The 40,621-nt window shown below is 46.8% G+C and carries 40 protein-coding genes (1 of these 40 running past the window's edge); 25 read left to right on the plus strand and 15 right to left on the minus strand.

Going from position 1 to position 40,621, the window contains the following annotated elements:
- The 4 genes from LRR81_RS19175 to LRR81_RS19190 form a co-directional block, all read right to left on the minus strand.
- Positions 1 to 115, minus strand: the 5' portion of a protein-coding gene (locus LRR81_RS19175) for a YfhE family protein (RefSeq protein WP_231791020.1). 2 nt of this gene lie to the left of the window's left edge; the window shows 115 of its 117 coding nt (coding positions 1–115); it begins with the start codon at positions 113 to 115; the stop codon is cut by the window's left edge — 1 of its three bases falls inside, at position 1.
- Positions 116 to 226: 111 nt separating this feature from the next.
- Complete coding sequence (locus LRR81_RS19180; RefSeq protein ID WP_231791021.1) at positions 227 to 790, minus strand: GNAT family N-acetyltransferase; 564 nt, start codon at positions 788 to 790, stop codon at positions 227 to 229.
- 263 nt (positions 791 to 1,053) lie between these two features.
- Positions 1,054 to 2,214 carry an amidohydrolase gene (locus tag LRR81_RS19185; protein ID WP_231791022.1) on the minus strand — a complete coding sequence of 387 codons (1,161 nt, stop codon included), beginning with the start codon at positions 2,212 to 2,214 and terminating at the stop codon, positions 1,054 to 1,056.
- 26 nt (positions 2,215 to 2,240) lie between these two features.
- Positions 2,241 to 3,143, minus strand: coding sequence for a TIGR01777 family oxidoreductase (locus LRR81_RS19190; RefSeq protein ID WP_231791023.1), 903 nt, complete (start codon positions 3,141 to 3,143; stop codon positions 2,241 to 2,243).
- Positions 3,144 to 3,272: 129 nt separating this feature from the next.
- Here LRR81_RS19190 and recX point away from each other — a divergent pair, with 129 nt between their 5' ends.
- On the plus strand, positions 3,273 to 4,085 hold the full coding sequence (recX, locus tag LRR81_RS19195; protein WP_231791024.1) for a recombination regulator RecX: 813 nt from the start codon (positions 3,273 to 3,275) through the stop codon (positions 4,083 to 4,085).
- Here the strand turns inward: recX and LRR81_RS19200 are convergent.
- A complete protein-coding gene (locus tag LRR81_RS19200; RefSeq protein WP_231791025.1) occupies positions 4,082 to 4,750 on the minus strand; it encodes an SDR family NAD(P)-dependent oxidoreductase in 669 nt (222 codons plus the stop codon). The two genes, recX and LRR81_RS19200, sit on opposite strands and share 4 nt — an antisense overlap.
- A 208-nt stretch (positions 4,751 to 4,958) precedes the next feature.
- Between LRR81_RS19200 and LRR81_RS19205 the strand changes: the two genes are divergently transcribed.
- Positions 4,959 to 5,267 (plus strand): YfhH family protein, encoded by a 309-nt coding sequence (locus LRR81_RS19205; RefSeq protein WP_231791060.1) that lies wholly within the window; start codon positions 4,959 to 4,961, stop codon positions 5,265 to 5,267.
- 82 nt (positions 5,268 to 5,349) lie between these two features.
- Here LRR81_RS19205 and LRR81_RS19210 read toward each other — a convergent pair whose 3' ends face one another.
- Positions 5,350 to 5,508, minus strand: coding sequence for a small, acid-soluble spore protein K (locus tag LRR81_RS19210; protein ID WP_231791026.1), 159 nt, complete (start codon positions 5,506 to 5,508; stop codon positions 5,350 to 5,352).
- Between the two features lie 99 nt (positions 5,509 to 5,607).
- Here LRR81_RS19210 and LRR81_RS19215 point away from each other — a divergent pair, with 99 nt between their 5' ends.
- Positions 5,608 to 5,874 (plus strand): YfhJ family protein, encoded by a 267-nt coding sequence (locus tag LRR81_RS19215; RefSeq protein WP_231791027.1) that lies wholly within the window; start codon positions 5,608 to 5,610, stop codon positions 5,872 to 5,874.
- A 398-nt stretch (positions 5,875 to 6,272) separates the two neighbouring features.
- Here the strand turns inward: LRR81_RS19215 and LRR81_RS19220 are convergent, their stop codons facing one another.
- Complete coding sequence (locus LRR81_RS19220) at positions 6,273 to 7,253, minus strand: metal-dependent hydrolase (protein ID WP_231791028.1); 981 nt, start codon at positions 7,251 to 7,253, stop codon at positions 6,273 to 6,275.
- Positions 7,254 to 7,443: 190 nt separating this feature from the next.
- Here LRR81_RS19220 and mutY point away from each other — a divergent pair, with 190 nt between their 5' ends.
- Positions 7,444 to 8,535: an A/G-specific adenine glycosylase gene (gene mutY, locus LRR81_RS19225; protein ID WP_231791029.1), complete on the plus strand. Its 1,092-nt coding sequence runs from the start codon at positions 7,444 to 7,446 to the stop codon at positions 8,533 to 8,535.
- Here mutY and LRR81_RS19230 read toward each other — a convergent pair.
- The gene (locus LRR81_RS19230; protein ID WP_231791030.1) at positions 8,525 to 8,749 is read right to left on the minus strand and encodes a hypothetical protein; all 225 of its coding nucleotides are present in this window, start codon (positions 8,747 to 8,749) and stop codon (positions 8,525 to 8,527) included. The genes mutY and LRR81_RS19230 overlap by 11 nt on opposite strands.
- 98 nt (positions 8,750 to 8,847) lie before the next feature.
- Here LRR81_RS19230 and fabL point away from each other — a divergent pair, with 98 nt between their 5' ends.
- From fabL to LRR81_RS19290, 12 genes are all read left to right on the plus strand, one after another.
- A complete protein-coding gene (gene fabL / locus LRR81_RS19235) occupies positions 8,848 to 9,603 on the plus strand; it encodes an enoyl-[acyl-carrier-protein] reductase FabL (protein ID WP_231791031.1) in 756 nt (251 codons plus the stop codon).
- A 76-nt stretch (positions 9,604 to 9,679) separates the two neighbouring features.
- Entirely contained in the window at positions 9,680 to 9,862 is a 183-nt protein-coding gene (locus LRR81_RS19240; RefSeq protein ID WP_231791032.1) for a gamma-type small acid-soluble spore protein, read from the plus strand.
- Between the two features lie 135 nt (positions 9,863 to 9,997).
- A complete protein-coding gene (locus LRR81_RS19245; protein WP_231791033.1) occupies positions 9,998 to 10,243 on the plus strand; it encodes a YgaB family protein in 246 nt (81 codons plus the stop codon).
- Between the two features lie 147 nt (positions 10,244 to 10,390).
- Positions 10,391 to 10,921 carry a nucleoside tri-diphosphate phosphatase gene (ntdP, locus tag LRR81_RS19250; RefSeq protein ID WP_231791034.1) on the plus strand — a complete coding sequence of 177 codons (531 nt, stop codon included), beginning with the start codon at positions 10,391 to 10,393 and terminating at the stop codon, positions 10,919 to 10,921.
- 114 nt (positions 10,922 to 11,035) lie between these two features.
- Positions 11,036 to 12,781, plus strand: a complete 1,746-nt coding sequence (locus LRR81_RS19255) for an ABC transporter ATP-binding protein (protein ID WP_331716361.1) — start codon at positions 11,036 to 11,038, stop codon at positions 12,779 to 12,781.
- Between the two features lie 457 nt (positions 12,782 to 13,238).
- Positions 13,239 to 14,276 carry a DUF1835 domain-containing protein gene (locus LRR81_RS19260; protein WP_231791035.1) on the plus strand — a complete coding sequence of 346 codons (1,038 nt, stop codon included), beginning with the start codon at positions 13,239 to 13,241 and terminating at the stop codon, positions 14,274 to 14,276.
- Between the two features lie 11 nt (positions 14,277 to 14,287).
- Positions 14,288 to 14,491, plus strand: a complete 204-nt coding sequence (locus LRR81_RS19265; protein ID WP_231791036.1) for a helix-hairpin-helix domain-containing protein — start codon at positions 14,288 to 14,290, stop codon at positions 14,489 to 14,491.
- Positions 14,492 to 14,759: 268 nt separating this feature from the next.
- On the plus strand, positions 14,760 to 15,764 hold the full coding sequence (locus LRR81_RS19270) for an ABC transporter ATP-binding protein (RefSeq protein ID WP_408631628.1): 1,005 nt from the start codon (positions 14,760 to 14,762) through the stop codon (positions 15,762 to 15,764).
- The gene (locus LRR81_RS19275; RefSeq protein WP_231791037.1) at positions 15,739 to 16,707 is read left to right on the plus strand and encodes an ABC transporter ATP-binding protein; all 969 of its coding nucleotides are present in this window, start codon (positions 15,739 to 15,741) and stop codon (positions 16,705 to 16,707) included. Before LRR81_RS19270 ends, LRR81_RS19275 begins: the two co-directional genes overlap by 26 nt.
- Positions 16,708 to 16,749: 42 nt before the next feature.
- Positions 16,750 to 18,369 carry an ABC transporter substrate-binding protein gene (locus tag LRR81_RS19280; RefSeq protein ID WP_231791038.1) on the plus strand — a complete coding sequence of 540 codons (1,620 nt, stop codon included), beginning with the start codon at positions 16,750 to 16,752 and terminating at the stop codon, positions 18,367 to 18,369.
- 77 nt (positions 18,370 to 18,446) lie between these two features.
- Positions 18,447 to 19,448 carry an ABC transporter permease gene (locus LRR81_RS19285; protein ID WP_231791039.1) on the plus strand — a complete coding sequence of 334 codons (1,002 nt, stop codon included), beginning with the start codon at positions 18,447 to 18,449 and terminating at the stop codon, positions 19,446 to 19,448.
- Between the two features lie 12 nt (positions 19,449 to 19,460).
- Entirely contained in the window at positions 19,461 to 20,345 is an 885-nt protein-coding gene (locus LRR81_RS19290; protein WP_231791040.1) for an ABC transporter permease, read from the plus strand.
- A 33-nt stretch (positions 20,346 to 20,378) separates the two neighbouring features.
- On the opposite strand, the gene LRR81_RS19295 is transcribed toward LRR81_RS19290, so the two are convergent.
- Together LRR81_RS19295 and LRR81_RS19300 are read right to left on the minus strand one after the other, a co-directional pair.
- On the minus strand, positions 20,379 to 20,999 hold the full coding sequence (locus LRR81_RS19295; protein ID WP_231791041.1) for a Yip1 family protein: 621 nt from the start codon (positions 20,997 to 20,999) through the stop codon (positions 20,379 to 20,381).
- Between the two features lie 154 nt (positions 21,000 to 21,153).
- Complete coding sequence (locus LRR81_RS19300) at positions 21,154 to 22,230, minus strand: FUSC family protein (RefSeq protein ID WP_231791042.1); 1,077 nt, start codon at positions 22,228 to 22,230, stop codon at positions 21,154 to 21,156.
- A gap of 362 nt (positions 22,231 to 22,592) precedes the next feature.
- Between LRR81_RS19300 and LRR81_RS19305 the strand changes: the two genes are divergently transcribed.
- Positions 22,593 to 25,709, plus strand: coding sequence for an alpha-mannosidase (locus tag LRR81_RS19305; RefSeq protein ID WP_231791043.1), 3,117 nt, complete (start codon positions 22,593 to 22,595; stop codon positions 25,707 to 25,709).
- 391 nt (positions 25,710 to 26,100) lie between these two features.
- On the opposite strand, the gene LRR81_RS19310 is transcribed toward LRR81_RS19305, so the two are convergent.
- The 4 genes from LRR81_RS19310 to LRR81_RS19325 form a co-directional block, all read right to left on the minus strand.
- Positions 26,101 to 30,573, minus strand: a complete 4,473-nt coding sequence (locus LRR81_RS19310; protein ID WP_231791044.1) for a glutamate synthase-related protein — start codon at positions 30,571 to 30,573, stop codon at positions 26,101 to 26,103.
- A gap of 319 nt (positions 30,574 to 30,892) precedes the next feature.
- Positions 30,893 to 32,185: a glutamate-1-semialdehyde 2,1-aminomutase gene (locus LRR81_RS19315; RefSeq protein WP_231791045.1), complete on the minus strand. Its 1,293-nt coding sequence runs from the start codon at positions 32,183 to 32,185 to the stop codon at positions 30,893 to 30,895.
- 66 nt (positions 32,186 to 32,251) lie between these two features.
- Positions 32,252 to 32,827 (minus strand): ATP-dependent Clp endopeptidase proteolytic subunit ClpP, encoded by a 576-nt coding sequence (gene clpP, locus LRR81_RS19320; RefSeq protein WP_231791046.1) that lies wholly within the window; start codon positions 32,825 to 32,827, stop codon positions 32,252 to 32,254.
- Between the two features lie 222 nt (positions 32,828 to 33,049).
- Positions 33,050 to 33,712, minus strand: coding sequence for a sigma factor-like helix-turn-helix DNA-binding protein (locus tag LRR81_RS19325; RefSeq protein ID WP_231791047.1), 663 nt, complete (start codon positions 33,710 to 33,712; stop codon positions 33,050 to 33,052).
- Positions 33,713 to 33,882: 170 nt separating this feature from the next.
- On the opposite strand from LRR81_RS19325, the gene LRR81_RS19330 reads away from it, so the two are divergent.
- The 7 genes from LRR81_RS19330 to perR all read left to right on the plus strand — a co-directional run bounded on the left by LRR81_RS19330 (position 33,883) and on the right by perR (position 38,955).
- Positions 33,883 to 34,902 (plus strand): ABC transporter ATP-binding protein, encoded by a 1,020-nt coding sequence (locus tag LRR81_RS19330; RefSeq protein WP_231791048.1) that lies wholly within the window; start codon positions 33,883 to 33,885, stop codon positions 34,900 to 34,902.
- On the plus strand, positions 34,903 to 35,694 hold the full coding sequence (locus LRR81_RS19335) for an ABC transporter permease (RefSeq protein WP_231791049.1): 792 nt from the start codon (positions 34,903 to 34,905) through the stop codon (positions 35,692 to 35,694).
- Positions 35,695 to 35,697: 3 nt separating this feature from the next.
- A complete protein-coding gene (locus LRR81_RS19340) occupies positions 35,698 to 36,483 on the plus strand; it encodes an ABC transporter permease (protein ID WP_231791050.1) in 786 nt (261 codons plus the stop codon).
- A gap of 52 nt (positions 36,484 to 36,535) precedes the next feature.
- Positions 36,536 to 36,937: an ion channel gene (locus LRR81_RS19345; protein ID WP_231791051.1), complete on the plus strand. Its 402-nt coding sequence runs from the start codon at positions 36,536 to 36,538 to the stop codon at positions 36,935 to 36,937.
- Between the two features lie 64 nt (positions 36,938 to 37,001).
- The gene (gene bcp, locus LRR81_RS19350; RefSeq protein WP_231791052.1) at positions 37,002 to 37,469 is read left to right on the plus strand and encodes a thioredoxin-dependent thiol peroxidase; all 468 of its coding nucleotides are present in this window, start codon (positions 37,002 to 37,004) and stop codon (positions 37,467 to 37,469) included.
- Positions 37,470 to 37,801: 332 nt separating this feature from the next.
- Positions 37,802 to 38,317 (plus strand): DinB family protein, encoded by a 516-nt coding sequence (locus LRR81_RS19355; protein WP_231791053.1) that lies wholly within the window; start codon positions 37,802 to 37,804, stop codon positions 38,315 to 38,317.
- 203 nt (positions 38,318 to 38,520) lie between these two features.
- Complete coding sequence (gene perR, locus LRR81_RS19360; RefSeq protein WP_408631629.1) at positions 38,521 to 38,955, plus strand: peroxide-responsive transcriptional repressor PerR; 435 nt, start codon at positions 38,521 to 38,523, stop codon at positions 38,953 to 38,955.
- A 22-nt stretch (positions 38,956 to 38,977) separates the two neighbouring features.
- On the opposite strand, the gene LRR81_RS19365 is transcribed toward perR, so the two are convergent.
- Positions 38,978 to 39,334: a YgzB family protein gene (locus tag LRR81_RS19365; protein WP_231791055.1), complete on the minus strand. Its 357-nt coding sequence runs from the start codon at positions 39,332 to 39,334 to the stop codon at positions 38,978 to 38,980.
- Between the two features lie 221 nt (positions 39,335 to 39,555).
- Here LRR81_RS19365 and LRR81_RS19370 point away from each other — a divergent pair, with 221 nt between their 5' ends.
- On the plus strand, positions 39,556 to 40,434 hold the full coding sequence (locus tag LRR81_RS19370) for a nucleotidyltransferase-like protein (protein ID WP_231791056.1): 879 nt from the start codon (positions 39,556 to 39,558) through the stop codon (positions 40,432 to 40,434).
- Positions 40,435 to 40,621: the final 187 nt, after the last annotated feature.

Genomic DNA, 40,621 nt, shown 5'->3' on the forward strand with positions numbered 1-40,621 from the left:
AGTGTCTTTTATCCTTATATCCTCCAGCTCTGTCAGCTCTTTTAAATTCTTTTTGGTATGTAACCTTCTGGGCGTTCGAAAGGGTGTTTTTGCCACCGTGTTTTTTGTCAGCCATTAAGCATCCCTCCTTTACATATTTAGTTTCGTCAGGAGGCAGCTATTCCATACCGCCGGGCTGGCCATTTAGCATACAAAAAAGCCTGCTCGTTTCAGAGCAGGCTTGCACTTATGCTTCTTTGAGATGATGCTCTTCCGTTTCAGCTGTATGGGCACAGCGGACGGCATCAAAGGTGTAAAGGTCCTTAGGAATTTCAAACAGGTTGTAGATATCCTGGCCTTCGTTGATTTGTTCCAATAGAGCAGCTCTTGTCTCGTTTGAGTTAATGACGTAAGGCAGCTTTTCCGCTGCTTTCGTGGAGCGGATGTTCACTTTGCGGATGCGCATGAAAATGGTGTGAACGTCCAGTTCATAGAACAGTTCGTTGAAGAACGCATCTTTAGCTAGCTTGTTGTAGCCCTTGCCGTGGTAATCCTTGCCGATCCAGGTGCCGAGAAAGCCGGCCCCTTCCTGAATATCAAAGAGACTGATTGTGCCAATTGGAGAGCCCCATTCGTCAAGAATGGTACGTGAGATCAATTCACCGCGCTCTTCCGCTTCAATCGTTTGCTTTGTTAAAAACAGGTACTCTTCAATTGATGAGGCTTTATGACGAACAAACGGGAAGACATCCGGGTGCTGCATGAGTTCGTAAAGCGCGTAGCTGTCGTGAATGTCACGTTTCTTAAGCATAATACTCTCCCTCCAATTGAGGGCAGAAGTATGCTAAATAAGCCCCCACCCTCGAAATTTTTTATTGTAGCTCCAAAAAATTTCGGGGTGGGAATCGAACCCACTAGAACCAGTCACACTGGTGGCGCACCATTTGCCTTCCCATAACGATATATGGTCAATTCAGTTGTCACTGCAGACGAAAAACTTCATGCTTTTCATACGTATCATACTCGAAAAAAAGAAAAAAGGAAACAACTTTTTTATGGTTTTTTTTAACTTTATTAATTGATTTTCAGCCTGTTTTTTTGACCCCAATTTTCGTCTGAAAAAACGGGAATTCCGTCAATCATTGTGAGCTGCGGTTTCGCCATATAGTAGAAGGGATGATGGCTCCAGAGCACTAAATCTGCGTCTTTTCCAACCTCAAGACTGCCTACCCGGTCGTCAAGCTTCAGGTTCCTCGCAGGATTAATTGTAATGCCTTCTATTGCTTTTTGCTCATCAAGTCCTTCTCTGACCGCAAGCGCTGCCACGATGTTTAAGTACTGAATAGGGGTATAAGGATGATCCGTAGTAATTGATACTTCCACACCTTGATCGGAGAGAGCTTTATAGGTCTGCCAGCTCTTGTTTCTCAGCTCAACCTTTGACCTTCTTGTTAAAGTCGGACCGACGCTGACCTTGGCATTTTTCCCGGCAAATTCTTCTGCGATCAAATGGCCTTCTGTGCAGTGCTCAATCCGGTAGTCCAGATTAAACTCCTCCGCAAACCGGATGGCTGATAAAATATCGTCTGCACGATGAGCGTGGATGCGGACAGGAATTTCCCTGTTCAGCGCGCGCTTAATCGGCAGGGAGCGGAAGTCATCTTTTTCATCGCAAAAGCGGGCTTTGAAAAAAGCTTCGCGGAGCATCCCCATAATACCCATTCTGGTAATGGATTCTTTGTTCCCATTGCTGTGAATGCGCTTCGGATTTTCTCCAAGCGCGATTTTCAGTCCTGCTGTTTCCTGGATGAGCATATTCGAAATGTTTTTCCCCCAGGTTTTAATGACAGATGTAGTGCCCCCTATGACATTCGCGCTTCCCGGCATAATGTGGACAGTCGTAATGCCGTGCGAAACGGCGTCGCGGAAGCCATGGTCTTGCGGATGCACGCTGTCAAATGCCCTTATATGAGGTGTCAGCGGCTCAATCGTTTCATTTGCATCATTGCCGGCCCAGCCTGTTCCTTCATCATATAAACCGAGATGAGTGTGAACATCAATAAATCCAGGGAATAAAAACTGGTCATCACATTCAATCACAACAGCTTGTTCAGATGCAGCGATGTTTTTGCCTATAGCTGCGATTTTTCCATTTTTCACAAGAAGATCGCTGGCATAAAGCGGGTTGTCTGTTATCGGAAAAATGGTAGCATTTTTAAATAAAATTTCATTCATGTGAGGCTCCTCTTCTTCACCAGTAGTTAATTTGATTTTAATATGTCCTGAAGCGCTTCTTCAAGAGCTGGAAAGGAGTAATGAAATTGCTGCTCAAGCGCCTTCTTCGGAATCGCCCGCTGGCCTTCGAGCACCATCATGCTCATATCACCGAGCGCACTCTTGATGGCAAAAGCCGGGGCACGCAGCCAGTGGGGTTTATGAAGCACATTGGCAATTGTTCTGCCAAATGTATCATTTTGAACCGGATTCGGAGCTGTAATGTTAATCGGCCCTCTGATCGATTCATTACGGATGCAATACAGCAGGAGGCGTGCGGCGTCATTGATGTGAACCCATGAAATCCACTGCGTTCCGGAGCCGATTTTTCCGCCGGCAAACAGCTTGTAGGGCAGTGCCATTAATGGAAGGGCGCCTTCTTCGCCGAGAATGATGCCAAATCGGGCAAACACTGTCCGGATGCCGAGTTCAGCTTCAATCTTTGCTGCCTCTTCCTCCCAAATGCTGGCGGTTTTAGCAAGCAGATCACTGCTTCTTGGAGGAGACTCTTCCGTAAAGGTGGACTCTTCAGAAGTGCCGTAAATACCGACCGCACTCGCGTTCACAACGACGGAAGGCTTATCCCTCAAAGCTTCAAGAATCCGGTACGCTTCACTTGTGGCCTGAATGCGGCTTTCCAAGATTTTCTGCTTATTTTCTTCCGTCCAGCGGCTGTTAATGCTTTTTCCAGCCAGATTGACAAACGCATCTATTCCTTCGAGCGCCAGTTCTGGATGGCTCCCTTGCTTCATCCATTGGACATACGTGATGTTTCCGTTCCCCTGTCTGCTGCTTCTAGTTAAAATGAATACGTGATGACCCTCGTTCTCAAGCAGCTGGCTGAGCTGCTTGCCGATAAAGCCTGATCCGCCTGCTATTGCCACCTTCATTGCCTTCACCTTCTTTTTCCAAAATTCTACCTTTAAATAAAGTATTTTTCCTAAGATTGTCTTTTATCTATGCTCTACCCCGAGTGGTTCAAGGTAAACCTGTGCTAAAATAAGGAAGAGGTGATGGGCATGGCCTATGTAACAAAAATTACCGTCCAAAAAAAATTAAAGGACCGCTATAATATATTTCTTGATAAAGGAAATGGTGAGGAATACGCCTTTAGCGTTGATGAAGGCACTATGATCCAGTTTGGCCTCAGGAAAGGCAAGGAGCTTGATGAGCTAGACATCATTGAGATTCAGTATGGAGATGATGTCCGCAAGGCTTACAACAGCGCCATCAATTACTTAAGCTTCCGAATGCGGACAAAAGGAGAAGTCCGCACCCATCTGCTTCAAAAGGAATTCAGCGAACAAATTGCCCAGGAAGTTATCCTTCAGCTGGAAGAGCACAATTATGTAGATGATGCTGAATTTGCCGAAGCCTATGTCAGGACCCAGTGGAACACAAACGGCAAAGGGCCTGACCTGATTCGCCAGGAGCTTTTTCAAAAAGGAGTAGGCCCCGGGGATGCAGACCGGGCATTGTCCAATTACCCTGAAGAAGCCCAGACAGAAGAAGCGCTGAAGCACATCGAAAAGGAAATCCGCAAAAACAAGCGGGAATCCACCAGCCAGTTGAAACAAAAGCTTGAACAAAGCCTGATGAGAAAAGGATTTCCTTATAGTATTATTGCTGCGGCCATCCAATCGGTTGAGTATGAAAAAAGCCCTGATGCTGAAATGGAAGCCCTCGTGCAGCAGGCTGAAAAAGCGAAAAGAAGGTACAAGGACGAAGATGACTTTACATACAGGATGAAAATGAAGCAGTTCCTTTACCGAAAAGGCTTTCCGCTTAATTTGATTGAGGCCTACCTGCAGGAAGAAGCAGAAATGGACTAATCAAATAGGATATCGTCTGTTTCAAGCGACTGATCGGCAATCTGCTGTGCGATCGAGAGCGGATCCCGCAGCCGGCTTTTGTCGCTTATATGGCTGGAATTCACCCAGAACGGAGTATCCATTCCGCCCATATAGGCGGCTTTAATGGAAATATCAGCAGCAGCAAGCTCTTTTCTTAATCCTTCTGTATAACCCCTGACAGCAAACTTCGAAGCATTATACACACTTTCATTCACTTTGCCGCGCAGCCCTGCTGTAGAAATAATCTGAAGTATCTCTCCAGCACCTTTTTCTTTAAAGTGCCTGATAAAGGCCTGGCTCATAAAAATGGTTCCCTTTACATTCGTATCAATCATTTCATGAACCTGTGCAGGGGATAGCGTTTCAGCTGGACCAAAATGACCAACACCGGCATTATTGATCAACAATCGGATAGCGTTTTCATGGAAAGCCCTTTTTGCAAAATCATCAGCCTGCCCGGGATCGGTTATATCCACCTGATCAATAGAGCATGAAACACCTTCATCCTCCAGCAGCCTTTTTGCATTTTGCAGCTTTTTTAAATTTCTTCCTATTAGAATAATCTTATCGTATTTTTTGCCGTAAACTTTGGCAAGAGCAAGACCGAGCCCTGAACCCCCGCCTGTAATAACAGCCGCCTGCATAGGCAAACCCTCCTTCGCCTGATTTTGCGATATAATGATGACTATTTTATACTATAATAAATGCCCTTTTTATAAAACAGGCTTGTTAAAGGGATAGGCGGGAGAATCTTGCTGGAGCCTTAGTACTGTATTAACAGCCAAATTTAACAGAGCCATAAAATAAGTAGAACACGGATGGGAGCACAAGCAAGTGATACGATACAGTGATATGAGTGAATATGAATTAAAAACAGAAATTGGCGGGCTGAAGGAAAAAGCCCGAAAAGCAGAACAGCTCGGCATGATCAATGAATTTGCGGTACTTGAGCGCAAAATCGCAATGGCCAAAGCCTATTTGCTGAACCCTGAGGATTATAAGCCGGGCGAAACTTATGGAATTGAAGGCGATCCAGGAGAAAAATTCGTCATTCATTACATGAACGGTGTGTTTGCATGGGGGCATAGAGAGTCTACAGCAGACAATGAAGAGGCACTGCCGATCAGCATGCTCGAAAAAACGGACCATGCCGGCAAATAATCCGGCACGATCCGCTTAGGGAGTGTGCTAACAAACTAAACAAAACAAAACATTGCCGTTTCATCCGATAAAGCACCGGCAATCAGGAATTAAAATCGCTTCGGGCACCGGAAGCCCTCATCCGCTCCTGTGGATGAGTATTGATCGAACCGTCCGCACGCTTTGACGAATACTCGTCCCTTGCACGCGGCTCGCCCTCGTTCCTGTTGATATGTGGAAAACCTTTTGCCTTATTCCGCATCCGGCTGACCCCCCATATATGAATTCGTACGCCTTATGAGCGCACGCTTAGTATTTAGCACAAGAAAAGCAAATATACTTCACAGCAGAGGTGAAACAAATGGAAGAAATTTTCGACAGACTCGCCTTAAAGCTTCAAGAGAAAAACAGTGAGCTCACCTATGAAAAAGCAAGAACATGGGTGGAACTGCTCTGGGAAGACTTTGAAACCACACAGGCAAAAGCAGGCCGCGAATATCAGGGCAAACAGGCAGCCGAAAGAATCGTTACAACCTGGATTGACGGATTCGGCCACAGACTGCATGAGTTCCTTGCTATGAATCCTAAGTACAGCGGGATGCTTGGTGAGGATGATATTAAGCACTGATGGAAACAGCAAAAGTGCAGGAGAAATTGAATTTTTGCCGCAGAAAACTTAATTTTGCTTTCTACTTGAAACCGGCAGTGCGTTGAAAAATTGCAAAAAACTGAGTTTCGCCTTCAGATTTTCAGTTTGGACAGTAAAGTCAGTGAATTGGACAGTAAACCATGCAAATTGGACAGTAAACTGGCCATTTCCGCCAGTAAACTGCTGAAACTGGACAGTAGATGGATTCCGGCATTATCTTGGACTGGTGATAAGCGGGCATATTTGATTTATCACTTCGGAAAACTGAATTTTGCCTTCTTCGATAAAGCAGATCCGCCTTTTCCATTAGTCTCAGACAAAGTTTCCCGCTCAAAAGCAAAAGACACTTGGCGAAACAGCCAAGTGTCTTCCCATTTTTAATCAGGCAGCAGGTGGAGCTTTTTGCGAAGCTTTTCTTCGCTGAAGATCCAGCCTGTGTAAGAGCTGATAATGTTTAAGTCTGTGTCGAGCTGAACGATGGCGACAAACGGATAGTATTCTTTGCTTCTGTAGCGCAGGTCAATAAACCTGACTTCGTAATGGTCCTTATACTCATCAATTTCCCATCGGTACACTGGTGAAAAGGAGAGAAAGGCTGCAATGTTGTGGTCCTTTTCCGCTGCTTTGATCAGTTCTGTTTGAGGGAGAGGCTTTCTGTTGAATTCATCCAGTATCAGAATTTTGCCTTCCTTCGCTTTTCCTACATAAAATTTTTTTTCGGTTGTAATGGCCAGATGCCATTTGCTGAACTTGATGGTTGGTGCAATAGTAATATCTACAATGTCATCGAACATTTTTTTAATGTCATGCACAAGTTTCCTTTTAATCATAATCCTTGTTAAGTAGTAGCCTGCAAGGATGACATATACAGCTGTAAAGGCAAAACCGGGCGGCATGCCAAGCGCCCAGATCACAATTCCCCCTATATGGATGAAGAAGATATAAGGATCGAATGTGTTAATAATGCCAAGGGCTACCCATTTTCTTGAAAATGGCCGGATCGCCTGTGTGCCATATGCGTTAAAAATATCCACAAACACATGAAAGGCTACGGCGATAAATGTCCACATGAACAAGTGGACGAGATCAATGCCGGGTGAAAAGATAGAAACCATTCCTCCAATAAGAAGCGTCCATAAGAAAACGGCTGGAATGGAATGGGTAATGCCCCGGTGGTTGCGGATGTAAACCGCGTTGTTTTTTAATTTCAGTACCGTATCAATGTCAGGAGCCTGAGAGCCGATAAGAACTGCTGCCATAACAGCGTGGGCTTCAGGTGTCTGCAGGCCGACAGCGGGATCAAGCGTGGCAATTCCGCCAAGCGCGATGCCCATCACGACATGTGTTCCAGTATCCATTGGTTTCACTCCCATCTGCTTGATGGTAAACTGTCAGCAGATACAAGCATGACAGCTAAAAGCAGCTTTAAATGCTGCTGAACTTATTTTACCATGCACGGCTCAGTGCTGTTTCACCATGAGTGTGCCACTCTATATAGTGTATTACCCTTTTTCCCAATTATCATGATAACTAACCTTGGAGGAGCATATGGACAAACTTCAATCTTTTCATATAGAAGGCTTTCAAAAAGATCTAATTGCCTGGTTTCAGCTTGAACAGCGGTCACTTCCTTGGCGGGAAAATAAAGATCCGTACCGCATCTGGGTGTCAGAAATTATGCTGCAGCAAACTAGAGTTGATACCGTTATTCCGTATTTTCATCGTTTTATGGAAAGGTTCCCGACTGTGGACGCGCTTGCCGAGGCAGATGAAGAAGACATCCTGAAAGCCTGGGAGGGACTTGGGTATTATTCAAGGGTCAGAAACCTGCAGACAGCAGTCAGGGAAGTGAAGGAGAAATACAGCAGCGTAGTTCCTCCTGATCCTGATGCGTTTGCCGGGCTGAAAGGGGTAGGACCTTACACAAGAGGCGCTGTCATGAGCATCGCCTACAACATTCCGGAGCCGGCAGTTGACGGGAATGTGATGAGGGTTATTTCGCGCGTTCTTGCAATCGATGAGGACATTGCGAAGCCCAGAGCAAGAAAAATTTTTGAAGAAGCGATACGGAAAATGATTTCAAAGGACAATCCATCTGATTTCAACCAGGCTTTAATGGAGCTCGGCGCTTTGATCTGCATCCCATCAAAGCCGGCATGCCTGCTTTGCCCTGTGCAGGAATACTGCGAAGCGTTTCACACTGGTACACAGAGCAGCTATCCTGTGAAAAGCAAAAAAAGCAAACCGAAGCCTGTCAGAATGGGAGCGGCAGTCATTAAAGACGAAGAGGGCCGCTTTTACATCAACAAACGCAAATCAGAAGGTCTGCTTGCGAACCTATGGGAGTTCCCGAATTGCGAGATTGTGCCTGGCCCTGCTGCAAAAGAGCAGCTGGAAGGATACTTGCAGGAGGAGTACGGATTGCAAGTTGATCTGGAGGTTTGCGAGGAAAGTGTCACACATGTTTTTTCACATATAAAATGGGATATTTCTCTATTCACAGGAAGTGTTAAAAAGGGGCAGTCAACAAGCCTTGCGAAGGTAACCGAAGAGGAAATGCAGCGGTATGCATTCCCTGTTTCCCATCAGAAGATCAGCCGGATCGCAGCGGAGCTTGCGGAGGATGCCCTTAATCAGTGATGGTTTCGGTCCCGTGTGTATAGTCTGCTTCGTTCCGTTTCATGCCGCCGCGCACTTCGATTTCTTCCAGTATTTCACGGTAGGTGCTCTGCCCCTCAGAATTCAGAAAGGGAAGAATTTGCTGAAACGAATGATGAAAATGAGACAGCTCGCTGTCTTTCCATTGCTTTATGGAGATCATGCCGAGTTCTGTCATATCTCTGCCTACATACATGGCTAGTCAGGCCTCCTTGTAGAAATTTCGCTGTATGCTATAGTGTTTGATATAATAAACGTGACTATTCGAAAAAAGAAAAGAGAGGTCGTCAGATAATGGGTCAAAATCAAGTAGCTCTTGTAACAGGAAGCAGCAGAGGAATCGGAAGGGCAATTGCACTGCGGCTCGCAGAAAGAGGCTATGACATCGCGATTAACTATTTGCGGAATAAACAGGCTGCGCTTGACACAGCAGAGGAAATCGAACGATTGGGCGCAAGAGCGCTTGTCGTCAAAGCCAATGTTGGAAAGCCGGAAAAAATCAAGGAGCTTTTTGAGCAGATTGATCTCGCTTTCGGCCGCCTGGATGTGCTTGTAAACAATGCTGCTTCAGGCGTTCTTCGTCCTGCAATGGAGCTCGAGGAAACTCATTGGGACTGGACAATGGATATTAACAGCAAAGCGCTCTTGTTCTGTGCACAGGAAGCAGCAAAGCGGATGGAAAAGACAGGTGATGGCGGGAAAATCATCAGCATCAGCTCGCTTGGCTCTATCCGCTACCTGGAAAACTACACAACAGTCGGTGTGTCAAAAGCAGCGCTCGAAGCGTTAACAAGGTATCTGGCTGTCGAGCTTGCGCCTAAAGACATCGTGGTGAACGCCGTTTCAGGCGGTGCAGTCGATACAGAAGCGCTGAAGCATTTTCCAAACAGAGCAGAGCTTTTGGCAGATGCCATTGCCAAAACACCTGCAGGGAGAATGGTGGAAATTGAGGACATCGTGAACACGGTGGAATTCCTTATTTCCAATCAGGCATCCATGATCAGAGGCCAGACAATCATCGTAGACGGCGGCAGATCGCTTCTCGTTTAATTCTAAATTTTGGTCTAAAAAATGAGCATATATCAAACCTCCACTGGACATCATATTGTTCGTGGAGGTGATAACAATGGAAAACAAAACAAACAAAACAACTTCTGGAACTAACGTACAACACGTTAAGCAACAGAACCAACAATCAGCTTCTTCTCAATCCGGACAATACGGAACTGAGTTTGGAAGCGAAACTTCTGCACAGCAAGTAAAACAGCAAAACCAAAAAGCTGAGCAGGGCAAACAACAAAACAGCTAATTTTTCTGGAAGGCGCTTCTTCACATTCGGGAGGAAGCGCCTTCCTTCTTTTTGCGTTCATTTCCAGGAGGATTTTTATAAAGCAGGCCGAATGGTAACAATATATATAAGGAAGACGCTTGAAAGGGGCCGGTAATGGAAAAGTTCGATAGGCTTGTCGGCGAACAGCTGAAAACGATGGACAGGCTTTTGGAGCTCCAGTCAGCCGTAGAAGGCTGCAGGGAGAAGGAAAGACTATGCTTGCAAAAGGAAGACAAAACGGTTCTCATAGCAGTACAGCAGGAGCTAGCAGCAGCCAAAGAAGAGCTGAATGCCATTCAGGCAACGTTTGAAAAGCAAACGGAAGAATTAATCCTCTCCTATCAAAGCCCGGAAAAATAAAAAGAACACTATATTCTGCTTGCAAAGCGCCTTTATTTTCTTTTTTAATCCTGAAACGGTATAATAATAAAAACATCAATAAGAAAGCTTTGTGAATGATTACTAAGGCCATTCCCAAAGCATCCATTTTGAAAGTAGGCGATTTGGATGAGCTTTCCCAAAGAGGGAGATTCCATACAAATACATAGCTACAAGCATAATGGACTGATCCATCGCATTTGGGAAGAGACCACTGTTCTAAAAGGAACGGAGAATTGCATCATAGCCGGAAATGACCGCACAACGGTAACGGAATCAGACGGGCGAACCTGGATCACCCGCGAGCCGGCTATCTGTTATTTTCACGCGAAGCACTGGTTTAATATAATCGGCATGCTCCGCGATGATGGGATTTACTATTATTGCAATATCAGTTCTCCATTTGTATGGGATGAAGAAGCATTAAAGTATATTGATTATGATCTGGATGTTAAGGTGTTTCCGGACATGACGTATATTTTGCTTGACGAAGACGAATACCAATACCACAAAAAACTAATGAACTACCCTGAAGTCATTGACTTGATCCTAAGGAGAAATGTAGACAAGCTGCTTCAATGGATTCACCAGAGGCAGGGTCCATTTTCTCCGGATTTTGTTGATGAATGGTACAGCCGCTACCTTCGCCAGGTGCGATAGCGGCAGGGAGACGAAAAGCCGGACGACCAATGAATTTTGGCCTGTTGAATGGTTCAACGGGCTTTTCGTTTGGAATGAATCCGGCGTGCAGCAGGAGAGAGGGGAGAAACATCTGTGAGTCCGATGAAACGCTATCTGCAGTTTGTCAGGCCGTATAAATGGCAGATCGGCGGAACAATTGCTATCGGAATCGTTAAGTTTGCGATTCCGCTTTTAATTCCGCTGCTGCTGAAATACTTGGTTGATGACGTCCTGCAGGTAAAAGGAAACCCGGCAGACAAAACAGAAAAAGTCTTTATCGTAATGGGAATTATGCTGTTTATTTTTGTAATTTTGCGCCCGCCGATTGAATATTACCGGCAATATTTTGCCCAGCTTGCGAGCAATAAGATTTTGTATGATATCCGCGACAGGCTTTTTCATCACATTCAAAAGCTGAGTTTGCGCTATTACTCCAACACAAGAGCAGGGGAAGTCATTTCCCGGGTGATAAATGATGTCGAAATGACGAAGGATTTTGTCCTTACAGGCCTGATGAATGTCTGGCTTGATTTGGTGACAATCCTAATTGCCATTATTATCATGTTCACAATGGATGTGAAGCTGTCGATTGTATCGCTTGTGCTGCTCCCGTTTTACGGCATATCTGTCCGTTATTTTTACGGCAGGCTCCGCGGCTTAACGAGAGCCCGTTCCCAGGCGCTTGCCCAGGTGCAGGGCCATCTGCATGAACGGGTATCAGGCATGCCGGTCATTCGAAGCTTTGCCATTGAAGAGCATGAGCAAAAACTATTTTCACAGGAAAACCATAACTTTTTAACAAAAGCCACCAACCATACTATGTGGAACGCGAAGACGTTTGCTGTGATTAACACGATTACGGATGCGGCACCGCTTCTTGTGATCGGTTTTGCGGCATATCAAGTAATTCACGGAAACCTGTCCATAGGAACAATGGTGGCATTCGTTGGCTACATTGACCGCCTTTACAGTCCATTGCGCAGGCTTGTGAACTCCTCCACCACTTTAACGCAAGCTTCTGCTTCTATGGACAGGGTGTTCGAGCTTTTGGACGAGCCATATGACATTGAAGACCGTCCAAATGCAATTGAAGCAAAAAATGTGAAGGGTACTGTGGAGTTTGAAGATGTTTCCTTCAGCTACCAGGCAAACGAAGCACTCGCATTGAATAATGTTTCGCTGAGAGCGAAAAAGGGCGACACGATTGCACTTGTCGGAATGAGCGGAGGCGGAAAATCGACCCTCGTCAGCCTCCTGCCGCGATTTTATGATGTAACAGGCGGCCGCATCATGCTTGACGGAGTGGACATCAGGGATTATAAAGTCACAAGCCTCCGCGACCAAATCGGCATGGTGCTGCAGGATACGTTCCTTTTCAGCCATTCGGTGAGAGAAAACATTCTGATCGGAAAGCCCGGTGCTACAGACGAAGAAGTCGTCGAAGCCGCCAAAGCAGCCAACGCACATGACTTTATCCAGACGCTTCCGGAAGGCTATGACACCAAGGTTGGGGAACGGGGAGTCAAGCTCTCCGGCGGGCAAAAGCAGCGGATCGCGATCGCAAGGGTATTCCTGAAAAATCCGCCAATCCTTGTCCTTGATGAAGCAACCTCAGCGCTCGATCTTGAAAGTGAGCACCTGATACAGGAAGCCTTGGAAAAACTGGAGAAAGACCGCACAACCTTTGTTGTTGCCCACAGGCTGTCGACGATTACTCATGCTTCGCAGATCATTCATATCGAAAACGGCGAAGTGATTGAGAATGGCACACATCGCGAGCTGATGGAGATACAGGGGAATTACTATAATTTGTTCCAGATTCAGCAGCTGAACAGCTGATGGGGAAAAGCAGCAGGACCTTTTGGGGGACTGCTGCTTTTTTGGTTTCAGGTAATCGTTGGAGTATATCAGTGAGAAGAGGAAAACCGGCTTTTAATTAAAAAAGGGCCGGTTTTTTTGGTCTTAGCGCATTCGATAGGCGATACATGATCGCATTATGGAGCTCTGCTTCGGATTAAAAGCCTAGGCGGAAAGCGTATATCGGCGGATCGCAGGCCGATATCGGCAAGCTTTACAATATATCGAGCACTCTTTGGGATATATCGGTGGATTGCAGCTGGATACCGGCGAACTTTGCAATATATCGGGCACTCTTCCAAATATATCAGCGACCAGCGAGGAACCAGCTTTTAATTAACAAAGCGCTGCCTCCTTGATGAAAAGACTCTCTATAAGTTTTATCCTATTTATTGTAAAATGAAACAAATAATCAATTTATAAAAAGGCCGTGAACCCAATGACCTTCAAAACCAGCTACCCATTCATCTACTTCCTCGAAAATGAAAATCAGGTACTTGTCTGCGAGATCAGAACAAATGATTACATCACCATTTCCGATTTATCCAGCGAGTTAGAAGGAGATCCTGTTAAGAAGAAGCTGTACCATCTTGGAAACACCCCATTTCAATCCTTTAATCACACCACTGCTGCAGAAGTTAAAACTAGCGGTTTTACTATTTTTGTACCTGAACTGGATCTTTATCAAAGAGCTAAAATCATTAATAAGATGATCCAGCAGCACAGAGTTCCCTCGAATGAACCGGTGCATTTGGCAGTAGGAGGAGCTCAGGCTGGTGCACTGAGATTTTTCCTGAAACGGCCAAAGAAGGTAATCGCGTTCTATGATGATTTATCAGAAGGACCAATCAGAGATTTGCCATCAGAATCAGGCTATAAGACAAGAATGGAGTGGCTGAAAAAGCACAATCGCATCGAGAGCTATCAAGACTGTTTAAATGTGGAGACGGCCCTGCTAGAGATAGAGGATATCCCGAGAACGGCACCTGTCACCATATGGGCTGGAGGAAATGCATTCGACCAGGCTGGAAAACGATTCTTTCTCAGTCTTCTAAAGGATAGAAAAAACAGCATTTTCCTGGCAGAAGCAGACTCTCTATTTTTAAGCGGTGACACAAAGGACATAGAACGTTTAGAAGAAGGAAAAAGAGAGCTTGGTCAACGGGAGAAAACAGAATACATAGAGCAATGGACAGCTCTCTCTTCTGCAAACAGCATGTTGAGAGTCTGGGGAAACGGAGTGCTTGAAGAAGCACCTGCAAATTATTTTGACGGTGAAATACTGACTGCTGTGAATAGACTGCAAGAAAATGAAGGAGACTTCATTCCGTTAACAAGTATCCAATTCGAAGTATCAGGTGCACTAAGCAGTGCATTTGTGAATGAGCGTGTCTGGCATTTACTTATGAAAGGGAGATTAACAATAGATAGAATGCCGATTTTTCAGGCTGGAACAATGGTAAAGTCAAGAGAATAGGAGGAGCTATCATGGCAGAGAAAACAGACTTTCCAAAAGGGATAGGCAAGCCGGCAATCAGGGCGCTGAACGGAGCAGGATTTGAGTACCTTGAACAGCTTGAGAAAACAACAGAAGCAGAGCTGAAAAAGCTTCATGGAATGGGGCCGAAAGCGCTCGGAAGACTTAAGGCGGCAATGGAGGAGAAAGGGTTATCCTTTACGGAGAGCCCTTGAACTATAGAATTTTAATTACGTATTATTTGCTTCCTAAATTAAGAAAAAACTCAATAACTAATTCTTTTATATTAAAAATTCAGGTTGCCGGCTCAGTCGTCAACCTTTTTTATTTGCCCAACATGTGAAGCACGAGAACCGTCCCTGTGCTTCTATTTGCCCAACATGTGAAGCACGAGAACCGTCCCCACGCTTCCTGTGTCATAAAACAATGCTTGTCTAAATACACTTTACTAATCCATCTTTCATTTATGCAGGAGGTGTGTGTTTGGAGAGGTCTGTGGTTTTAGCGGCTGAGAATCTGAATATTGCATTCAGTGAAGGGCGGAGGGAGATTCCTGTTGTCAGCGGAGTTAGCTTTCATTTGAGAGAAGGGGAGATTCTCGGGATTGTGGGAGAGTCGGGCTGCGGGAAGAGCGTGACGTCACTTGCGCTGATGGGGCTTTTGCCGAAGCGGACAGCAAGGATTTCAGGGAGCATCCGTTTTCAGGGTGAGGAGCTCACGGAGTACTCTGAGAGCAGCTGGCGGAAAATTCGCGGCAATGAAATTTCGATGATTTTTCAGGAGCCGATGACATCACTGAATCCGCTGTTTAAAGTCGGTGATCAGCTTGAGGAAGCGCTCCGTGTACATACGAAAAAAAGCCGGAAACAGGCGAAGGAGCAGGCGTTAAGGATGCTTGCGGCGGTAGGGCTGCCAAGGCCAGAGGAGCTTCTTCGCGAGTATCCCCATCAGCTGTCAGGCGGGATGCGGCAGCGGGTAATGATTGCGATGGCGATGATGCTGAATCCGGAAATTCTGATTGCAGACGAGCCGACGACAGCGCTTGATGTCACGATTCAGGCTCAGATTTTGGCACTTATGAAGGAAATTAATGAAAAGATGAACACCTCCATCCTGATGATTACTCATGATCTCGGGGTTGTGGCCCAGACGTGCCATCGGGTGATGGTGATGTATGCCGGCGAGATTGTGGAGGAAGGCAGTGTGAAAGAGGTGTTTCAGTCGCCAAAACATCCTTACACGATCGGCCTGTTAAAATCGATTCCGAATACAGCTGAAAAAAAAGCACGGCTGTATTCCATTCCCGGCCAGGTGCCGAAGCCTGGGAGCATCAAGGAAGGCTGCCGGTTTGCTGCGCGCTGTGAACACGCCTTTGACAGATGTGCCAAGGAAAGTCCGGAGCTATTGAAAGCGGGAAACCATCTGTCCCGCTGCTTTTTAGCGGAGAAAGGGGGACTCCCTGATGACAGAGCCGCTGTTAAAGGTTGAGAATTTAAAAAAGGCTTTTCCTGCAGGCAATAGCTTGTTTTCTAAAAGCAAAAGAGAAATTGTTGCTGTAAACAAGCTGTCGCTTGATGTGTTTAAAGGAGAAACGCTTGGGATTGTCGGGGAATCGGGCTGCGGCAAGTCAACGCTCGGCCGATTGATTTTACGGCTGCTTGAGGCAACAGAAGGTACCGTTATGTACAGCGGACAAAATGTCTTTTCGCTGAATAAAAACGGCATTCGGAAAATCAGGCAGCATATGCAGATGGTGTTTCAGGATCCGTACGCCTCCTTAAATCCACGCCACTCAGTCGCCAAAATTTTAGAAGAGCCGCTTATTGTGCACGGGATTGGGACAAAGCTTGAGAGAAGAGAGCAGGCAGCAGAAATGCTGAAGACGGTCGGGCTCAATCCGGATTATGCCAGAAGATATCCCCATCAGTTCAGCGGCGGACAAAGGCAGCGGATCGGCATTGCGAGAGCCCTGATGACAAGGCCAGAGCTCATTATTGCCGATGAGCCTGTGTCTGCTCTTGATGTATCCATCCAGTCACAGGTGCTGAATCTATTAAAAGACCTGCAGGAGGAATTTCGTCTCACCTACTTGTTTATTTCGCATGATCTCGGGGTTGTGCGCCATATCAGCGACAGGGTGGCGGTGATGTATCTTGGGGAAATCGTTGAGCTTGCTGAAAGTGAATCACTTTATTCCTCGCCGCTGCATCCTTACACAGAAGCCTTGCTTTCTGCCGTTCCTGCCAGTAATCCAGAGGAGAAGCGGGAGAGAATTCTTTTAAAAGGCGAGCTGCCGAACCCTGAAAGCCCGCCGGAAGGCTGTGCTTTTCATACAAGGTGTCCGAAAGCCATGGAACAGTGCCGGCGTGTTAAGCCGGTGCTCACAATGCAAAAGGAAGGTCATTACGCAGCCTGCCATCTTTATGCCTGACTGCGTGGTTGATAGATTATGAGACATATAGGGGGTAACACAATGAAGCGAAGAAGGCTGTTAGCACCGCTGATTCTCATTTTAATGCTTGTTTTGGCAGCAGCGCTTGCCGGATGCAGCGGTACAGCAAAAACAGATGATACGAAGAAGCCGGCATCAGACACGGCAAAGCCTGCAAAGGATACGCTTGTGTACGGGCGGAGCGGGGATTCTACCTCACTTGACCCGATCACAACGACTGAAGGGGAAGCCTTTAAGGTTACGGAAAACATTTATGAAAGATTGCTGAAATACGGAGACAATGACACAACTGTTCAGCCTGCCCTTGCAGAAAAATGGGATGTTTCCAAGGATGGCCTGGTGTACACGTTCCATCTGAGAAAAGGTGTGAAATTCCATGATGGCACAGATTTTAACGCAGAAGCTGTTGTGTTTAACTTTGACAGATGGATGAACGGGGATGCTGATAAATTCCCTTACTATACGATGTTTGGCGGCTTTAAAAAGGATGAGGGCCATGTGATCAAAGAAGTGAAGGCAGTGGATGAAAATACGGTTGTCTTTACGTTAAAGCGTCCTCAGGCACCATTTTTGAAAAATATCGCGATGGCGCCGTTTGGGATTGCAAGCCCTGATGCCGTGAAAAAATACGGTGATAAATTCCGCGAGCACCCAGTCGGCACGGGCCCATTCAAATTTGTCGAGTGGAAGGCCAATGACCGCATTGTACTGGAAAAGAACGAAAACTACTGGATGACTGGCTATCCGAAGCTGAACAAGGTTATTTTTAAAACGATTCCTGACAACTCTGCCCGTCTGAATGCCTTGCAGACAGGGGAAATTGACTTGATGGACGGGGTTAACCCTTCTGACTTGTCAAAAGTTGAAGGTGATAAAAATCTGCAGCTGTTCAAGCGAGCTTCGATGAACGTCGGGTATGTCGGCATGACCGTAACAAGAAAACCGCTTGATAACAAGCTCGTCCGACAGGCGCTGAACTATGCGGTTGATAAAAAAGCGATTATCCAGGCGTTCTATGGCGGCCTTGCAGAGCCTGCGAAAAACCCGCTGCCGCCGACTGTTGAAGGCTATGACAACGATATTCAGGAATATCCGTATAATCCTGAAAAAGCGAAAGAGCTCTTAAAGCAGGCAGGCTTCCCGAACGGATTCTCGATGGATCTTTGGGCTATGCCGGTTGCCAGACCTTATATGCCCGAAGGAATGAAGGTTGCGGAAGTACTTCAGGCAAGCTTTGCCAAAATCGGCGTGAAAGCCAAGATTGTCACTTACGACTGGGCAACCTATCTTGAAAAAGCAAGCAAAGGGGAAGCGGATTCCTTTATGCTCGGCTGGACTGGTGACAACGGGGATCCGGACAACTTTATTTACACACTTTTGGATAAAGACAGCATCGGCGGCAACAATTACACCTTCTACAGCAACGAAAAGCTGCACAAAATTCTGATTGAAGCACAGACTGTGACCGATCAGAGCAAGCGGAATGAGCTGTACAAACAGGCGCAGGAAATCATTCACGACGATGCACCATGGATTCCGCTCGTCCATTCCACTCCATTAATGGCTGGCGAAAGCACGATCACTGGCTTTACCCCGCATCCGACAGGAACGGATCTCTTTACAAAAACAGAATTTAAATAAGCTGCTGCCGCCTTTTAATTAGAAAAGCGCAAGCGCCTTGACAATTACCAGGCGGCAAAATAAAAAGGGGTGCGGACATGCTCTCTTACTCAATCAAGCGGATTGGCATGCTGGTGCCTGTTTTGGCCGGGATGACGCTTGTTGTTTTTTCCATCATCAGGGCAATCCCGGGTGATCCTGCACAGGTCATTCTCGGACAGCGGGCTACAAAGGAAGCGATTCTTGCTCTGACAAAGCAGCTCGGCCTTGAACAGCCTTGGTATGTGCAGTACTTCCACTATGTAAGGGATCTTTTAACAGGAAACCTTGGGACGTCCATCAGAACGAGCGAAGCGATCAGTAAAGAAATCGTCCCTTATCTTGGCGCCACAATTGAGTTAACGGCTGCTGCCATGATCATCGCGGTAATAATCGGGGTCAATGCCGGGATCATCAGCGCATGGTTTCAGCGCTCCTGGTTTGATTACCTGGCGATGTTTATCGCCTTAATTGGCGTGTCGCTGCCGATTTTTTGGCTTGGATTGATGGAGCAGTGGTTTTTTTCAATCAAGCTTGGCTGGCTGCCGACAACGGGCAGGGAGGAAGTGCGGAATCCGGTTGAGGCGCTTACGAATCTTTATTTGCTTGATACCATTCTGCGGGGGAATTTCAGTCAGTTTATTGAAGTGATCAAGCATTTGATTTTGCCTGCTGCAGCGCTTGCAACCATTCCAATGGCGATCATCGCCAGAATTACACGGTCGAGCATGCTGGAAGTGATGGGGGCAGAATACATTCGCACGGCAAGGGCAAAGGGGCTCAGAATGTTTTTTGTCGTGTACAAGCATGCGCTGAAAAATGCTTTGATACCGATTTTGACCATTATCGGCCTGCAGACAGGGCTGCTGCTTGGCGGGGCAATCCTGACAGAAACGATTTTCGGCTGGCCGGGAATCGGCCGCTATGTTTATGAAGCCATTGGCTACAGGGATTATCCTGTCATACAATCCGGCATCCTTGTCATCGCCTTGATCTTTGTGCTGATCAATCTGGTGATCGACCTGTTGTATGCGGCAATTGATCCGAGAATCAAGTATTAAAGGGGGGAGAACATGAATGCTTATCTTTCGCAAAAGCTGAACAGGGAAGAAGAAAAGGTGCTCTCTCCCTTACAGGAAAAAATAAGAGCTTTTCTTCAAAATAAGCTGGCAGTAACAGGCTCATTCATTGTTTTCCTGTTTCTTTTGCTTGCCATCTTTGCTCCTGTCATTGCGCCGTCAGGGATCAATGAACAGGATCTGGTCAAGCGCCTTCTGCCTCCTGGAGCCGGCAACTTCCTTGGCACAGACGACTTTGGCCGCGATATTTTTTCAAGGGTAGTATATGGGGCGCGAATTTCCTTGTTTGTCGGCTTTTTTTCCGTTCTCGGCTCGGTAGCAGCAGGAAGCCTGCTCGGAATTGTTGCCGGCTATTACGGAAAATTGCTTGATGCTGTCATCTCAAGGGTTTTTGATATTATGCTTGCTTTTCCAAGTATCTTATTAGCGATTGCCATCGTTTCCATCCTTGGCCCTTCTCTTGAAAATGCTCTTCTCGCCATTGCGATCATCAATGTTCCGACCTTTGGCAGGCTGATCCGTTCCAAAGTGCTCAGTGTGAAAGAAGAGGAATACATTACAGCAGCCAGGGCAATCGGGATGAAGGACTCCCGCATTCTTTTCAGGCATGTGCTGCCAAACAGTTTTTCACCGATTATTGTGCAGGCAACGCTTGCGATTGCAACAGCGATCATTGAAGCGGCGGCACTCGGTTTTCTCGGACTCGGAGCTCAGGCGCCGAACCCGGAATGGGGCAAGATGCTGGCTGATTCGAAGCAGTACTTGATTGATGCTCCGTGGACAATGTTTTTTCCGGGGCTTGCGATCATGCTAACCGTTCTCGGGTTTAACTTAATGGGGGACGGGCTGAGGGATGCGCTGGATCCGAAAATGAAATAAGCAGGCTGCCGGGAAAAAACCGGCAGCCTGCTGTTATTGGAAGGCCATAATTGCTGGAAGAAGAAAAACCGTAAAAACGATAATTGCGATAAGAAAAGCGAAGGCAAAAGCAACAAGGCTGCATAAAAAGGCTTTTAAAACACTGAAATGCTGTGCCTCGCTAAAAGCAAACAGCCAGATGATGTAGCTCCAAATGCCTGCAGCGAATTGGAGAAACGCCAGAAAAATTATAAGAATGGCAAGACCAGGATTTCCTCCTAAATAAGAGTCATCATAATAGGCCCTTCCCAGGAGAAGAACAGCAAGCAGAAAAAGGGGCAGGGTAAAAATATTCGGCATCTGGGACCAGGCGCTTGCTGCCATCACATCCTTGTAAAATGCTTCCCCTTTAAACCATTTGCCAATCATATACATAATGGCTGAACCTACATAAAGGGACAATAATCCGCCAATGGCTCCAAATAGGATATCCAAGAGCAGGGCAGCGGGCCAAGGCAGCGAGCCGGCTAAATCCTTCATGCGATCGTTGTTGGCGAGCGCAGTGGCTATTCCTGCAAGAACCGCAAGCAGGATGATAATGCCCATGCTCCGGTTTTCCATCACGCGCTTAAAGGTTTCCCGGGGCTTTGTAAAAATTCGAAATGCGTTATTCATTAAGTTTCTCCTCTCTTAATCTATATATGAATGCACACAAATAGCCAGAGAACCATCTCTGACTATTTGATGATACCACTAAAATATGGATATGAAACTTATATTATGCACAGCTGAAAAGCAAAACAGCATCCGAATTCCGGATGCTGTTTTTTTATTCAGGATCAGAAGATAATTCAATTTCGCTGTCTTCCTTATGGTGGCTCTGGTAGCTCGTAATGAGCGTATCCAAGTGCTCCAGCTGCTCACTGTAATCAAGGATGCTTCCGACAAGCGGAATGATGTGATAAAAACAGTTATGATCCTTACAGGTGTTCTGGTATTCTGTCAGGCTTGTCATTAGGTTCTTTTTATTTCTGCTAAGCTCTTCATAAAGAAGATCAGAGGACTGAGCTTTAATTTTTCCAGTTAGCTTTAAATGAATGCGTTCATGAAAATTGAGCAGATAGTCCAATTCAATCTCGAGCTGTTCACGGAATTTTTCTGTTGTATGAGGGAGTTCATTTTCCACTCTGTGCAGGTTTCTTAAAATGCTTAACGCTTTATTGGTCACGAGCAGCATCTGTCTGAAAAGGACAAGCTTCCTGGATTTTGCCACAACATTTTGCCTGAAGTAAGTCCGCTCTTCCTTATAAAGCAAGTACAGCTGATCCAGCTTAATCATTTTATCTTTCAGCTTATCGATATCTTCCTTAAGAGCCGTATGTTCAGATGCCTGGCGAAGACTTAATCTGATCCATTTCAGAATTTCCTCTGAATTGGCGACAATGCGGCTGTATACCTTTTTTTCATATTTTGGCGGAAGAAAGATCAGATTAACAAGAAAGGCAGCTGCCACACCGAGCATAACCGTGCCGAATCGCATGAGAGCAAACTGAAGGAAGTGATCGCCCTGGCTTTCCATGATGGCAACTACTGTAACAAGCGATACAGCTATTGTATTTTCAATCTTAAGCCTCAGGTTGATCATGATGACAATGACAACGGTCAGGCCGATAATAAACGGATGCGGGCCGAATACAAGGCCAAAGGCAATCGCAAACGCGGCACCGATAATGTTTGCCTGTATCTGTTCAATCATGGAAAGATATGACCGGTAAATCGTAGGCTGGATCGCAAATATCGCAGAAATCCCCGCAAAGGCAGGTGATGGAAGATTTAAAATGCCTGCAATCCAAAGCGCTAAAGTCATGGCAATCCCCGTTTTAATAATCCGTGCACCAAGTTTCATTTTATTTCGTTAGACATTCCCTTCAAAAGTAAGAATATAAAAGTGCTGTTACTAAGAATAAAAGATCTATCTCACAAAGTTGTAATATACAGGGTTTAAATAGATTATTCAAGATACTATACCCTAATCTGCTGAAAAAATGAACACCTAAAGGACTATACAAAGTTATCGGAAAATTATAAACCCTTTAATTAGCATATAGCATACGGATCAAGTAAAGTATCAATTATAGCAAAGTATTTTTATAGAAGCTTGGATGCTCTTGTTTTTGAAAACGTTTACTATACTCATCTGCTTTTCGAGCCGGCCCCAGCTTGAAAAAAATTAAATCAAAATATGCGAAAAGGGAGTGTCTGAGCAGGATGTTTTGGACTGTCGAAAAATTGGAAAAGCGAATAAAGGAGTTGGCTTCATACCGGTACAGGGAGGTTCTGCCCCTTGAAAGCTTTCAAGCACTGCTGGATCTAGATGGCGAGGTTTCTGCCAGGCAGCCGGAAGAAGGTGAATGGGCAGAAATGAAAATCGGTGAACGATGGGAAGGCCGGGATACATATATATGGCTGAAGGCCTCTGTATCCTTTCCGGAAGGCTGGAAAGGGAAAAAAATTGTCGGAGTCTTTGATTTTGGCAAAACAGGCAGCGGGCATAATTCCGGTTTCGAATCCCTTCTTTATGTAAATGGCACGCCTTATCAGGGAGTGGATCTGAATCACCAGGAGGTTTTTTTCAAGAGTGAGCTTGCCGGGGAAACGGCAGAGCTTTGCTTCCGCCTATGGTCAGGACTTGAAGGAGGCGGAAAAAGAACCCTTCAGGAGCACAGGCTGAATACAGCATTTCTGGCCTGTCTTGATGAAAAAGCAGACGATCTTTTCTTTACCTCCTATGCGGCACTTGAGACCGTGAAGTATTTGGATGAACACCAGCCTGAACGGCAGCAGCTTCTCTCAGCAGCTGACAGAGCCTTCCTTAAAATAGACTGGTCAGAGCCAGGTTCAGAGGAGTTCTATCAATCGATCTATGAAGCCCAATCTCTATTAAACAATGAAATAGAAAAGATTCCGAACCATTATCCTGTTACGGTAACGGCGATCGGCCACACCCACATTGATGTGGCATGGCTCTGGCGGCTGAAGCATACGAGAGAAAAAGCAGCCCGCTCATTTTTCACTGTGCTGCGCCTGATGGAGCAATACCCGGATTACACGTTTCTGCAGACACAGCCGCAGCTCTATGATTATATGAAGCAGGATTATCCGGAGATTTACAGCCAGATAAAGGAGCGGGCAGAGGAGGGCCGCTGGGAGACAGATGGCGGCATGTGGCTTGAAGCGGACTGTAACCTCACCTCAGGCGAATCGCTTGTCCGGCAGCTTTTGTACGGCACGAAGTTTTTCCGGGAAGAGTTCGGGAAGGATTGCGAATACTTGTGGCTTCCGGATGTTTTCGGATACAGCTGGGCGCTTCCGCAGATTCTCATCAAGTCGGGGATCAAAACATTCATGACAACGAAAATCAGCTGGAATCAGTTTAACCGGATGCCGCATGATACGTTCAAATGGCGGGGCATCGACGGAACGGAAATCCTGACTCATTTTATTACAACACCAGAGGATGCCCGCTGGTTTTATACGTATAACGGCGTGATTACCCCAAGATCGGTAAAAGGCATCTGGGAAAATTACCGGGACAAAGGGGTGAATCAGGAGCTGCTGCTGTCATATGGATACGGTGACGGAGGCGGCGGAGTGAACAGGGAAATGCTTGAAATGCGAAGAAGGCTTGATAAAATGCCGGGGATTCCTGCTGTAAAAACGGGACGCGCTGACAGCTATTTCCGCCGGCTGCATGAAACGGTGGAAAAAAGTGATCAGTACGTTCATACATGGGACGGCGAGCTGTATCTGGAATATCACCGCGGCACCTATACAAGCCAGGGCTGCAACAAGCGGATGAACCGGAAAATGGAGCTGCTGCTGAGAGAAGCCGAGTGGCTGAATACCGTGCAGAGCATCCGGAGCGGGAACTGGAGCAGCTATCCTGCTGAAGATCTGGCGGAAAGCTGGAAGATTGTCCTGAGGAATCAATTTCATGATATTATCCCAGGCTCCTCGATCAGGGAAGTATACGAAGACAGCCGGGAAGAATACGAGCAGGCTTTTTCGCTTGCCAGTCAGGCATGGAAGCAGGCTGCGGCTTCTCTTCTAGAAATGAAAGAAAAGGATGCTGTGACACTGTTCAATTCATCAGGCTGGGAACGAAGTGAATGTGTCGAGATCAAGGATTTTGGCGACAGAAGCCTGCTTTTTAAAGATGAACAGGGCAAACAGCTGAACATGCAGAAAACCTATGATGGCAACTGGCTTCTGTTTGCAGAAAATGTCCCGGCACTTGGAGCTGTTTCGCTCACTGCACACGAAGGAAAGCTGGAAGAGACATCCTCGTTTCAGGTAAACGGACGAAAGCTATCAACACCATATTATGAAATTGTATGGAACGAATCAGGGCAGTTCACTTCGATTTACGATAAAGAAAATAACAGAGAAGTGCTTGCACAGGGAGCGGCAGGAAATATTCTGCAAGTTTTCGAGGACAAGCCGATGCAGTTTGATGCATGGGACATTGATCTTTACTATCAGCAAAAAATGAAAATAATCACCAGGCTGACAGAGGAACAGGTTCTTGAAAATGGCAAGCTGAGGTGTGTGCTCGGCTTCAGCTGGAAATACGGGAGCTCTGAAATTCAGCAAAAAATCATGTTTTATGCGAACTCCCGCCGCATTGACTTTGAAACAAAGGTGGACTGGCATGAACGCGATCAGCTGTTAAAAGCAGCCTTTCCCGTGGATATCCGCGCCACAGAGGCAACATATGACATTCAATACGGCAATGTTAAACGGCCGACGCATTGGAACACATCATGGGATTACGCGAGATTTGAGACCGTTGCCCATCAATGGGCAGACTTGTCTGAAACAGGCTATGGCGTCAGTCTCCTGAACGACTGCAAATACGGCCATGATATCAAGGACAATGTGATGCGGCTTACGCTGCTGAAGTCAGCCGTCTATCCGGATATCGAAGCCGATCAGGGAGAGCACATCTTCACGTATTCCCTGTTTCCGCACAGCGGCAGCTGGCTTGAAGGCAGCACAGTGCAGGAAGCATGGTCACTGAATAATCCTCTGATTCCTGCTGCTGGCGAAATGGCCAAGCAGTCTCTTTTCACGGTTGAGGGCTCTCATTTGATGATTGACTCTGTGAAAAAAGGAGAATTCGACGACTGCCTGATTCTGCGTCTCCATGAATATGCCGGAGCAAGAGGCACTGTGGAAATAAAAAGCGATCACCGCATCCTTTCCATTCATGAATGTGACTTAATGGAAAGAGAAGACAGCGAAAATAGAAGCAGCAACCAGAACTCCTTCAGCATCAAGCCGTATGAAATTAAAACATTTGCGGTGCGGTTGGAGCTGGAATGATGGATAGCCAGTTTTAAACGAAGCCTATTATGCTATATGAGGAAGAAATTCACCAGATTGTTAGATAAATTAACAAGTAGCCTTTGTTAAAGGGAAATGTTGATTTTAAAACACCTGTTGATTGGAGCGGCAGGCGGGAGACTCCTGCGGGAGCAGCGGGACAGGTGAGACCCCGCAGGCGCAATAGCGCCGAGGAGGCTCAGCGCCCGCCCCGCGGAAAGCGGACGCCTGCAGCGTAAATCAACAGACAAATTAAAAATGCCGCCAAAAATGTGTGCAAAGAAAGAAGCATGAGATTCCTAGCGAAATCTCATGCTTCTTTATATGTCGGTGGCTTTATGGTTTTTAAAAGAATGTCTTCCCGGTATTCCAGTTCAAATATTCTACTCAATCACTCCGTAGAAACAGAAGGATCCGCCTGTTCCTTCACAGGAATCAGTTCAAAGAAATGCTTCTCAGGTTCTGTTAACAGCTGTTCAAGAGAAAGGGCTTCTTCGCTCTGCCCGTGGCTTCTGAGAGTTTCGATGTAAGTACCGAGCAATTCTTTCACATCTGCTTTTCCTTTTTCGGAAAGGCTCAGCACATTGATTTTAGCGCCTTTTGCTACACGTCTTTCGATGGCAGCTTTTGTGAGACCCATTTCCGGCTGGTGGCGTACATAGACGGCGCCGCCTGTCATGCCGGCACAGATCCATGGTCCCGGATCGCCGAGAACAAGTCCGCGTCCGTTTGTCATGTATTCAAACGCAAATCCTTTGATGTTGCTGTTAGTGCCGATGTTGCCATATTCCTGTTCAGGAATCGGCTGTTCCAGCTGGCCGCCGATAATCATGTCAGCTCCGGAGAGACGGATTCCGGCGCGGGCATCAGCATTCCCCTGTACAAGAAGGAGGCCGTGCTGAGCGCCATAGCCGAAGCCTTTGCCGACTGATCCGCTGTAATAGCTGCCGTCCGCTCCTTTAGCCTTCAGGACGCGGATGGAGCCGCCGAAAGAGGTTTTTCCTGTGCCGTCCTGTGAGCCGCCTTCAACGGAAATGTTAATGCCTGCTGTATTGTAGGCGCCAAGTCCGTTTCCAGGTACAGAGCCGTCCCGGTATTCCAGGTTCACATCGTCAAGCGCTGTATAAGAGCCATCCAGTCTTCCGCGCACCCTGTGGCAGGAAACGCGGCTTCCGAGAACGCGCTGGCTGGAGGTAACGCTTGAAAAGCTTCTGGATTCGTGCAGCTCTTCTACTCTCAAATCCAGATACTCCGCACCTGCAGCAACAGCGAGTCTGTTTTCCTGTGTGCTTGCTGCCACTTCCTGATGAGCGATGTTAGGAATATCCAGGTTTTCAAGCAGGAGGGACAGGTCCATGCTGTCATGGGCTTTTGACTGAACAAGCAGATCAGAGCGGCCGACAAGATCCTGCAGGCGGTCAATGCCCATTGAGGCAGCAAGTGCCTGCACTTCTTTGCCGAAGGCTGTGAAAAGGTTGATCAGACCGCCGACTGCGCGTCCGTATTCACGCGGAACAAAGCGGCGAAGGCCGTGCTCTTTTGCCTGAGCCTCTGACTCAATTTGAGTGGCAATTCCGACGTGGCATGTATCCAAGTGACAGCCTTTGCATGTTGTACAGCCGATCGCAATCATGGACAGTGTGCCAAAGCCGATTCGGTTGGCGCCAAGAAGCATCACTTTCACAACGTCTTCGGCGCTCTTGATGCCGCCGTCAGCCCAAAGCTCGACTTTATGGCGGAGGCCAGCTTCATGCAAGGCATTGTGGGCTGATTTCACACCGATTTCTACCGGCAATCCTACATATTGAAGCGCATGAATTCTCGCTGCACCTGTTCCGCCGTCAAAGCCGCTCAATGTAATAATGTCAGCGCCGGCTTTGGCAATGCCGACTGCAATTGTTCCGATATTCGGTACAACCGGCACTTTCACGGCAACCTTTGCCTGATCATTGCCGGTTTTCAGCTCTGTGATCATTTGCGCCAAATCTTCAATGGAATAGATGTCATGGTTATTGGACGGTGAAATCAAGTCAGAACCGATGGTGGCGTTCCGCGCTTCCGCAATTTTGGCTGTTACCTTTGATCCCGGCAAATGACCGCCTTCGCCGGGTTTTGCACCCTGGCCGATTTTGATTTCCAATAGATTGGAAGAGTTCAAGAGCTCCGCGTTCACGCCGAACCGCCCTGAGGCAATCTGCTGTCCGCGTGTGCGCGGATATTTTCCGAGCATATCTTTAATTTCCCCGCCCTCGCCGTTTAAGCTGATCATGTTCAGCTGGTCGGCGGCTTCCGCATAGGCCCTGAAGGCAATTTCATTCTGGGAGCCGAAGGACATCGAAGAAATGATAAACGGCAGGCTGTGCTCGCCGACTGAGACGTCCACTTTTTCCTGCGGCAGGGAAGATGGTGCTTTTTTCAGTTCTGTCAGATGGCGGATCGCAATCGGATTGGCCTGCTCCTGCTCGGAGATTTTTTCTCTGTAGGCATCATACTCGCCTGTAGAAGCCATGTCGCCGATCGCTTTCCAGATCCGCGGGAAAATATGAAACGTTTTTCCTGGACGCGCTTTTTCATCCTGGAATTCCTGCGCCCGCTGAATCGCATCCTGCTTCATGCTCTCAAAATTGTTTTTCAGTTCAGCTGATCCGAGGAAGTTCACAATGCCGAGTGCTTCTTCAACCTCTGTATTTAGTCCGATGGCAGAGAACAAGCGGCCATACCCGCGAAGCTCATGAATGCCGATTGTTGAAATGACCTTTTCAAGCCCTTTGTTCATCGCGCCGAAAAGATTCACAGCAGGCTTCAGCGTTTCTTCTTCAGCAACTGTCGCAAACAATAAGTAAGGACTGAGCAGGTTTGCGCCTAACCCAAATGCCGTGATCACGTCATGCAGGGAGCGGATGCTGCCGGAACGGAGCAGAATGCTCGCTTCGCGGCGCAGTTTTGCCGTCACAAGCGCCTGGTCAATATAGGCTGTGATAAGATGCGGATCGATCCAAAGCTTTCCGTCGCTATGCGCCAAACCGTCATCAATAACAAGAAGGGCAGCGCCATCCTTAACGGCTTCAACTGCTTCTATGGAAAGACGCTCAAGTGCATCCCGCAGCTCTTCCTCTTCTGTGAACACAGCCTGCAGAAGATAGAGCTGCCTGTTTTTCGAAAATTTTTCTACCACTTCTTCATATGGAAGCTGTCCTGTTTCACCGCTTGATTGGCTCGCAAGCTGTCCTTCAAGCAGTATCGGGGACGGCAGCTCTACAACCATGCTGCGCTCATGCTTTTCAAAAAGAGAAGGGCGCTTTCCAATAACTGTTCGAGTGGAGAACAGCTCCGTTTCCCTGTCGCGGTCAATGGCAGGGTTTGTGACAACAGCGACACTTTCTTTAAAGTAGTCAGCCAGGTTTTTCCGCCCGTCCTGAATGGCTGCGAGCGGGCCGTCATGGCCGAGTGAGCGAATCGGCTCAACGCCTTTATCCGCCATTTGCTCAAGCTGCTGAATGTGTTCGCGGTCCCAGCCGAAAGCAGCGTACTGGCCGTTATGAACCTTTGTCACAGGCGCTGCGGAAAACTGGCCGGAGCTGACAGGATATGTGATGTGGTTCCGGTAATTTTCCAGGCTGACCCGCTTTGAGAACATCTCATAAACGGCTTCCTGGTAGGAAGGGTAGTCATACACTTCAAGGTCATCACCGTTCCATTTCAGGCCGACTTTTTCGCCAGGCGCAAGCGGCTTTGGCTCTGCTGTATACTCGGAAACAGGAATAATGCCTGGTTCTGATGAAAAGATAAAGCTTGTTTCTGTTTCCACTTTCCACAGCGGGCGCAATCCGAGTGCATCAACACTGAAGACAGCTTCTTCGCCGTAGCGGGAAATAATGCCGGCAGGACCTTGCGCAAAATGGCCCCATGCTTCACGGATATACGCGTACAAGTCCTGCAGATGAGGCTTGTATGCTTTAATCTCATTCATAATCGGCGGGAAAAGCACGTCCATTGCTTCGAACAGGCTGTAGCCATCACGGCAGACAAGTGTTTCAATCGTTCTGTTGAGATCCTGAGAGTCGCTGCCGCCGATCGTAATCGGAGCGTGAATCATGCGCGCTTCATCGCGAAGCTTTGCAATCGTATTGATTTCTCCGTTATGGCCGAGCATGCTGAAGGGCTGCACCCTGAAAAAGTTAGAAAGCGTATTGGTTGAATAGCGATTATGGCCGAGCGTCATCGCAGAAGCAGCAAGCGGGCTTGCAAGGTCCAGGTAGTATTTCGGAAGAATATCACCGGCTCCCATTACCTTATAAACCGCGATATAGGTGCTGAGTGATGCCACATGAACGTGTTCGTCTTTTTCCAGATGGATGGTTAGCTCAAACAATGTTTTGGAAAGATGGGACTGAGGGGAATTGCTGATTAGGGCAACCTGCCAAAAGAGAGGCTCTTCCTGGGAAGCGATCGGGCCTAGCGCTAGGGAATCGGTGACCTTGTCATCCTCAAACACCACTTCAAGGCCGTATTCGCTGAATGCTTTCAGCACCGTTTCCTTTGATGCAGCCTGGCTGCCGTGCCTCGATAAAAACAAGTGAGCCACAATAAAATCGCTGCGGTCTGCAAGGCTTGCTTCTTTTCCTGCTTTTTGCAGCTTATCCTTCCATAGCGCCTTCGGAATGTCAATGTGGATGCCGACACCGTCGCCTTCATCATTAATAAATCCTGCGCGGTGATTCATCGTAACGAGAGCATCAATGCACTGATCAATGTTTTCCCTCGTTGGAATGCGCCTCTTCTCGAGCACAGAGACAATTCCGCAAGCATCATGCTCGGCATGATGATACTCTTTAAATAAACTTGGATTCCATTTTTGAGTCATGCTATGCGGCTCTTTGGACCGGGGTTTTCCGGTTCCTGCAAGCCTTCACCTCCTGAAGCTGATATGGGGTACTTATTTTTCTGCCAATCTCTTAGAATTGACAATATATTAAATTTTCAGAATTGTAATGTCAATCATACCATTGTCAGAAAATCTTTTCAATTATTTATACAGTCATTCGCATGGATAAGCTGACTGAAGAGGAGCGTTAAAGGACTAAAGTGCTAAGCGCTTCCTTATTGGAAGCGGTTTCAATAAAAGGAGAAAGAAAAAAGAGAAAATCCTAAGATTTCCTCTTTGAATAACTTTGTATTTTTATTCAGTTTTTCAGCTCTTTAAAGCTTTCTTCAACAGCTTCAAGCGTCACCCGGATATCTTCTTCGGTATGCTCAGTTGTCAGGAACCAGGCTTCGTATTTGGACGGAGCAAGATTGATGCCTTTGTTCAGCATAAGCTTGAAGAACTTAGCAAAGGTTTCGCCGTCTGTTTTTTCAGCCTGCTCGTAGTTGATGACTTTTTCATCTGTAAAGTAGATTGTCAAAGCGCCTTTCAGCCTGTTCACCGTAATGGTGACACCATGTGTTTTGGCATGCTTTAAAATGCCTTCTTCAAGCATGGTGCCAAGCCTGTCGAGTTTTTCATAAACGCCTTCCTGCTTCAGCACTTCAAGGCAGGCGATGCCGGATAAGATGGAGGCTGGATTGCCTGCCATTGTCCCTGCCTGATAAGCAGGGCCAAGAGGAGCAACCTGTTCCATGATTTCCTTTTTGCCGCCGTAAGCGCCGATTGGAAGCCCGCCGCCGATGATTTTACCCATTGCGGTCAAATCAGGCTTTACACCGAGAAGATCCTGCGCACCGCCGTACATAAAGCGGAAAGCCGTGATGACTTCATCGTAGATCACAAGGGCGCCTGCAGCGTGGGCGATATCGTTGACAGCCTCCAGGAAGCCTGGCAGCGGCTCAACGATGCCGAAGTTTCCGACAATCGGCTCCACAAGCACGCCGGCGATTTCGCTGCCCCATTTATCCATTGCTTCTTTAAAAGAGTCCGGGTCATTGAAGGGAACCGTGATGACTTCCTTCGCAATGCTTTTCGGTACGCCGGCAGAATCCGGTGTGCCGAGTGTGGAAGGGCCTGAGCCTGCTGCCACAAGGACAAGATCGGAATGGCCGTGGTAGCAGCCGGCAAACTTGATGATTTTATCGCGGCCGGTATAAGCTCTTGCGACGCGGATGGTCGTCATGACAGCTTCTGTTCCGGAGTTAACGAAGCGCACCTTATCAAGATACGGCATCGCTTCTTTCAGCATTTTGGCAAACTTCACTTCGTGCGCTGTCGGCGTGCCGTACAAAACGCCGTTTTCAGCAGCCTTCGTAATCGCCTCTGTGATGTGGGGGTGGGCGTGGCCGGTAATAATCGGCCCGTATGCGGCAAGGTAATCAATATACTTATTGCCGTCCACATCCCAGAAGTAGGCGCCTTTTCCTTTTTCCATTGCGACCGGCGATCCGCCGCCAACTGCTTTATAAGAGCGGGATGGACTGTTCACCCCGCCGACAATGTGCTCTAATGCTTCTTGATGAAGCGCTTCTGATTTCGTGAAATTCATGGTGGTCCTCCTAAAATGCAATTTTACGTTTACTAGTTTAGCATTTTTTCAGGAGGACTGCCCTTTCTAGCGGATGATTTCGTCCACGATTCCGTAATCAAGCGCTTCCTGTGCTGTCATAAAATAATCCCGCTCAGAATCAAGCGCCACCTTTTCAACCGGCTGGCCGGTTCTGTCAGAAATGATCCGGTTAATATCCTGCTTTGCTTTCAGCAGCCGTCGGGCTGTTATTTCCACATCTGTTGCCTGGCCTCTTGCACCACCTGAAGGCTGATGTATCATAATTTCGCTGTTCGGAAGGGCATAGCGCTTGCCTTTTGTTCCAGCGATTAAAAGCATCGCCCCCATGGAAGCGGCCATGCCAAGACAGATCGTCCGGACATCTGGCTTGATGTACTGCATCGTATCGAATATCGCGAAGCCGGCCGTAATGGAGCCGCCTGGACTGTTTATATAGATGGAAATGTCTTTTTCGCTGTCTTCCGCTGTTAAGAAAAGCAGCTGGGCAACGATGCTGTTCGCCATTTGATCGTTTACCTCTTCACCGATCATAATGACGCGGTCTTTTAGCAGCCTTGAATAAATATCATAGGAACGTTCGCCGTATTTTGTCTGCTCTACGACATAAGGTATTGTGCTCATTGCGGGATCCCCCTTTAGTTTTCAGGCTCTTTAAAATAGGCTGTTGATTTCCGTTTCAAGCGTCCGCTTTCCGCGGGGCGGGCGCTGAGCATCCTCTGCGCTTAAGCGCATGCGGGGTCTCACCTGTCCCGCTGCTCCCGCAGGAGTCTCCCGCCTGCCACTCCAATCAACAGGTGTGTAGAAATTAACGCTGCAGTTATAGCAAAGGGGGAGGGTTCCCCCTTATGCTGCCATTAACATCATTGGTGAAGATGATTTTTTATAGGATAGAAGCGCTGTCGGCTCTTCTTTTTGAACAAGGGCAACTAGTTTTTCGGGATCTTCTGTGAAAAGAGCTTCAGAGATGGCCTCTTTCCACACTTCTTCATCCTCTTTTTCCCACGAAGGATCGCGTTCTTCAGGCTGCCGCTTCAGGCGCTGTCTTCCTCTGTACAGGAGCGACTTTGCTGTTTCCTTTGTTGTGCCGAGGAGGTCAGCGATTTCTTCCGTCTTATATAGGAACGCTTCTTTCAGGAGAAATACAGCCGCCTGCTTCGGAGTCAGGCTTTTCATGAGATATTCGGCAGCCATAAATGCTCCATCAAGCTTCCTCGCACTATCCTCTGCATGCTCTTTGCACTCTGTTTTGCAAGCGGACTTTCTGAATGCATCAATGCGCTCGTTGTAGGCGATTCTGGATAGCAGCGCGAGCGGTGCTCCGTCAAGGCAGCCGTATTTCTCTAAGGCTTTCAGCAGGGATTCCTGGGCAAGATCCTCTGCTTCCCACTTGTTTCGGGTCAGCATGAGGCAATATTTGAAAAGGGACGTGTATTTGGCTTCTGTCTGGCTCTCATTTTTCACGTTGCTTGAAATCTTTTGTGATTGCTGCGCAGCAATTCGTTTCAAAGCTTTTCACTCCTTTAAGGTGCACCTCTATTTATAGAACGAATGAGAATGTAAAAAAGATACGGGTGCTGTTAAGTATATGTAAATTTCCGCTGATATCCTGCATCTTCATTGTTGAGATGCCGGTAATCGGATAAACTTATCGTTGTGAATCAATGGAGGGAATATGAATGAAAAAAATTATTGAAGTAACAGATCTTCGCAAGGAATTTAAGTCGTACTCAAGCAGGCAGGGGCTAAAAGGAGCTTTTCGGGATCTTCTGACCCGCAACTATAAAGTGATGAGAGCGGTTGATGATATTTCGTTCACGATTCATGAAGGCGAAATGGTCGGGTATATCGGCGAAAATGGAGCGGGCAAATCCACCTCCATTAAAATGCTGACGGGCATACTCAATCCGACAGCAGGCTCTGTTTCTGTAAACGGCATGAATCCGCATAAAGAGCGGGAAAAATTCGTCCAGACGATCGGGGTCGTGTTCGGCCAGCGCTCGCAACTCTGGTGGGATATTGCTGTTCAGGAATCGTTCCGCCTGTTGAAAAAAGTATACAAGGTGTCTGATCAGGATTACAACGAGCACATGGATCATGTCATCAAAACGCTTGATATCGGCCCTTTGCTCGATAAGCCTGTGCGGAAGCTGTCGCTGGGTCAGCGGATGAGATGCGAGCTCGCTGCAGCGCTGATCCACAATCCGCCGCTACTGTTTCTGGATGAACCGACGATCGGGCTTGATGTGCTTGTAAAGCTGAAGATACGGCAGTTTTTAAAAGAAATGAATGAAAAGTACAAAACGACTATTCTGTTAACTACACATGATCTTACTGACATAGAAGCGCTGTGTGAGCGGGTCGTGATGCTTGATGAAGGAAAAATCATTTACGACGGGCTGCTGAACAACCTGAGAAAGGACATTGGCGAAAGCAAGCAGGTTCAATTTCATTTCGAAGGTGATGTGGCTGAAAAGGATCTTGCCTTCATTACATCAGACCTTCAGGTAGCATGGCAAAAAAGTGAAAAGGACCGCACATGGTCTGCTTTAGTGACAGATCAGGAAGCCCAGATGAGTGAACTGATCGGCCGGATTGTCGGCGCCCATAAAATCGTCGACCTCAGCATTAAGGAAATTTCAACAGAAGAAATCATCCGCAACATTTATGAAAAAGGCAATGTGGCAGGGGGCTATTAAATGGACAAGTACCTCGAGATGATCCGCATCCGCTTTTTGATGATGCTCGCTTACCGGACGAATTACTATACAGGCATTCTGATCTACAGCATTAACATCGGCGCCTACTATTTTCTCTGGACGGCCATATACGGCGGCAAAGGGACGATGCAGGGCTTAAGCGTAATCCAGATGACGTCTTATATCGCTGTGTCATGGATGGCGAGAGCCTTTTATTTCAACAACATCGACACGGAGATTGCCCAGGAAATCAAGGAGGGAAAAGTGGCGGTTGAAATGATCCGCCCCTACAGCTACCTTGGCATGAAAACGATGCAGGCGCTCGGCGAAGGCGTCTTCCGGCTGTTCTTTTTCTCGCTGCCAGGCCTTATTGTTGTTTATTTCATTTTTCCAATGAAAATATCCTCCCATCCGGGAACATGGCTTGCTTTTATGCTGTCGCTTTTCTTCAGTTTTGTCATCAATACGCAGATTAACCTTCTGACAGGGATGATGACGTTTTTCCTTTTCAACAATAACGGGCTGATCAGAGCGAAGCGGGTCTGTGTGGACCTGTTCTCAGGACTATTGCTGCCGATCAGCTTCTACCCGGGCTGGGCGCAGGAAATCATGAAGTTCTTTCCGTTTCAGGCGATCAGCTATATTCCGAGCATGATTTTTACAGAAGGAATAGCAGGGGACAAATTCCTGCAGTCTCTCTTGTTTCAGGGTGTCTGGTGCGTGATACTGCTGATTCCGATCCAGCTGCTGTGGACAGCTGCAAAAAAACAAATGGTCATCCAGGGGGGCTGAGGCATGTTTTACGTTTCCATGTTATTTCAATATGTCGGCCAGTATATCAAGGTTAAGCTTGAGTACAGAGCAGATACGCTTGTCGAGATTTTCTCAGACTGGCTGTTTCAGGCAGTTAACCTCATTTTTATCCTGGTTGTTTTCGGACATACCCAGCTTCTTGGCGGCTGGAACAGGGAAGAAATCATCTTTATTTACGGCTTTTATCTTGTTCCGTATGCCTTGTTCGGAGCTTTCTTCAATATTTGGGATTTTAACGAACGGTATATTGTAAAAGGCGAAATGGACCGGATTTTAACAAGGCCGATCCACAGCCTGTTTCAGGTTGTACTGGAGCGGATGGAGCTTGAATCATTATCAGGCGCTGTCACAGGCCTTGCAATTATGGCTTATGCTGCCGTCAAGCTGCACCTTGTTTTTCACTGGTATGATGTGTTTGTGTTTATCTTTTTTGTGATCGGCGGAGCGCTTGTGTATGCCGGCATTTTCGTTATGATCGCAAGCATCAGCTTTTACTCTGATTCGCGCACATCCATCATTCCGATGATGTACAACATCAGCAACTACGGCCGCTATCCGGTTGACATTTACCATAAGGCGATCCGGTTCGTCCTGACTTGGATTCTGCCGTTTGCTTTCGTTGGCATGTATCCTGCCGCTTACTTTTTGCGAAAAGCAGAGTGGTATGCCTATTCCTTTACCACACCTGTGATCGGCATCTTATTTTTCGCACTCGCTGTGTTTGTTTGGAACACAGGGGTGAAAAAATACAGGGGAGCTGGAAACTGAGCCCTGTTTTCCGCATATAGATGGTAAAAAGAGCGGACAAGGGCGTGGCGCTATGGAATGGATCATCGGAGCAGCTACCGTATTCTGCTTGTACATGTCAGCCAAAATCACTGTGAAGGCCTTTCAAGAGCAGGAGTTTATGTCGCTTGAGGTCATTCTTACGGTATTCCTGTTTTATTTGTCCATCCTGATCGGCTTCGGCATGATTTATCTGCTTTTCCTCCATGGAGGTTTGGATATCCTTGAGCTTAACGGTGTACCTGCCGAAGGAAACTATGTGGAGCTTTTATACCACAGCCTGTATTTCAGTGCTATTACGCTGTTTTCTGTCGGCTACGGGGAAATGGTGCCTGTCGGGATCGGCCGGCTTGTTGCTGTATTAGAGGCGATGACAGGCTATATACTGCCGGTAGTCATTGTTGCCAGGACAGTTTATGGTCTTGAAAGACGCTAGAAAGTTGTATTAATAGGCAGAATTGGTTACCCTTTTAGTAAAATCATAGCTGGAGGGGTACATAATGGCGCTTGAAACAGGGAGCAAGGCACCGGATTTTGAACTATTGTCAGATGCAGGAGAAACAGTGAAATTATCTGATTTCAGAGGGAAATATGCTGTGCTTTATTTTTATCCAAAAGACATGACACCAGGCTGCACAACAGAAGCCTGCGACTTCAGGGATCAGCACAAAAGCTTTGAGGAGCTGGATGCGGTCATCATCGGCATCAGCCCTGACCCGGAGGAAAGCCATCAAAAATTCAAGAGTAAGCATGATCTTCCGTTTCTGCTTCTTGCGGATCAAGACCATCAAGCAGCAGAAGCTTATGGAGTATGGAAGCTGAAGAAAAACTTCGGCAAAGAATACATGGGGATTGAGCGTTCCACTTTTATCATTGATAAAGAAGGAAACCTCCTGAAGGAATGGCGTAAAGTGAAAGTGTCCGGGCATGTAGAAGAAGCGCTGCAATTTATTAAAGAGCAGCAATAGCCCTTTTTTAAAAGGCCAGGCTTATAACCAGCCGCTTTGCACAAGCTTTGCGTATAGTAGGAGGGAAGGCATAACCTCCTCATATGTTAGTGCAGATTCGTGCGGGAAACCGCACGCTTTTTTTTTAGGCTTTTTAAATTCGGCTGTTGATTTCCGTTTCAGGCGTCCGCTTTCCGCGGGGCGGGCAGTGAGCCTCCTCTGCGCTTTGCGCATGCGGGGTCTCACCTGTCCCGCTGCTCCCGCAGGAGTCTCCCGCCTGCCACTTCAATCAACAGGTGTTCAAAAATTAACATTCTTCTTTAACATAGATATAAAAAATAGGGGGAAGAAGCATGCTTTCAGAAAAAGATTATCCTGAGATTTACAATAATTACGTCCGTCTTGTTCCAAATGGGGATATAAAGGAAGTGCTCCTGAAGCAGCGTGAAGAAACAGTGAGTCTGCTTTCGTCCATTTCAAAAGAAACAGCAGGGAGCGCGTATGCAGAGGAAAAGTGGACAGTAAAAGAAGTGATCGGACATATAACGGATACAGAACGGATCATGTCTGAAAGGCTGCTGCGCTTCAGCAGGGGAGACAGTACGCCGCTTCCGGGGTATAATGACGAGCAATATGTAAGGGAAGCGGAGTTTAACCGGTTTTCTATGGCAGAGCTTCTGGAAAGTTTTTCAGCTGTCAGAGGTTCAACGCTTGCACTGCTGAAAATGCTGCCAGGCTCTGCGTGGGAAAAAGAGGGCACGGCAAATAACGGCCGTTTTACAGTCAGAGGACTGGCAGCAGTGATTGCCGGCCATGAGCTTCACCATAAAAGGATTTTGAAAGAAAGATATCTGGCCAGCGATTCATAAAAGAGAATGAGAATCATATGGTTAAAATGGGGAGTTTTTACCTAAGAAAAACGCGGTAAACATTGACAAAATGCTGTTTATGAGAGTACACTAATTATAAATATTATAAAGTAAGAATGTTTTTTGCGGGTTATTGATCCACTAGCCGCAGGATAACAGCTTGCCATATAATGATTCTTTTTTTAAATGAGAGGTGCATGGCGATGACTGAACAGTTAAAAGAAGCAATTGATACACTGAAACAGACAGGAGTCCGCATCACCCCCCAGCGTCATGCGATACTGGAGTATTTGATTCAATCCATGAACCATCCAACTGCGGACGATATTTACAAAGCACTGGAAGGCAAATTTCCCAATATGAGTGTAGCAACTGTTTATAATAACTTGAGAGTCTTCAGAGAAGTAGGGCTTGTTAAGGAACTGACATACGGAGATTCCTCAAGCCGGTTTGATTTTGTAACAAGCGATCACTATCATGTGATCTGCAATGATTGCGGCAAGATTGTGGATTTTCATTATCCAGGCTTGGACGAGGTGGAGCACCTTGCAGCACACGTGACTGGGTTCAAGGTGGACAGCCACCGGATGGAAGTATACGGGACTTGTGATGATTGTGCTAGAAAAAAAGCCCATTAAAGAAGCTGATAGAGGCCATCTATCAGCTTTTCGCTTTTTTGCGGTTGTAATTTTCATCAAATTCTCTGCCCTCTAAAGACCGGTCAAGCGTGAGCGGCTCCCTGCAGTGCATGCACATATCAACCCGGCCGAGAATTTTCGTCGGCTTCTGGCAGGACGGACAAATAACCTGAACGGCTTTTGTCGACAGCATGCCGATCCAAAAATAAACCACGGTGCTCGCTACCATAAACAAAAGCCCCAGCAGCATAAATATGGTCATGACAATCACCGATTCTCTGAAAAAGACACCGATATACATAACGAAAAACCCGACAAAGATCAGACTCAAGGCAAACGTTCTGATCTTATTAATTTTGCTTGAATACTTTTGAGCCATCTCCCATCCCCCTCATCCTAACTATAGCACAGGAAAAGGACAAGCTGTGTCAAAGAATGGAAGTTGCCGCCAGAAAACTTTTTCGCTCCAAACAGGCGTTATCCGGTGATGCAATACGTGCATTTCAGGAAGGAAGAGAGGTAATTCCGATTATGGAAAAGGGAAATGAAAGCACGCTGTAGAAGTAACAGAAAACTGAAACTTGCATGGAGGAATACTGAATGGAAAACATTCTCCGACCTATTTATCAGGAGAGAGCAAGCCACCCTGATACACTGGCTGTCATTATGGTGGAAAGAAGGAACCAGACATCTCCTGAAACAGACAACTTTGATGCAGCGCTTCTTATTATTGTGAAGGAAGCAGACAGCCCGGTGTACATCAAGCATTATGAATTCGAGGGCCAGCAGGCATCCCTGCATATTGTGACAGACAAGCAGATCAGGGAATGGATTCTTCTTGGGACGAATAGAAGAATTGTAGACTGGCTGATGAATGGGAAACTTCTTTTTGACCGAAATGAATACCTCGCCCAATTAATTGATAAATTACATACGTTCCCTTTTTCAGAGAGAAAGCTGAAAATTGGATTAGAATACAGCAAGCTGATCAGAAGGTATTTGGAAGGGAAAAAGTTCTTTGAAGCAAAACAATTTCTTGATGCATACAATCATATCGTTCACGCCCTTCATCATCTGGCAAGGCTTGAAGTGATCGATAACGGGTTTTACCCTGAAACCACCGTTTGGAGCCAGGTCCGCCAGATTGAGCCGCAGGTATATAAGCTGTATCAGGAGCTCATTGACAGCGGAGAGACTTTGGAAAAGCGGCTGGAGCTTTTGTTTCTTGCGAGTGACTTTTTGATTCATTCCAAAGCGGAGATCGGTGCAGCTCATCTTCTTTCCATTATGGAAGAAAAAGAAATCTGGTATTTTGCCGAGCTGCAGGAGCATCCTGAAATTAAATACTACTCTGTCGATCTCGGCATTTTAATTGAGTTTTTGATTGAAAAGCAGCTGATTCACACGGTGCGCATTGAAACAAAAGGACAAGAGATTTATCACCGGGCGTATAAAGTTGCAAAAAACTTGTTGACGTAGGTTTATGACGATGTTATATTAATAAACGTCGCTGCTGGCTGAATAGCTAACTTGCTTCTAACGGCAGCGACAAAATTTTAAAAAAAGTGTTGACATCATTTCGAGTAAATGATATATTGAGAAAGTCGCCTCTGAGCGATTGACACGAAAGTGAAACGAGTTCTTACCTATAAGAATGACTTCACAC

Origin of the sequence: Metabacillus kandeliae, assembly GCF_021166585.1 — a bacterium.
In the GTDB taxonomy this organism is placed as follows: Bacteria; Bacillota; Bacilli; order Bacillales; family Bacillaceae; genus Metabacillus_B; species Metabacillus_B kandeliae.

Bases quoted from the DNA above. Each gene is read 5' to 3' on its own strand.
- LRR81_RS19180 (WP_231791021.1), bottom strand. From the start codon at position 790: ATGCTTAAGAAACGTGACATTCACGACAGCTACGCGCTTTACGAACTC.
- LRR81_RS19185 (WP_231791022.1), bottom strand. From the start codon at position 2,214: ATGAATGAAATTTTATTTAAAAATGCTACCATTTTTCCGATAACAGAC.
- LRR81_RS19190 (WP_231791023.1), bottom strand. From the start codon at position 3,143: ATGAAGGTGGCAATAGCAGGCGGATCAGGCTTTATCGGCAAGCAGCTC.
- recX (WP_231791024.1), top strand. From the start codon at position 3,273: ATGGCCTATGTAACAAAAATTACCGTCCAAAAAAAATTAAAGGACCGC.
- LRR81_RS19200 (WP_231791025.1), bottom strand. From the start codon at position 4,750: ATGCAGGCGGCTGTTATTACAGGCGGGGGTTCAGGGCTCGGTCTTGCT.
- LRR81_RS19205 (WP_231791060.1), top strand. From the start codon at position 4,959: ATGAGTGAATATGAATTAAAAACAGAAATTGGCGGGCTGAAGGAAAAA.
- LRR81_RS19210 (WP_231791026.1), bottom strand. From the start codon at position 5,508: ATGCGGAATAAGGCAAAAGGTTTTCCACATATCAACAGGAACGAGGGC.
- LRR81_RS19215 (WP_231791027.1), top strand. From the start codon at position 5,608: ATGGAAGAAATTTTCGACAGACTCGCCTTAAAGCTTCAAGAGAAAAAC.
- LRR81_RS19220 (WP_231791028.1), bottom strand. From the start codon at position 7,253: ATGGATACTGGAACACATGTCGTGATGGGCATCGCGCTTGGCGGAATT.
- mutY (WP_231791029.1), top strand. From the start codon at position 7,444: ATGGACAAACTTCAATCTTTTCATATAGAAGGCTTTCAAAAAGATCTA.
- LRR81_RS19230 (WP_231791030.1), bottom strand. From the start codon at position 8,749: ATGTATGTAGGCAGAGATATGACAGAACTCGGCATGATCTCCATAAAG.
- fabL (WP_231791031.1), top strand. From the start codon at position 8,848: ATGGGTCAAAATCAAGTAGCTCTTGTAACAGGAAGCAGCAGAGGAATC.
- LRR81_RS19240 (WP_231791032.1), top strand. From the start codon at position 9,680: ATGGAAAACAAAACAAACAAAACAACTTCTGGAACTAACGTACAACAC.
- LRR81_RS19245 (WP_231791033.1), top strand. From the start codon at position 9,998: ATGGAAAAGTTCGATAGGCTTGTCGGCGAACAGCTGAAAACGATGGAC.
- ntdP (WP_231791034.1), top strand. From the start codon at position 10,391: ATGAGCTTTCCCAAAGAGGGAGATTCCATACAAATACATAGCTACAAG.
- LRR81_RS19260 (WP_231791035.1), top strand. From the start codon at position 13,239: ATGACCTTCAAAACCAGCTACCCATTCATCTACTTCCTCGAAAATGAA.
- LRR81_RS19265 (WP_231791036.1), top strand. From the start codon at position 14,288: ATGGCAGAGAAAACAGACTTTCCAAAAGGGATAGGCAAGCCGGCAATC.
- LRR81_RS19275 (WP_231791037.1), top strand. From the start codon at position 15,739: ATGACAGAGCCGCTGTTAAAGGTTGAGAATTTAAAAAAGGCTTTTCCT.
- LRR81_RS19280 (WP_231791038.1), top strand. From the start codon at position 16,750: ATGAAGCGAAGAAGGCTGTTAGCACCGCTGATTCTCATTTTAATGCTT.
- LRR81_RS19285 (WP_231791039.1), top strand. From the start codon at position 18,447: ATGCTCTCTTACTCAATCAAGCGGATTGGCATGCTGGTGCCTGTTTTG.
- LRR81_RS19290 (WP_231791040.1), top strand. From the start codon at position 19,461: ATGAATGCTTATCTTTCGCAAAAGCTGAACAGGGAAGAAGAAAAGGTG.
- LRR81_RS19295 (WP_231791041.1), bottom strand. From the start codon at position 20,999: ATGAATAACGCATTTCGAATTTTTACAAAGCCCCGGGAAACCTTTAAG.
- LRR81_RS19300 (WP_231791042.1), bottom strand. From the start codon at position 22,230: ATGAAACTTGGTGCACGGATTATTAAAACGGGGATTGCCATGACTTTA.
- LRR81_RS19305 (WP_231791043.1), top strand. From the start codon at position 22,593: ATGTTTTGGACTGTCGAAAAATTGGAAAAGCGAATAAAGGAGTTGGCT.
- LRR81_RS19310 (WP_231791044.1), bottom strand. From the start codon at position 30,573: ATGACTCAAAAATGGAATCCAAGTTTATTTAAAGAGTATCATCATGCC.
- LRR81_RS19315 (WP_231791045.1), bottom strand. From the start codon at position 32,185: ATGAATTTCACGAAATCAGAAGCGCTTCATCAAGAAGCATTAGAGCAC.
- clpP (WP_231791046.1), bottom strand. From the start codon at position 32,827: ATGAGCACAATACCTTATGTCGTAGAGCAGACAAAATACGGCGAACGT.
- LRR81_RS19330 (WP_231791048.1), top strand. From the start codon at position 33,883: ATGAAAAAAATTATTGAAGTAACAGATCTTCGCAAGGAATTTAAGTCG.
- LRR81_RS19335 (WP_231791049.1), top strand. From the start codon at position 34,903: ATGGACAAGTACCTCGAGATGATCCGCATCCGCTTTTTGATGATGCTC.
- LRR81_RS19340 (WP_231791050.1), top strand. From the start codon at position 35,698: ATGTTTTACGTTTCCATGTTATTTCAATATGTCGGCCAGTATATCAAG.
- LRR81_RS19345 (WP_231791051.1), top strand. From the start codon at position 36,536: ATGGAATGGATCATCGGAGCAGCTACCGTATTCTGCTTGTACATGTCA.
- bcp (WP_231791052.1), top strand. From the start codon at position 37,002: ATGGCGCTTGAAACAGGGAGCAAGGCACCGGATTTTGAACTATTGTCA.
- LRR81_RS19355 (WP_231791053.1), top strand. From the start codon at position 37,802: ATGCTTTCAGAAAAAGATTATCCTGAGATTTACAATAATTACGTCCGT.
- perR (WP_408631629.1), top strand. From the start codon at position 38,521: ATGACTGAACAGTTAAAAGAAGCAATTGATACACTGAAACAGACAGGA.
- LRR81_RS19365 (WP_231791055.1), bottom strand. From the start codon at position 39,334: ATGGCTCAAAAGTATTCAAGCAAAATTAATAAGATCAGAACGTTTGCC.
- LRR81_RS19370 (WP_231791056.1), top strand. From the start codon at position 39,556: ATGGAAAACATTCTCCGACCTATTTATCAGGAGAGAGCAAGCCACCCT.